General features: G+C 69.3%; 50 protein-coding genes and 1 pseudogene (1 of these 51 running past the window's edge). 24 read left to right on the forward strand and 27 right to left on the reverse strand.

Annotated elements, in window-relative coordinates:
* From BHQ18_RS06280 to BHQ18_RS06290, 3 genes are all read right to left on the reverse strand, one after another.
* The coding region (locus BHQ18_RS06280) for an ArsA family ATPase (protein WP_084293917.1) at window positions 1–1,107 on the reverse strand (1,107 nt) is incomplete at its 3' end.
* The gene (locus tag BHQ18_RS06285) at window positions 1,104–1,541 is read right to left on the reverse strand and encodes an SRPBCC family protein (RefSeq protein ID WP_069412745.1); all 438 of its coding nucleotides are present in this window, start codon (window positions 1,539–1,541) and stop codon (window positions 1,104–1,106) included. The genes BHQ18_RS06280 and BHQ18_RS06285, both read right to left, overlap by 4 nt.
* Before the next feature lie 55 nt (window positions 1,542–1,596).
* Complete coding sequence (locus tag BHQ18_RS06290; protein ID WP_069413020.1) at window positions 1,597–1,986, reverse strand: polyketide cyclase / dehydrase and lipid transport; 390 nt, start codon at window positions 1,984–1,986, stop codon at window positions 1,597–1,599.
* Window positions 1,987–2,078: 92 nt separating this feature from the next.
* Between BHQ18_RS06290 and BHQ18_RS06295 the strand changes: the two genes are divergently transcribed.
* Window positions 2,079–3,878, forward strand: coding sequence for an AMP-dependent synthetase/ligase (locus tag BHQ18_RS06295; RefSeq protein WP_069412746.1), 1,800 nt, complete (start codon window positions 2,079–2,081; stop codon window positions 3,876–3,878).
* On the opposite strand, the gene BHQ18_RS06300 is transcribed toward BHQ18_RS06295, so the two are convergent.
* The 4 genes from BHQ18_RS06300 to BHQ18_RS06315 all read right to left on the reverse strand — a co-directional run bounded on the left by BHQ18_RS06300 (window position 3,875) and on the right by BHQ18_RS06315 (window position 7,328).
* Entirely contained in the window at window positions 3,875–5,002 is a 1,128-nt protein-coding gene (locus BHQ18_RS06300; protein ID WP_069412747.1) for a glycosyltransferase family 4 protein, read from the reverse strand. The two genes, BHQ18_RS06295 and BHQ18_RS06300, sit on opposite strands and share 4 nt — an antisense overlap.
* 1 nt (window position 5,003) lies before the next feature.
* Complete coding sequence (locus BHQ18_RS06305) at window positions 5,004–5,882, reverse strand: peptidase (RefSeq protein ID WP_069412748.1); 879 nt, start codon at window positions 5,880–5,882, stop codon at window positions 5,004–5,006.
* A complete protein-coding gene (gene ripC / locus BHQ18_RS06310) occupies window positions 5,851–6,972 on the reverse strand; it encodes a peptidoglycan hydrolase RipC (RefSeq protein ID WP_069412749.1) in 1,122 nt (373 codons plus the stop codon). Before ripC ends, BHQ18_RS06305 begins: the two co-directional genes overlap by 32 nt.
* A gap of 152 nt (window positions 6,973–7,124) precedes the next feature.
* Complete coding sequence (locus tag BHQ18_RS06315; RefSeq protein ID WP_109789223.1) at window positions 7,125–7,328, reverse strand: hypothetical protein; 204 nt, start codon at window positions 7,326–7,328, stop codon at window positions 7,125–7,127.
* A 124-nt stretch (window positions 7,329–7,452) separates the two neighbouring features.
* On the opposite strand from BHQ18_RS06315, the pseudogene BHQ18_RS06320 reads away from it, so the two are divergent.
* A pseudogene (locus BHQ18_RS06320) lies at window positions 7,453–9,288 on the forward strand (DEDD exonuclease domain-containing protein); the annotation flags it as partial.
* Here the strand turns inward: BHQ18_RS06320 and trpD are convergent.
* Entirely contained in the window at window positions 9,226–10,293 is a 1,068-nt protein-coding gene (gene trpD / locus BHQ18_RS28985) for an anthranilate phosphoribosyltransferase (protein ID WP_234794095.1), read from the reverse strand. The pseudogene BHQ18_RS06320 and the gene trpD overlap by 63 nt on opposite strands.
* A gap of 68 nt (window positions 10,294–10,361) precedes the next feature.
* On the opposite strand from trpD, the gene ctaE reads away from it, so the two are divergent.
* From ctaE to qcrB, 4 genes are read left to right on the forward strand one after another with little or no spacing between them, the layout of a single operon-like run.
* A complete protein-coding gene (gene ctaE, locus BHQ18_RS06325; RefSeq protein WP_069412751.1) occupies window positions 10,362–10,973 on the forward strand; it encodes an aa3-type cytochrome oxidase subunit III in 612 nt (203 codons plus the stop codon).
* Window positions 10,974–11,022: 49 nt separating this feature from the next.
* On the forward strand, window positions 11,023–11,859 hold the full coding sequence (gene qcrC, locus BHQ18_RS06330; RefSeq protein ID WP_069412752.1) for a cytochrome bc1 complex diheme cytochrome c subunit: 837 nt from the start codon (window positions 11,023–11,025) through the stop codon (window positions 11,857–11,859).
* Complete coding sequence (qcrA, locus tag BHQ18_RS06335) at window positions 11,856–13,070, forward strand: cytochrome bc1 complex Rieske iron-sulfur subunit (protein WP_069412753.1); 1,215 nt, start codon at window positions 11,856–11,858, stop codon at window positions 13,068–13,070. Before qcrC ends, qcrA begins: the two co-directional genes overlap by 4 nt.
* Window positions 13,067–14,770: a cytochrome bc1 complex cytochrome b subunit gene (gene qcrB, locus BHQ18_RS06340; protein WP_069412754.1), complete on the forward strand. Its 1,704-nt coding sequence runs from the start codon at window positions 13,067–13,069 to the stop codon at window positions 14,768–14,770. Before qcrA ends, qcrB begins: the two co-directional genes overlap by 4 nt.
* A 219-nt stretch (window positions 14,771–14,989) precedes the next feature.
* Here qcrB and BHQ18_RS06345 read toward each other — a convergent pair whose 3' ends face one another.
* The 4 genes from BHQ18_RS06345 to ctaC form a co-directional block, all read right to left on the reverse strand.
* On the reverse strand, window positions 14,990–15,661 hold the full coding sequence (locus tag BHQ18_RS06345; RefSeq protein WP_069412755.1) for a DUF2561 family protein: 672 nt from the start codon (window positions 15,659–15,661) through the stop codon (window positions 14,990–14,992).
* Window positions 15,661–16,518 (reverse strand): MmpS family transport accessory protein, encoded by an 858-nt coding sequence (locus BHQ18_RS06350; protein ID WP_069412756.1) that lies wholly within the window; start codon window positions 16,516–16,518, stop codon window positions 15,661–15,663. Before BHQ18_RS06350 ends, BHQ18_RS06345 begins: the two co-directional genes overlap by 1 nt.
* Before the next feature lie 152 nt (window positions 16,519–16,670).
* A complete protein-coding gene (locus tag BHQ18_RS06355) occupies window positions 16,671–17,090 on the reverse strand; it encodes a cytochrome c oxidase subunit 4 (protein WP_069412757.1) in 420 nt (139 codons plus the stop codon).
* Between the two features lie 10 nt (window positions 17,091–17,100).
* Window positions 17,101–18,147 (reverse strand): aa3-type cytochrome oxidase subunit II, encoded by a 1,047-nt coding sequence (ctaC, locus tag BHQ18_RS06360; protein ID WP_069412758.1) that lies wholly within the window; start codon window positions 18,145–18,147, stop codon window positions 17,101–17,103.
* A gap of 150 nt (window positions 18,148–18,297) precedes the next feature.
* Between ctaC and asnB the strand changes: the two genes are divergently transcribed.
* Window positions 18,298–20,229 carry an asparagine synthase (glutamine-hydrolyzing) gene (asnB, locus tag BHQ18_RS06365; protein WP_069412759.1) on the forward strand — a complete coding sequence of 644 codons (1,932 nt, stop codon included), beginning with the start codon at window positions 18,298–18,300 and terminating at the stop codon, window positions 20,227–20,229.
* Between the two features lies 1 nt (window position 20,230).
* Here the strand turns inward: asnB and BHQ18_RS06370 are convergent, their stop codons facing one another.
* On the reverse strand, window positions 20,231–21,205 hold the full coding sequence (locus BHQ18_RS06370; RefSeq protein WP_069412760.1) for a carbohydrate kinase family protein: 975 nt from the start codon (window positions 21,203–21,205) through the stop codon (window positions 20,231–20,233).
* Between the two features lie 132 nt (window positions 21,206–21,337).
* Here BHQ18_RS06370 and BHQ18_RS06375 point away from each other — a divergent pair, with 132 nt between their 5' ends.
* Window positions 21,338–21,967: an Rv0361 family membrane protein gene (locus tag BHQ18_RS06375; protein WP_069412761.1), complete on the forward strand. Its 630-nt coding sequence runs from the start codon at window positions 21,338–21,340 to the stop codon at window positions 21,965–21,967.
* On the opposite strand, the gene BHQ18_RS06380 is transcribed toward BHQ18_RS06375, so the two are convergent.
* Window positions 21,964–22,320 (reverse strand): HesB/IscA family protein, encoded by a 357-nt coding sequence (locus BHQ18_RS06380; RefSeq protein ID WP_069412762.1) that lies wholly within the window; start codon window positions 22,318–22,320, stop codon window positions 21,964–21,966. The two genes, BHQ18_RS06375 and BHQ18_RS06380, sit on opposite strands and share 4 nt — an antisense overlap.
* A 185-nt stretch (window positions 22,321–22,505) precedes the next feature.
* Here BHQ18_RS06380 and BHQ18_RS06385 point away from each other — a divergent pair, with 185 nt between their 5' ends.
* Genes BHQ18_RS06385 through BHQ18_RS06400 form a run of 4 tightly spaced genes read left to right on the forward strand, consistent with a single transcriptional unit; the run spans window position 22,506 to window position 25,442 of the window.
* Entirely contained in the window at window positions 22,506–23,138 is a 633-nt protein-coding gene (locus tag BHQ18_RS06385; RefSeq protein WP_084293935.1) for a DUF3043 domain-containing protein, read from the forward strand.
* A gap of 5 nt (window positions 23,139–23,143) precedes the next feature.
* Complete coding sequence (locus BHQ18_RS06390) at window positions 23,144–23,674, forward strand: bifunctional adenosylcobinamide kinase/adenosylcobinamide-phosphate guanylyltransferase (protein WP_069412764.1); 531 nt, start codon at window positions 23,144–23,146, stop codon at window positions 23,672–23,674.
* Window positions 23,671–24,723 (forward strand): nicotinate-nucleotide--dimethylbenzimidazole phosphoribosyltransferase, encoded by a 1,053-nt coding sequence (cobT, locus tag BHQ18_RS06395; protein ID WP_069412765.1) that lies wholly within the window; start codon window positions 23,671–23,673, stop codon window positions 24,721–24,723. Before BHQ18_RS06390 ends, cobT begins: the two co-directional genes overlap by 4 nt.
* Complete coding sequence (locus BHQ18_RS06400; protein WP_069412766.1) at window positions 24,720–25,442, forward strand: adenosylcobinamide-GDP ribazoletransferase; 723 nt, start codon at window positions 24,720–24,722, stop codon at window positions 25,440–25,442. Before cobT ends, BHQ18_RS06400 begins: the two co-directional genes overlap by 4 nt.
* Here the strand turns inward: BHQ18_RS06400 and BHQ18_RS06405 are convergent.
* Together BHQ18_RS06405 and gcvT are read right to left on the reverse strand one after the other, a co-directional pair.
* Window positions 25,439–26,545: a branched-chain amino acid aminotransferase gene (locus tag BHQ18_RS06405; protein WP_069412767.1), complete on the reverse strand. Its 1,107-nt coding sequence runs from the start codon at window positions 26,543–26,545 to the stop codon at window positions 25,439–25,441. The two genes, BHQ18_RS06400 and BHQ18_RS06405, sit on opposite strands and share 4 nt — an antisense overlap.
* Window positions 26,546–26,567: 22 nt before the next feature.
* Window positions 26,568–27,662, reverse strand: coding sequence for a glycine cleavage system aminomethyltransferase GcvT (gcvT, locus tag BHQ18_RS06410; protein WP_069412768.1), 1,095 nt, complete (start codon window positions 27,660–27,662; stop codon window positions 26,568–26,570).
* Between the two features lie 45 nt (window positions 27,663–27,707).
* Here gcvT and BHQ18_RS06415 point away from each other — a divergent pair, with 45 nt between their 5' ends.
* The gene (locus BHQ18_RS06415) at window positions 27,708–28,760 is read left to right on the forward strand and encodes an adenylate/guanylate cyclase domain-containing protein (RefSeq protein WP_069412769.1); all 1,053 of its coding nucleotides are present in this window, start codon (window positions 27,708–27,710) and stop codon (window positions 28,758–28,760) included.
* Between the two features lie 17 nt (window positions 28,761–28,777).
* Window positions 28,778–30,304 carry a leucyl aminopeptidase gene (locus tag BHQ18_RS06420; protein ID WP_069412770.1) on the forward strand — a complete coding sequence of 509 codons (1,527 nt, stop codon included), beginning with the start codon at window positions 28,778–28,780 and terminating at the stop codon, window positions 30,302–30,304.
* A 314-nt stretch (window positions 30,305–30,618) separates the two neighbouring features.
* On the opposite strand, the gene BHQ18_RS06425 is transcribed toward BHQ18_RS06420, so the two are convergent.
* Both BHQ18_RS06425 and BHQ18_RS06430 read right to left on the reverse strand, forming a co-directional pair.
* On the reverse strand, window positions 30,619–32,388 hold the full coding sequence (locus BHQ18_RS06425; protein ID WP_069412771.1) for an SDR family oxidoreductase: 1,770 nt from the start codon (window positions 32,386–32,388) through the stop codon (window positions 30,619–30,621).
* Window positions 32,389–32,435: 47 nt separating this feature from the next.
* Window positions 32,436–32,792, reverse strand: a complete 357-nt coding sequence (locus BHQ18_RS06430; protein WP_069412772.1) for an oxidoreductase — start codon at window positions 32,790–32,792, stop codon at window positions 32,436–32,438.
* A gap of 164 nt (window positions 32,793–32,956) precedes the next feature.
* On the opposite strand from BHQ18_RS06430, the gene sucB reads away from it, so the two are divergent.
* Genes sucB through BHQ18_RS06460 form a run of 6 tightly spaced genes read left to right on the forward strand, consistent with a single transcriptional unit; the run spans window position 32,957 to window position 39,947 of the window.
* Window positions 32,957–34,768: a 2-oxoglutarate dehydrogenase, E2 component, dihydrolipoamide succinyltransferase gene (gene sucB, locus BHQ18_RS06435; RefSeq protein WP_069412773.1), complete on the forward strand. Its 1,812-nt coding sequence runs from the start codon at window positions 32,957–32,959 to the stop codon at window positions 34,766–34,768.
* 27 nt (window positions 34,769–34,795) lie between these two features.
* On the forward strand, window positions 34,796–35,695 hold the full coding sequence (locus BHQ18_RS06440; protein ID WP_069412774.1) for a TIGR01777 family oxidoreductase: 900 nt from the start codon (window positions 34,796–34,798) through the stop codon (window positions 35,693–35,695).
* Window positions 35,696–35,708: 13 nt separating this feature from the next.
* A complete protein-coding gene (gene lipB, locus BHQ18_RS06445) occupies window positions 35,709–36,386 on the forward strand; it encodes a lipoyl(octanoyl) transferase LipB (RefSeq protein WP_084293936.1) in 678 nt (225 codons plus the stop codon).
* Window positions 36,341–37,315: a lipoyl synthase gene (gene lipA / locus BHQ18_RS06450; protein WP_276045825.1), complete on the forward strand. Its 975-nt coding sequence runs from the start codon at window positions 36,341–36,343 to the stop codon at window positions 37,313–37,315. The genes lipB and lipA overlap by 46 nt, the downstream gene beginning before the upstream one ends.
* 4 nt (window positions 37,316–37,319) lie before the next feature.
* Window positions 37,320–38,072, forward strand: a complete 753-nt coding sequence (locus BHQ18_RS06455) for a DUF4191 domain-containing protein (protein ID WP_069412777.1) — start codon at window positions 37,320–37,322, stop codon at window positions 38,070–38,072.
* Window positions 38,073–38,126: 54 nt separating this feature from the next.
* A complete protein-coding gene (locus BHQ18_RS06460) occupies window positions 38,127–39,947 on the forward strand; it encodes an amidohydrolase (protein WP_084293919.1) in 1,821 nt (606 codons plus the stop codon).
* A gap of 14 nt (window positions 39,948–39,961) precedes the next feature.
* Here BHQ18_RS06460 and BHQ18_RS06465 read toward each other — a convergent pair whose 3' ends face one another.
* Window positions 39,962–40,444 carry an RDD family protein gene (locus tag BHQ18_RS06465; RefSeq protein WP_069412779.1) on the reverse strand — a complete coding sequence of 161 codons (483 nt, stop codon included), beginning with the start codon at window positions 40,442–40,444 and terminating at the stop codon, window positions 39,962–39,964.
* Between the two features lie 149 nt (window positions 40,445–40,593).
* On the opposite strand from BHQ18_RS06465, the gene glnA (BHQ18_RS06470) reads away from it, so the two are divergent.
* The 3 genes from glnA (BHQ18_RS06470) to BHQ18_RS06480 all read left to right on the forward strand — a co-directional run bounded on the left by glnA (BHQ18_RS06470) (window position 40,594) and on the right by BHQ18_RS06480 (window position 43,685).
* Window positions 40,594–42,030, forward strand: a complete 1,437-nt coding sequence (glnA, locus tag BHQ18_RS06470) for a type I glutamate--ammonia ligase (protein ID WP_069412780.1) — start codon at window positions 40,594–40,596, stop codon at window positions 42,028–42,030.
* 105 nt (window positions 42,031–42,135) lie between these two features.
* Window positions 42,136–42,660 carry a DoxX family protein gene (locus tag BHQ18_RS06475; protein WP_069412781.1) on the forward strand — a complete coding sequence of 175 codons (525 nt, stop codon included), beginning with the start codon at window positions 42,136–42,138 and terminating at the stop codon, window positions 42,658–42,660.
* 8 nt (window positions 42,661–42,668) lie between these two features.
* The gene (locus BHQ18_RS06480) at window positions 42,669–43,685 is read left to right on the forward strand and encodes an asparaginase (protein ID WP_084293920.1); all 1,017 of its coding nucleotides are present in this window, start codon (window positions 42,669–42,671) and stop codon (window positions 43,683–43,685) included.
* Here BHQ18_RS06480 and BHQ18_RS06485 read toward each other — a convergent pair whose 3' ends face one another.
* The 8 genes from BHQ18_RS06485 to BHQ18_RS06520 form a co-directional block, all read right to left on the reverse strand.
* Entirely contained in the window at window positions 43,686–46,331 is a 2,646-nt protein-coding gene (locus tag BHQ18_RS06485) for an Ig-like domain-containing protein (RefSeq protein ID WP_069412782.1), read from the reverse strand.
* Between the two features lie 181 nt (window positions 46,332–46,512).
* Complete coding sequence (locus tag BHQ18_RS06490; protein ID WP_069413023.1) at window positions 46,513–47,373, reverse strand: TIGR03619 family F420-dependent LLM class oxidoreductase; 861 nt, start codon at window positions 47,371–47,373, stop codon at window positions 46,513–46,515.
* A complete protein-coding gene (locus BHQ18_RS06495; RefSeq protein ID WP_069412783.1) occupies window positions 47,370–48,002 on the reverse strand; it encodes a PaaI family thioesterase in 633 nt (210 codons plus the stop codon). Before BHQ18_RS06495 ends, BHQ18_RS06490 begins: the two co-directional genes overlap by 4 nt.
* 10 nt (window positions 48,003–48,012) lie before the next feature.
* The gene (locus tag BHQ18_RS06500; protein WP_069412784.1) at window positions 48,013–50,973 is read right to left on the reverse strand and encodes a bifunctional [glutamine synthetase] adenylyltransferase/[glutamine synthetase]-adenylyl-L-tyrosine phosphorylase; all 2,961 of its coding nucleotides are present in this window, start codon (window positions 50,971–50,973) and stop codon (window positions 48,013–48,015) included.
* A gap of 25 nt (window positions 50,974–50,998) precedes the next feature.
* Window positions 50,999–52,339 carry a type I glutamate--ammonia ligase gene (gene glnA / locus BHQ18_RS06505; RefSeq protein ID WP_069412785.1) on the reverse strand — a complete coding sequence of 447 codons (1,341 nt, stop codon included), beginning with the start codon at window positions 52,337–52,339 and terminating at the stop codon, window positions 50,999–51,001.
* A gap of 51 nt (window positions 52,340–52,390) precedes the next feature.
* A complete protein-coding gene (locus BHQ18_RS06510) occupies window positions 52,391–53,851 on the reverse strand; it encodes an alpha/beta hydrolase (protein ID WP_372516638.1) in 1,461 nt (486 codons plus the stop codon).
* Window positions 53,852–53,975: 124 nt separating this feature from the next.
* A complete protein-coding gene (locus BHQ18_RS06515) occupies window positions 53,976–55,487 on the reverse strand; it encodes an alpha/beta hydrolase (protein ID WP_205866056.1) in 1,512 nt (503 codons plus the stop codon).
* 46 nt (window positions 55,488–55,533) lie between these two features.
* Window positions 55,534–56,925, reverse strand: coding sequence for a WS/DGAT/MGAT family O-acyltransferase (locus BHQ18_RS06520; RefSeq protein ID WP_069412788.1), 1,392 nt, complete (start codon window positions 56,923–56,925; stop codon window positions 55,534–55,536).
* A 162-nt stretch (window positions 56,926–57,087) separates the two neighbouring features.
* Between BHQ18_RS06520 and panB the strand changes: the two genes are divergently transcribed.
* Window positions 57,088–57,671: the 5' portion of a 3-methyl-2-oxobutanoate hydroxymethyltransferase gene (panB, locus tag BHQ18_RS06525; RefSeq protein WP_069412789.1), read on the forward strand. 250 nt of this gene lie beyond the right edge of the window; the window shows 584 of its 834 coding nt (coding positions 1–584); its start codon is at window positions 57,088–57,090; the stop codon falls past the right edge of the window.

A 57,671-nucleotide genomic window follows, 5' to 3' on the forward strand; every position in this document is an offset into this window, starting at 1 on the left:
GGAGTCGACCTGCGGCAACTCTAGCCGCAGCCGGTAGACCGCTTCGAGCCCGGAGCCGGACTCGCGGTCGACGACGGGGCGCAGCGGGCCCGGCGGCGCCGAGCCCTCGCGGTTGCGGGCGCAGTCGAGCAGTTCAGCGAGCGCCTTGGGCCCGATCGGCTCGCCGGCCAGATGCGGCACCAGGACCAGCCGGACATCGCCGATCGTGGTGTCGAGCTCGTCGAGCACCGCGCGCTGTTCGGAGATCCGCTCGGTGTACCAGTCGAACGCGGGATGCTCGGGCAGGTTGCGGTACTCATACGAATCGTCCTGCACCAGAATCTGGTTGACGATCAACTCGGTCACCTGCACGCCCATCAGCGCCAGCGAGCCCAGGGTGCGCGCGGCCTCCGCGGCGACCACCCGTTCGGCGGTCATCACCAGATGCGCGCTGACCTGCGCCCCGTCAGTGAGCAGGGCGCCCAGTTGTTCGGTGCCGGCGCTGATGCGCTCGAGCAGGTCGACCACCGCCGCGCCGCGCGCGTCGTCGGCGCCGGTGGACAGCCGTCGGTGCCGCGGCCAGGCCCGCTCCAGGTACAGGGCGAACGTCGCCGGCAGCGTCAGCATGCGCAGCGCGTCAGCGGTCGAGGCGCAGTCCACCACGACGCGGTCCCACCGGCCCGAGGCGGCCAGCTCCCCCACCTCGTGGAGGCCGAGCACCTCCTGGACACCGGGAAGTGCTGAAAGCTCCTCTGCGGCAACTGTTTCCAGTTCAGACTCGGGGAAGCGGCCGGCCAGCAGGTCGACCACCTCACGCCAGCGCGCCGCCAGCAGTGCCAGGGTGTCCAGCGCAAGGGCATCAAGAAAGCCGCCGCGGCTCGCGTCGCTGTCGGCGTCCATTTCGGTGAGCACGCGGGTCGGTTCGCGCAACCCGGTCGGGGTCACCGCGGTGCCGAGCACGTCACCGATCGAGTGCGCCTGATCGGTCGAGACCAGAAGCACCCGACGGCCCGCCTGGGCGTCGCGCACGGCGGTCGCGGTCGCCAGCGTCGACTTGCCGACCCCGCCCTTGCCGACGAACAGGCTGATGCGGGCGACGGCGGTCGGGTCGGCGACGTGGACGCTCACTCAGCCTCGACTCGCTTCTTCAGATCCTTGAGCGCGGTGTCGGTCAGCCTGCGTTCGGCCTTGCGCTTGAGCAGCCCGATCATCGGGATGATCAGATCCACCGCCAGTTCGTAGGTGACTTCGGTGCCAGATCCCTTGGGTTTCAACCGATATGCCCCGTCCAGCGCCTTCAGCAGCGAGCTCGACACCAGCGTCCACGTCACCGAGGTACGGTCCGGCGGCCACACGTAGGACAACACCATGGTGTCTTTGAGCACCGCGGCGTCGAGCACCAGCCGCGCCGTCTTCGGATAACCGTCGGCGTCGGTCTCGAGTACCTCGGTCTCCTTGTACTCGGCCACCCAGTCCGGATAGGAGCCGATGTCGGCGATGACGTCCATGACCGTCGAGGGGTCCGCGTCGATGTAGATGGTCTGCGCCGTCTTGTCCGCCACGTGAAAAATCTACCCTCCCGGTCGGCAGTGCCCCGTCCCTTGTGTAACCCGGCGCTCAGGCCAGGCGCGATACGCCGACCGGGCGCGTGGCCTCGAGGCGCTGCTTGACCTCGAAGGCCATCACCTTGCCGTCGACCCGGCGGCGGTGGTTCATCTTCGCGAGGTTCATCTTCGCCAGTTGGTGCGCCGACACCCCCGACGGTTCCGCGTGCAGGAAGTAGTGCAGGACGACGCCGTCGAGCACCGGCTCCAGCCAGATTTCCATCGTGCCGGTCAGCGCCCCGGTCACCGTCCACCGGTGCCCCTTCTCGCCGCGGTCCTCGACCACGGTCAGCCGCAGGTCGGGCCACCACCGGCGCCAACTCGCGGTCTCGGCGACATACCGGCCGACCTCGACGGGGTCGGCGGCGACGAACGTGTCGTCGGCGATCTGGATGCTGTTCATCATTTACCAGCTTCACATATGAGCCGGATCGGGCGCCCTCTGGCCGACTAGGCTGGCCGTGAGCAGAGCAGTCGAACCGAGAGGTCAAGATCGTGCGTGAGTTCAGTGTGCCGGCGTCGTTCACCGTCGAAGAGAACGACAACGTCGTCAGCTCGGTGTTCGCTCACGAGCGCGACGACCCCGACCATGTGATCTTCCGACGCCTGGTCGACGGCAGCTGGACCGACGTGACCTGCAGCCAGGCCGCCGCCCAGATCCGGTCGGCCGCGCTGGGCCTGATCGCCAAGGGCGTCAAGGCCGGTGACCGCGTCGCGCTGCTGTCGGCGACCCGCTACGAATGGCCGATCCTGGATCTGGCGATCCTGGCCACCGGGGCCCTGACCGTGCCGATCTACGAGACCAACTCCGCCGAGCAGGTCAAGTTCGTGCTCACCGACTCCGAGGCGGTGCTGATCATCGTCGAAACCGATACGCACGCCGACAAGATCGCGCACCTGACCGACGAACTGCCCGCACTGCGCGAGGTGCTGCGCATCGAGGGCGGCGGGACCCCGGCGCTCGAGGAACTCGCCGAGGCCGGCAAGGGGCTCGACCCCAAGGAGCTCGACGCCCGGCTGTCCGCGCTGCGCGCCGCCGACCCCGCGACGCTGATCTACACCTCGGGCACCACCGGGCGCCCCAAGGGCTGCGAGCTCACCCACTCCAACCTCGTCTACGAGATCCGTGGCTCCAAGGAGTGCTTCCCGGGCCTGCTCACCAAGGGCGAGAAGATGCTGGTGTTCCTGCCGCTGGCGCACGTGCTGGCGAGGGCCATCACGTTGGCCGCGTTCACCAACAAGGTGACGCTGGGCTTCACCAGCGACATCAAGAACCTGGTCCCGACGTTCGCGGTGTTCAAGCCGACGCTGGTGGTCTCGGTGCCGCGGGTGTTCGAGAAGGTCTACAACACCGCCGAGCAGAACGCCCGCAACGACGGCAAGGGCAAGATCTTCGCGGTCGCGGCCGAGACGGCGATCGAGTGGAGCAAGGCCCTCGACACCGGAAAGCAAGGCTTGCTGCTGCGGGCCAAGCACGCGGTGTTCGACCGGTTGGTCTACCGCAAGCTGCGCGCGGCGCTCGGCGGGGACTGCCGCGGCGCGATCTCGGGCGGCGCTCCGCTGGGCGCGCGGCTGGGTCACTTCTACCGCGGTGTCGGGCTGACCATCTACGAGGGCTACGGCCTGACCGAGACCAGCGCCGCGATCACCGTCAACCGGATCGACGACCTCAAGATCGGTTCGGTCGGAAAGCTGTTGCCGGGCAACAGCATGCGCATCAACGACGACGACGAGCTGCTGGTCAGGGGCGGCGTGGTGTTCTCCGGGTACTGGCGCAACCAGGAGGAGACCGACGCGGTGTTCTCCGACGGGTGGTTCCACACCGGTGACCTCGGCGCGATCGACGACGCCGGCTTCCTGACCATCATCGGACGCAAGAAAGAGATCATCGTGACCGCGGGCGGTAAGAACGTCGCCCCCGCGATCATGGAGGACCGGCTGCGGGCACACCCGCTGATCAGCCAGGCGATGGCGGTCGGCGACGCCAAACCGTTCGTCGCCGCGCTGATCACCATCGACCCCGAGGCGATCGTCGGCTGGAAGGAACGCAACGGCAAGAGCGCCGACGCATCGGTCGGCGACCTGGCCACCGACCCTGATCTTCTCTCCGAGATCGATCAGGCGATCAAGGAAGCCAACCTGGCGGTGTCGAAGGCCGAGGCGATCCGCAAGTTCAAGATCCTGCCCGTCGACTTCACCGAGGAGACCGGCGAGCTGACCCCGACGATGAAGGTCAAGCGCAAGGTCGTGGCGCAGAAGTTCGCCAGCGACATCGAGGCGCTCTACTCGGGCTAGAGCAGGCCCGCCAAGCGCTGCGCCTGGGTGTGCCACTGCCACTGGTCGACCACCCAGCGCCGGCCCGCCTGCCCCATCCGGCCCGCGCGGTCGGGGTCGGCCAGCAGCTCGCTGACCGAGGCCGCGATCGCGCCGACGTCCCAGCCGTCGACCACCAGGCCGGTTTCGCCGTGGCGGACGGTCTCGGGGGCGCCGCCGGAGCGGCCCGCGACCACCGGAACTCCGCTGGCCGACGCCTCCAGGAACACGATGCCCAGCCCCTCGACGTCCAGTCCGGCGCCGCGCGTGCGGCACGGCATCGCGAACACGTCGGCCATCGCGTGGTGGGCGGGCAGTTCCCCGCCGGGCACCCCGTCGGTGAACACGACGTGCTCGGCGACCCCGAAGCTGTGCGCCAGCCGCTGCAGCGACGACCGGTAGGGGCCGCCGCCGACGATGACCAGCGCGGCGCCGTGCACCCGCTGGCGGATGGCCGGCAGCGCCCGGATCAGCATGTCCTGGCCCTTGCGCGGCACCAGCCGCGAAACGCACACCACCACCGGCCGGTTGCCGAGCCGGTACCGGGCGCGCAGTTCGGCGCGGGCCACCTCGTTGGGCGCGAAGCGGTCGGTGTCGACGCCGGGCGGGAGGTGTTCCAGCGCGGCGCGGGAGCCGAACGCCGACGCGAAACGCCCGCGGGTGTACTTGCTGACGTAGGTGACGGCGTCGGTCCCGTCGCCGATGCGCCGCAACGCGGTCCGGGCCACCGGCAGCATCGACCAGCCCACCTCGTGGCCGTGGGTGCTGGCGATCACCCGGTGTGCCCCCGCGGCGCGCGCCAGCGGTGCCATCAGCGCCAGCGGCGCGGCTGCACCGAACCACACCGTGTCGGCCGCGTGGGTGTCGATCAGGTGGCGCATCCGCGACATCACCGTCGGTTCGGGCAGCATCAGCGTGCCGGGGTGGCGAACGACCTCGTAGTCCGCCTGCGCGTCGAAGTCGTCGGACCCCTTCCAGCGCGGCGCGTACACGGTGACCGTGTGGCCGCCGGCGGCCACCAGATGGTCGACGAGTTCCTGCAGGTAGGACTGGATGCCGCCGCGGCGCGGCGGAAAGTCGTTGGTGACCAGCAGAACTCGGGTCACGCTAGTTCCCCGCCCACTGCCGCCACTGTGCCAGCACCGTCGCCTGGCCGGCACCCAGGGTGTCGCGGATCGCGGTCGCGACGTCCGGGTGCCCCGGTGCGCACGCCGCCAGGTACAGCTCGCGCAGGGCGCCCACCCCGTACCGGTCGGCGACGAACCGGGTGAACCACCAGGCGCGGTCGTAGGCCGATGAGCGGTCGGGGCCGGACAGGTCGGCGTCGGTGGGCAGGCTGAGCGCAGTTCCCGCCGGCGGGGGCGCCGCGGGTCTGCCGACGAAGTCGGCCATCCCCTCGGTGAGCCAGCGCGGCGCGTCGGCGGCGGTCCGGGCCCGCGCCGCATAGTGGAAAAGCTCGTGGCGCAGCACGATTCGCAGGGCCTGCGGGCTCATGTCGGCGGCGCCGGGCGCGAACATGATGCGGTCGTCGGTGGTGGTCGCCGCCGTCGCCGCGTCACCGCCGCCGACGGCGGCGAACTGCGCGTCGGTACCCGCGACAACGATCGTCACCGCGCGCGGCCAGTCCGGACCCCAGAACGCGGTGACCGCGGCGGCGGCCCCGTCCATCTCCGCGGCGACGCGCGCGATCAGGTGCTCGGCGCGCTGTCCGCCGAGGCCGGCGTAGTGCACGGTGCGCCCGTCGGACAGGGTCTGGGCGCGCGTCGTGGCGGTCGGGGTCGTCAGCGCGGCCGGGGCGGCCTCGGTCGTGCCGGGGCCGCGGTCGGGTGTGGCGCCGCCGCGGTCGAGCAGCAGCACCGCGCAGAGCAGCTCGGCGATCAGCAGCGCGGCCAGCCTGGCCCTGTTGCGCGCGCGGGTGTCGGTGACGGCGGACGCTCTAGTACCGGCGGACGCTTCAGTACCGACGGACGTTGTGGATCGGCGCATTGTCCACCGGGGCGACCCGCACCGGGGTGCCGTAGGTCGAGGCGTGCACCATCATCCCGTCGCCGATGTAGATGCCGACGTGCGAGGCGTCGGAGTAGTAGGTGACCAGGTCACCGGGCTGCATCTGGTCCCGGGACACGGACTGCCCGCCGTTTGCCAGCGCCTGGCTGGAGTGCGGCAGCGAGATGCCCGCCTGCTGGAACGCCCACATCACCAGGCCCGAGCAGTCGAACGCGTTCGGGCCGGACCCGCCCCACGAGTACGGCGAGCCGATGCGGCTGAGCGCGGCCTGGATGACGGTCGCGGAGTGCCCGCCCGGCGGGGGCGCCATGTCGCCCGGCGGTATCGCACCGGGTGCCGGCGGCGCGGCGATGATCGCGGGATCGGCGCCCGGCGGCAACGGCGCGGGTGCGGGCATCGGCGGCGGGGGCGGGATCGCGGCCAGCGCTTCCCGCTGGCCCGGGGTCAGGGCCTCGTACTGGGATTTGACCACCGCGATCTGCACCTGCAGGCGGCTTTGCTTGGACTGCAGCTCCGCGCGGACCGCGGCGGCCTGTTCGGCGGCGGTCTTGGCCTCGGCGGCCGACTTGGCCGATTCCTGTTCGGCCAGCGCGGCTTTGCGGCCGGTTTCGCGGTAGTTCTTCATCTGGGCGGACATCTCGGCGGCCATCACCCGCTGCACCGACAACTGGTCGATGAGGCCCTGCGGCGACTTCGCGGTGAGCATCGCGTCGAAACCGTCGGTGCGCCCACCCATGTACTGGGCGGCGGCGACCTTGTCGACCGAGGCCTGGAAGTTAGCCAGCTGTTCTTTGGCCTTCGCGGCGGCCTCGGCGTCGGCGGCGTGCTTGGCTTCCGCGGTCTGCTGGATGGCCAGCTTGTTGTTGAGATCGAGTTGCGCCGAATGCATGGCTTCGGTGGTCTGCTCGGCCTGCCGGGACAGCTCGTTCAGCTTCGCCAACGCGTCGTCGGCGGGGTCGGCCGCGACGCTGCCGGCGAACATTCCGCCGAGGACGGTGACGGCAGCTATCACACTGATGAGGGGTCGTCGAAATCCGCGCTTGATCCAATGCGTGCGGTCGAGCCTCAAGATTTGCGTCCTTCAACTTCCGAGACGAAGCCGTGTCGAACTGCGCTTAGGTCTCAGACAGGTTACGAAACGGCATCGGGGTTGTCCAACAGAAGACGCAAATTTAACAGCCGCCTCAGCGATCTTTCCCAAAGCGGTGCCGGTGCGTTCGTCTAGGCGACACCGGTGGTGCCCTCCCGCCGAATGGGAACGAGCCGCAACCGCGGGGCCAGGCCGACCTCGGCGAGCACCTCCAACGCCTGACGCTCGTCGTCCAGCAACGTCTCGGGGACGCCGAGCAGAACGCTCACCACGCAGTCCTGACAACCTGGTCCGCGGACCGCGCAGTCGTCGCAGTCGATCTTCACCGTGCCCACCAATGGCTCCTCTCGGTCGGTGTCTGCGCCGACGCTAACGGGGGCCACCGACAGAACCACCGAGAAGAACACCGCGGCCGCGTGGCAACCCGCCGCTGTCGGTGGGGTTTCCTACGGTCATCGCATGGACCAGTTGAGCTTCGCTGACGTCGATGCTCAGCTGGGTGCTCAGCTGGATGTCGCCGAGGCCTCGCTGCACGACACCACGTTCGTCGTCGTCGACCTCGAGACCACCGGCGGCCGCGCCCGCGGTGACCAGCCCGACGCGATCACCGAGATCGGCGCGGTCAAGGTGCGCGGCGGCGTCGTCCTCGGTGAACTGGCCACACTGGTCGACCCCGGGCGCAGCATTCCGCCGCAGATCGTGCAGTTGACCGGGATCACCACCGCGATGGTGTGCGACGCGCCGCGCATCGAGTCGGTGCTGCCGGCGTTCCTCGAGTTCTCCCGCGGCGCGGTGCTGGTCGCGCACAACGCCGGCTTCGACATCGGGTTCCTGCGCGCGGCCGCCGAGCACTGCCAGCTGCCCTGGCCGCGCCCGCCGGTGCTGTGCACGGTGAAACTGGCGCGCCGGGTGCTCACCCGCGACGAGGCGCCCAGCGTGCGGCTCTCGGCGCTGGCCCGGTTGTTCGGTTCGGCCACCACGCCCACGCACCGCGCGCTCGACGACGCGCGCGCCACCGTCGACGTGCTGCACGGGTTGTTCGAGCGGGTCGGCAACCAGGGCGTGCACACCTTTTCGGACCTGCGCGCGTATCTGCCCGACGTGACGCCGGCGCAGCGCCGCAACCGGCGCCTGGCCACCGGGCTACCGCGCCGTCCCGGGGTGTACCTGTTCCGCGGGCCGGGCAACGAGGTGCTCTACGTCGGTACCGCGGTGGATCTGCGCCGCCGGGTCAACCAGTACTTCAACGGCTCCGACACCCGCACCCGGATGAAGGAGATGGCCTCACTGGCCACCGCCGTCGACCACGTCGAGTGCGCGCACGACCTGGAGGCCGGGGTGCGGGAACTGCGGCTGCTGGCCGCGCATGCGCCGCCCTACAACCGCCGGTCGAAGTTCCCGCAGCGGTGGTGGTGGGTGGTGCTGACCGACGAGGCGTTCCCGCGCTTCTCGGCGGTGCGCGCCACGCAGTCGCACACCGCGGCGCGCCCGCACGACTTCGAGTCGGCGATCGGGCCGTTCCGGGTGCGCGCGGACGCCGTGGAGACCGCCGCGCTACTGGCCCGCTTCACCGGAATCCGCACCTGCACAAAGAAACTCGCGCGCGCAGCCGTACACGGTCCGGCGTGCCCGCAACGCGAACTGTCGCCGTGCCCTGCGGCGCGCGGCATCGGTGCGGCCGACTACGCCGACGCCGTCGCCCGGGCGCGGGCGGTCATCTCCGGCCACGACGACGACGCGCTGAGCGCGATCCTCGCGCAGGTCGCCGACCTCGCGGCCCGGGCCCGGTACGAGACCGCGGCGCGGCTGCGGGACCACGCGGCCACCACGATCGACGTGCTGTGGCGCGGGCAGCGGCTGCGCGCGCTGGCCGCCGTCCCTGAGCTGGTGGCCGCACGCCCCGACAGCGCAGGCGGCTGGCACCTCGCCGTGATCCGCAGCGGCCAGCTCGCCGCCGCGGGCAACGCGCCGCGCGGTGTGCCACCGATGCCGGTCGTCGACGCGATTTGCGCCGGCGCACAGGCGATCCTGCCCATACCGGCGCCGCTGGGCGGGGCGCTGGTCGAGGAGACCGCCCTCATCGCGCGCTGGCTGCAGCAGCCGGGTGTGCGGATCGTGCGCGCCGAGTCCGGCTACTGCTCGCCGGTGCGCGCCGCCGGCCGCTGGTCGGGGTGGGCCGCCTCGGCGCGGTCGGCCCGGGCGGCCGCCGAACAGTTCGACAGGGCCAGCTCGTCAAGCTTTCTGGGAGAACCGCACCCAACGCGCGAGGAGCTGTTCGGCCGCCCCGGAGTCGATGGCCTTGGTCGCCTTGGCCAGCCCCGTCTCCCAGGCAGGAACCCATTTGGCGTCGCTGGATAGCCCGGCGTGCGCGACCAGGGCGCCGGCCGCGTTGAGGATCACCGCATCGCGGACCGCACCGGTGGCGCCACCGAGCACCGCGCGCACGGACGTGGCGTTGGCCTCGGCGTCCCCGCCGACCAGTTCGGACACCTCGGCGCGCTGGAACCCGAACGCCGCCGGGTCGAACTTCAACCGCTCGACCGTGCCGGCCTGCACCCGCCAGATCGTGCTCGTGGTGGTGGTGGTCAGCTCGTCGAGGCCGTCGTCGCCGTGCACCACCAGCACGCTGGAGCGGCGCGTGGCGAACACCCCGGCCATCACCTCGGCCAGTTCGCTCCAGGCGCAGCCGATCAGACCGGCGCGCGGGGTGGCCGGGTTCGTCAGCGGGCCGAGCAGGTTGAACACCGTCGGCACCCCGATCTCGCGGCGCACCACACCGGCGTGCCGGTACGACGGGTGGAACTGCGGCGCGAACGCGAACCCGATACCGAGTTCGGCGACGCTGCGGGCCACCTCGTCGGGACCGAGGTCGATGCGCACCCCGAGCGCCTCGAGGGTGTCGGCGCCGCCGGACAGCGATGACGCCGCCCGGTTGCCGTGCTTGATCACCGGCACGCCCGCGGCGGCGACCACGATCGCCGCCATCGTCGACAGGTTCTGGGTGTTGGCGCCGTCGCCGCCGGTGCCGACCACGTCGACGGTGTCGGTGCCGAAGGCATCGGTCGGCACCCGCCGCGCGTGTTTGAGCATGACGTCGGCCAGTTCGGTGACCTCGGCCGATGTCGGGCTTTTCATCCGCATCGACACGGCGAAGGCGGCGATCTGCGCGGGCGTCGCCGTGCCGGTCATGATCTGGTCCATCGCCCAGGCCGCTTGGCCCGTCTCGAGGGACTGGCCGGTTGTCAGCCGGCCCAGGATGCGGGGCCAGGCGAGGGATTCGTGTTTTTCAGCTGAGACCACAACGCGATTATTACGAAACACCCGACCCGGGTGGAGATCAACAACTACAAAGCGTCATACTTGCACCTGTGACGAGCGCTGTTGGGACCTCCGGAACCGCCATCACATCGCGGGTGCATTCGCTGAACCGACCGAACATGGTCAGTGTCGGCACGATTGTGTGGCTGTCCAGCGAGTTGATGTTCTTTGCTGGACTCTTCGCGATGTACTTCACCGCCCGGTCGCAGGCAGGTGGCGACTGGCCACCGGCGCCGACCGAGCTCAACCTCGTGCAGGCAGTGCCGGTCACGCTGGTGCTGATCGCGTCGTCGTTCACCTGCCAGATGGGCGTGTTCGCCGCCGAGCGCGGCGACGTGTTCGGTCTGCGCCGCTGGTACACCCTCACGTTCGCGATGGGTCTGTTCTTCGTGCTCGGCCAGGGCTACGAGTACATCGAGCTGGTCAAGCACGGCACGTCGATCTCCAGCAGCGCCTACGGCTCGGTCTTCTACCTGGCCACCGGATTCCACGGCCTGCACGTGATCGGCGGCCTGGTCGCCTTCCTGCTGCTGCTGGCGCGAACCAAGATGAGCAAGTTCACTCCGGCGCAGGCCACCGCTGCGATCGTCGTGTCGTACTACTGGCACTTCGTCGACATCGTCTGGATCGCGCTGTTCGCTGTCATTTACTTCGTCCGATGAAGATCGGCTCGCCGCTTTCCCCTTTGCGCCCGACGAGAGAAGAGGTTCGATGACCGAGAAGGCCCCCGGAGCCGGTAGCTCGGCGACGTTGAGGCACCGTCGGCTGCGCCGGCGTCTGTCAGCGGCGGTGTTGCTGCTGCTCGGACTGACCGTCGCCGGTGGTCTCGCGGCCACCCTCACCCCCGCACCGCAGGTCGCGGTCGCCGACGAGGCCCAGTCGGCGCTGCTGCGCACCGGCAAGCAGCTCTACGACACGTCGTGCATCACCTGCCACGGTGCCAACCTGCAGGGTGTCGCCGACCGCGGTCCGAGCTTGATCGGCGTCGGTGACGCCGCGGTGTACTTCCAGGTCTCGACCGGCCGCATGCCGGCGATGCGCGGTGAGGCGCAGGCGCCGCAGAAGCCCGCGCAGTTCGACGAGGCGCAGACCGATGCGCTGGGGGCCTACATCCAGGCCAACGGCGGCGGCCCGGTCGCTCCGCGCGACGACAACGGCGAGATCGCCTCGCAGTCGCTGATCGGCGACAACGTCGCCCGCGGCGGTGACCTGTTCCGCCTGAACTGCGCCTCGTGCCACAACTTCACCGGCAAGGGCGGCGCCCTGTCGTCGGGCAAGTACGCCCCCGACCTCGGCGACGCGACACCGGCGCAGATCTACACCGCGATGCTGACCGGCCCGCAGAACATGCCGAAGTTCTCCGACCGGCAGCTCTCACCGGACGAGAAGCGCGACATCGTCGCCTACGTCCGCGAATCGGCGGAGACGCCCAGCTACGGCGGCTACGGCCTCGGCGGGTTCGGCCCGGCGCCCGAAGGCATGGCGGCCTGGATCATCGGCATGGTGGCCGTCATCGTCGCGGCCCTGTGGATCGGAGCGCGAGCATGAGCGAGCCGGGTAACGGCGCAGAGAAGACCCCGAAGGGCACCGACGCACCCGGTCACGCGGGCGTACCCGGGCAGCCGAGCGACGCCGAACTGGCCGCAATGTCGCGGGAGGAACTGCTCGAGCTCGGCGGAAAGATGGACGGCGTCGAGATCGTCCACAAGGAGTCCCGGTGGCCGGTCGAGGGCACCAAGGCCGAGAAGCGCGCGCAGCGCATCGTCTCGTACTGGCTTCTGCTGGGCGGCTTTTCGGGCCTGGCGCTGCTGGTGGTGTTCCTGTTCTGGCCGTGGGAGTACAAGCCGCACGGCTCCGAGGGCGAGTTTATGTTCAGCCTCGCCACCCCGATGTACGGCCTGACCTTCGGGCTGTCGATCCTGGCGATCGGCATCGGCGCGGTGATGTACCAGAAGAAGTTCATCCCCGAGGAGATCTCGATCCAGGAGCGCCATGACGGCTCCTCCCCCGAGATCCAGCGTCGCACCGTGGTGGCCAACCTGGGCGACGCGCTCGAGGGTTCGACGATCAAGCGCCGCAAGCTGGTCGGGCTGTCGCTGGGCATCGGGCTCGGCGCGTTCGGGCTCGGCACGCTCGTCGCGTTCGCCGGCGGCCTGATCAAGAACCCGTGGAAGCCGGTGGTGCCGACCGCCGACGGCAAGAAGGCCGTGCTGTGGACCTCGGGTTGGACCCCGCGCTATCACGGCGAGACGATCTTCCTGGCGCGCTCGACGGGCAGCGGCACCTTCACCAAGATGCGGCCCGAAGACATCGACGCCGGCGGTATGGAGACGGTGTTCCCGTGGCGGGAGTCCGACGGTGACGGCACCACGACGGAGTCGCACCACAAGCTGGCCGAGATCTCGATGGGCGTGCGCAACCCGGTCATGCTGATCAGGATCAAGCCGCAGGATCTTCCGCGGGTGGTCAAGCGCAAGGGTCAGGAGAGCTTCAACTTCGGCGAACTGTTCGCCTTCACCAAGGTGTGTTCACACCTGGGCTGCCCGTCGTCGCTCTACGAGCAGCAGACCTACCGGATCCTGTGCCCGTGCCACCAGTCGCAGTTCGACGCGTTGCACTTCGCTAAACCCATATTCGGCCCGGCTGCGCGCGCGTTGGCGCAGCTGCCCATCACCATCGACCAGGACGGGTATCTGGTCGCCAACGGCGACTTCATCGAACCCGTCGGGCCGGCCTTCTGGGAACGGAAATCGATATGAGTCCATCACTGCCGAAACCGCCGAAGCTCGCCGAAGTCGCTGCGGCACAGGGCAATGCCATCGATTCGCGCTACCACCCGTCGGCGGCGGTGCGGCGCCAGCTGAACAAGGTGTTCCCGACCCACTGGTCCTTCCTGCTGGGTGAGATCGCGTTGTACAGCTTCATCGTCCTGCTCATCACCGGCGTCTACCTGACTTTGTTCTTCGACCCGTCGATGGCCGAGGTCACCTACAACGGCGTCTACCAGCCGCTGCGCGGTGTGCAGATGTCGAAGGCCTACCAGACCACGCTCGACATCAGCTTCGAGGTCCGCGGCGGGTTGTTCGTCCGGCAGGTACACCACTGGGCCGCACTGCTTTTCGCCGCGTCGATCATGGTCCACCTGGCTCGCATCTTCTTCACCGGCGCGTTCCGCCGGCCGCGTGAGGCGAACTGGGTGATCGGCGCGCTGCTGCTGATCCTGGCGATGTTCGAGGGTTACTTCGGATACTCGCTGCCCGACGACCTGCTCTCGGGCATCGGCCTTCGCGCCGCGCTCTCGTCGATCAGCCTGGGCATGCCGGTGATCGGCACCTGGCTGCACTGGGCGCTGTTCGGCGGTGACTTCCCGTGCGGCGGCGTCGGCAACCAGTGCATGGAGTACGGCATCTGGGTGCCACGAATGTATGCGCTGCACATCCTGCTGATACCGGGAATCATGTTGGCGCTCATCGGTATGCACCTGGCGCTGGTGTGGTTCCAGAAGCACACCCAGTTCCCCGGCCCGGGCCGCACCGAGACCAACGTCGTCGGCGTGCGTGTCATGCCGGTGTTCGCGGTGAAGTCCGGCGCGTTCTTCGCGATGACGGTCGGCATCCTCGGCCTGATGGGCGGGTTGTTGACGATCAACCCGGTCTGGAATCTGGGGCCGTACAAGCCATCTCAGGTGTCGGCGGGTAGCCAGCCGGACTTCTACATGATGTGGACCGAGGGTGTGGCCCGTATCTTCCCGCCGTGGGAGTTGTACTTCGGCAACTACACGGTTCCGGCGTCGACGTGGGTGGCGCTGTTCATGGGCCTGGTGTTCATGCTGCTGATCGCCTACCCGTTCATCGAGAAGAAGCTCACCGGCGACGACGCGCACCACAACCTGCTGCAGCGTCCGCGTGACGCACCGGTGCGCACCGCGTTCGGCGCGGCGGCGATCTCGCTGTACATGCTGTTCACGCTGTGCGCGATGAACGACATCATCGCGCTGAAGTTCCACATCTCGCTGAACGCGACGACGTGGATCGGCCGGATCGGCATGGTGGTCCTGCCCGCGATCGTGTACTACCTCGCCTACCGCTGGGCGATCGGCCTGCAGCGCAGCGACCGCGAGGTGCTCGAGCACGGCATCGAGACCGGCATCATCAAGCGGCTGCCGCACGGTGCCTACATCGAGCTGCACCAGCCGCTCGGCCCGGTCGACGAGCACGGTCATCCGATTCCGTTGGAGTACCAGGGCGCCGCCCTGCCGAAGCGGATGAACAAGCTCGGCTCGGCGGGGGCACCCGGTACCGGCAGCTTCCTGTACGCCGATCCGATCGAGGAGCACGAAGCGCTGGAGGCGGCGCAGCATGCGGGCGAGCGCAAGGCGCTCACTGCGCTGGCCGAGCACCAGGCGCGTAACAGCTCGAACGGCTCGACCAACGGGGACTCGTCGAACGGGCATCACTGACGTAGAACCACGACAGGCTGCGGGTCCCGCTCATCTCGAGCGGGGCCCGCAGTCTTTTGTCGGGTCGGCGGGTTGCGGAAATCGACAGCCCTACCGCAGAACTCGGCGACACGACTCCACCCCGCGCGGGCCCACACCGCCGAAATCGACACCAGGGTCGCGGCCGGCACACAATCCACAGCTCTACCGCAGAAGTCGGCGACAGCCGAACGCGGAGAGTTAGCGGTCGACGACCGCGCGCAGTTCCTTGAGATAGAACCATGGCACGGCGGGCATCGCGAGCGTCACGAGCGCGGCCAGCACGAAGAAGACCCAGGCCGCCACCGTGCTGCCGACGGCCATCAGATAGGTGCCGACGCCGATCGCGACCATCGCGATGCCGATGGCGCAGGCGACTGCCACCCCGCACCGCAGCCACAGCTGGTCCACCGCCGCGGAGTACGGCTCAGGCGCCTCCTGCGTGCGCATCGTCCGCGGCGCCGCGTACGAGGCCCGCGGAGCCGGTCCGCCGCGGGCACCGGCCGTTCCGAACGCCGCCGGCGTCGCGCTCCCCCGGCCCGCACCGGCCGAACCGGCCGCGGGTGCCGACTCGGCGCCGGTCATCGCCTCGCGGCGGGCGCGCAGCAGCAGCGGTACCGCCCCGACGATCACCACGGCGGACACCCCGATGACCGTGTAGAGCAGCCACGGTGTGCCCGAGGAGCCCGAGGTGTCGGCGCTCCCGGTGCCGAGATCCACCAGCGCCACCACGGCGGCGACGGCGCTACCGAGGGCCACCAGCCAGATGCCGGCGCAGGCGCCGAGCAGGATGCGGTCGGTGCGGTCCAGCTCGCCGGGCTCCAGCGCCGGCGTCAGCCGAGAGCGTCCCGCTTGATCGGTGTCGTATGTCATCAGCAACTCGTCTGCGCGGCGTTATTGGTGTTCGACGACAGCACGGTGCCGTCGCTCGTCGTGATCGAGCAGTTGAGCCTGCTCACCAGGAACAGGCTGGACGCCTGAACCGACCCGACCTCGGACTGCGAGATCGGGGTGACCGTCAGCGACCACGGGATGTACACGTTGCGCTGGGTCCGACTGCGACCCGACGCGTCGATGTAGGTGACCGTGATGATGTCTCCGGGCGCCTTGGTACCGGTCACCGAATACGTGACCTGTCGCGGACCGGACCGCGTCGTCGTCGTGGGCGGCGCGCTGGTCGGCGGCGGCGTCGTCTCCGGTGGAGGTGGCGGCGGCTCCTCGGGCGCCGGCGGCGGGGGCGGAGGAGGCGGCGGCTCCTGGGTGACCGTCACCGTTTCCGGCGGCGGAGGCGGAGGCGGTTCCGTGGTGGGCGGTGGAGGCGGCGGCGGTGGCGTTGTCGTGGTGATCTCGTCCTGGATCGGCGGCGGCACCGCGGTCGTCGACGTCTCCGGGGTCGCGAGGTTGTCAGTGTCGGTGCGGGTCACCAGGACTGACACCGATGCGACGAGCGCGACGGCCGCGATGATCGCGACCACACCCACCACCCACGGCCATTTGGGTGGTGGCGCGGGCTCGCCGACGTCGGGCTGCTCATAGGTCTCGTAGTCGTACAGCGAAGAATCGGCGGGTACGTACGGGCCCGCGGTGAACTGTTCGGACTCGGGCGCCGAATAGGCCCGCGAGTACAAATCGGTGTCGCTGCTGTCCGGGGCCGGCTCGCCGCCCGCCTCACGGCCCGGGTCCTGACCTGGAAGCGACGCTTCGTCATCGGGGGGATTCGGCCCGCTCATTTACGCCTATCCTTCTCGACTGCTCAACCGGCGCGACACGCCAACAAGCGGCTGACCGTGCCTCGGCAACACTACCCAACCGCCTCAGCGACGTGAGCGGCACGGCGCACCCCGCGGGCGAAGTGTTGCCCCGATTGTGACCTTGCGAGAGGTCAGTGCTTCTCGGGACCGGTGTAGTACTCGAACACCAGGCCGGCGACGGTCGCGATCACGAAGCAGATGCCGGCCACGATGAGCCACGGCAGCCACAGCGCCACGCCGACCGCGGTGACCGACGCCGACAGCGCGATGAACACCGGCCACCAGCTGTGCGGGCTGAAGAAGCCCAGCTCGCCGGCGCCGTCGCTGATCTCGGCGTCCTCGTAGTCCTCGGGCCGGGTGTCCAGGCGCCGGGCGACGAACCGGAAGAACGTGCCGGTGATCAACGTCAGACCGGCGGTCAGGACCAGCGCCGTGGTGCCGGCCCACTCGATGCCGCCGTACTGGAACATCGACGTGAGGACGGCGTACACGACCGCGCAGAGGACGAAGAACGCGGTGAGGAACTCGAACAGCCGGGCTTCGATATGCATCTACGTGTCCCTACTTACTCGCCTGCTTGATCTCGGGCGCTAGCTCACCACGACGGCTGTCGAACGGCCGGGTGGTCACGGCGGTCGGTGACTGGTTGATCGCCAGCAGCGCCTCCGCGTTGGTCTTGCCGTCGATCCGCTGCTGCAGATACGCCTTGAAGTCGTTGGGCTCGACCACCCGAAGCTCGAAGTTCATCATCGCGTGGTAGGTGCCGCACATTTCGGTGCAGCGCCCGACGAACGCCCCGGTCTGCATGATCTCGCTGATCTGGAACGTGTTGTCCGAGTTGTTGGCCTTGGGGTCTGGCATCACGTCGCGCTTGAACAGGAACTCCGGCACCCAGAAGCCGTGGATGACGTCGGCGGAGGCGATGTTGAACTGGATGCGCTTGCCCGAGGGGACCACCAGGACGGGGATCTCCGAGGTGGTGCCCAGCGTCTCGACCTTGTCGAACGCCAGGTAGGTGCGGTCTTCGGGGTTCTTGCCGGCGATCGCGCCGTACTCGCCGCCGTGCTCACCTTCGAGGCCCTCCGGGCCGGAGGCGACCGCGGCCTGACGTTCGGGGTCGGCGCCCTCGTAGTTGAACGTGCCGTCGGCGAAGTTGACGCTGTTGTAGCCGAACTTCCAGTTCCACTGGAAGGCGGTCACGTTGACGACGACCTCGGGGTTGTCCTCCTCGTGCAGGATCCTCTCCTGCACGACGACGGTGAAGTAGAACAGCACCGAGATGATCAGGAACGGAATCACCGTCAACGCCAGCTCGAGCGGCATGTTGTAGCCGAACTGGCGCGGCAGCTCGGTGTCGGTCTTCTTCTTGCGGTGGAACGCCGAGGTCCAGAAGATCAGGCCCCAGACGATGGCGCCGACGACGAGCGAGGCGATCACCGAACCGATCCACAGCTCGCGGTTGGCGTGCGCTTCGGGGGTGATGCCGTCCGGCCAGCCCAGGCCCAGAACCTCAGACCAGCTGCAGCCACTGAGCAGCAACGCCGTGGCCCCAAGGACGATTGACAGTGACGCCGTTCGCGCCGCCGTCCTCAGCCCGCGAGGTGTCACGTTGGAGCCTCCTAGAGTCATGCCGCGCGACCGCGTGCGGTCAGTGTTCGAAGCGAATACTACGCAGCGTAGACCACGCCCGGGAGCCGGTCTCGACACACCTCCGTACTGCGGCGCTCGGGTGTGGCGGGCGTTGGGCATACTGGCGCCGTGTGCGGACTGCTGGCCCTACTGCCTGACCCCTCCGCGACCGGCGGACCCGAGTTGACGGACGCGGTTTCCGGCGCGTCGCATCTGATGCGTCACCGCGGCCCCGACGAGCCGGGCACCTGGTCCGACGACCGGGTCGTGCTGGGGTTCAACCGGCTGTCGATCATCGACATCGCGCACAGCCACCAGCCGCTGCGGTGGGGCCCGCCGGAGGCGCCGGGCCGCTACGTGCTGGTGTTCAACGGCGAGATCTACAACTACCTCGAGCTGCGCGAGGAGCTGACCGCCCGGCACGGCGCGACGTTCGCCACCGACGGCGACGGCGAGGCGATCCTGGCCGCCTACCACCACTGGGGCACCGACGCGTTGACGCGGCTGCGGGGGATGTTCGCGTTCGCGCTGTGGGACACCTCGGTCGGCGAACTTTTCTGCGCCCGCGACCCGTTCGGCATCAAACCGCTGTACATGGCCGACGGGCCGGGCGGCACCGCGGTCGGCAGCGAGAAAAAGTGCCTGCTGGCGCTGGCCGACACGCTCGATCTGGACCTGAGCATCGACGAACGGGCCGTGCAGCACTACACGGTGCTGCAGTACGTGCCCGAACCCGAGACGCTGCACCGCGGGATCCGCCGACTGGAGTCGGGCAGCTACGCGCGGCTGCGGCCCGGCGCGGCCCCGGAGGTCACGCGCTATTTCACCCCGCGGTTCTCCCCCGTGCCGTTCGTCGCCGGCCGCGAGCAGGAGCGCTACGACGAGATCACCGCGGTGCTCGAGGATTCGGTCGCCAAGCACATGCGCGCCGACGTCACGGTGGGCGCGTTCCTGTCCGGCGGGATCGACTCCACGGCGATCGCGGCGCTGGCGATGCGGCACAACCCTCGGCTGATCACGTTCACCACCGGGTTCGAGCGCGAAGGCTTCTCGGAGGTCGACGTGGCCGTCGCGTCGGCCGAGGCGATCGGCGCCCGGCACGTCGCCAAGGTCGTCGACCAGGAGGAGTTCGTCGCCGCGCTGCCCGAAATCGTCTGGTACCTCGACGAACCCGTCGCCGACCCGGCGTTGGTGCCGCTGTTCTTCATCGCCCGCGAGGCCCGAAAGCACGTGAAGGTGGTGCTGTCCGGCGAAGGCGCCGACGAACTGTTCGGCGGCTACACGATCTATCGGGAGCCGTTGTCGCTCAAGCCGTTCGAGTATCTGCCGCGGCCGCTGCGCCGGTCGCTGGGCAAGGCGTCGCGGCCGCTGCCGGAGGGCATGCGCGGCAAGAGCCTGCTGCACCGCGGCTCGCTCACGCTCGAGGAGCGGTATTACGGCAACGCGCGCAGCTTCTCCGACGCGCAGTTGCGCGCCGTGTTGCCGGGGTTCCGGCAGGAGTGGACCCACACCGACGTCACCGCCCCGGTGTACGCGCAGTCACAGGGCTGGGACCCGGTGGCCCGCATGCAGCACGTCGACCTGTTCACCTGGTTGCGCGGCGACATCCTGGTCAAGGCCGACAAGATGACGATGGCCAACTCGCTGGAACTGCGGGTGCCGTTCCTGGACCCGGAGGTCTTCGCGGTGGCCTCCCGGCTCCCCTACGACCAGAAGATCACAAGAGCGACAACGAAGTTCGCGTTGCGCCGGGCGCTGGAGCCGATCGTGCCCGCGCATGTGCTCAACCGCCCGAAGCTGGGTTTCCCGGTGCCGATCCGGCACTGGCTGCGGGCGGGCGAACTGCTCGACTGGGCCCACTCGATGGTCGGCTCCTCGCAGGCGGGCGACCTGGTGGACCTGGCCGCGGTGCGCTCGATGCTCGACGAACACCGCGACGGCACCACCGATCACAGCCGACGGCTGTGGACGGTGCTGATCTTCATGCTGTGGCACGCGATCTTCGTCGAGCACAGCATCACCCCGCAGATCAGCGAGCCGACCTACCCCGTGCAGCTGTGAGTCAGCTCAGGGCCTTGCCGATCTCAGCGGCGGCGTCGGCCCCGTAGGCGTCCTCGAGGCGCTTGAGCGCCTCGTCGCGGTCCCAGTTCCACTCCTGCGGGCCGGGCGCCTCGAACACCAGCACCGCGACCAGCGAGGCGAGCTGCGCGGAGCGCTCGAGGCTCAGCCCGGCGCTGCGGCCGGTCAGGAAGCCGGCGCGGAACGCGTCGCCGATGCCGGTGGGGTCGGCCTTGTGCTTTTCCGGAACCACGTCGACGTGGATGAACGTGCCGTCCGAGCTGACCAGGTCCACACCCTTGGGGCCGAGCGTGGTGACCCGCAGCCCGATCTGGCTCATCACCTGGGCTTCGCTCCACCCGGACTTCTGCAGCAGCAGGTCCCACTCGTAGTCGTTGGTGAACAGGTAGGTCGCGCCGTCGATCAGCTTGCGGATCTCCTCACCCGACAGCCGCGCCAATTGCTGCGACGGGTCCGCGGCGAACGCGACGCCCAGGCGGCGGCACTCCTCGGTGTGCAGAAACATCGCTTCGGGATCGTTGGCGCCGACGATCACCAGGTCGGTCGTGCCCAGGCGTTTGGTCACCTCGGTCAGCGAGATGTTGCGCGCCTCGGACATCGCGCCCGGATAGAACGACGCAATCTGCGCCATGGCCTCGTCGGTGGTGCAGACGAACCGCGCGGTGTACGCGGAGTCGGACACCAGCACACTCTCGGTGTCCACGCCGACGGACTCCAGCCAGCTGCGGTAGTCGTCGAAGTCGCGCCCGACCGCGCCGACCAGCGCGACGTCGCCGCCGAGCACCCCGATCGCGTACGCCATGTTGCCCGCCACCCCGCCGCGGTGCACGACGAGGTCGTCGACCAGAAAGCTCAGCGACACCTTCTGCAGATGGTCGGGCAGGAGCTGTTCGGAGAACTTGCCCGGAAACCGCATCAGATGGTCGGTGGCAATTGATCCGGTAACCGCAATCGTCACGAACGAAGCCCTTCTTTTTGTTAAGTCGTCTAGAGAATTGTAGTGCGCTAACCTGCGTACGAAGATATGCCCGCTTCCAAAAAGCAACTGTAGACAGGCCTCTGACACCACACATTTTCGGGGAGCAAATCGATGACGGGTCCGTACCCGCCCCAATACGGTGCCGGGCCCTCCGGCCCGCAAATGCCTCCGCAGTCCATTCAGTATCCGGACACCATGGCGTCGGCGTATCCAGGGATGCTGCCGCCGCCGGTGCCGTACCGCAAGAAGCGCCGCTGGCCGGTGATCGCGGGCGCGGTGCTGGTCGTCGCGCTGATCGCGGCGGTGGTGGCGCTGGTCGCCACGGCCGACGGTGAGCAGGCGCCGCAATCATCGGCGCTGTCCGAGGAATCGGCCAAGGCCGCGATCCAGGACTACATCGACGCGCTGACCAACGGCGACGACGAGACCGTCGCCCGGCACACGCTGTGCGGGCTGTTCGACGCGGTGAAGGAGAAGCGATCGGACCTCGCGCTGGCCGGGTTGACCGGCGACGCGTTCCGTAAGCAGTACAGCAGCGCCGAGGTGGTCTCGATCGACAAGATGGTGCAGCCCTCGCCCAGTCAGGCGCAGGTGCTGTTCACGATGCGGGTGGTGCCGGCCAGTTCGTCGCGACGCGACCGGCCCACCAACAACGAGCAGCAGGCCGTCGCCCAGTTACTTGCCCAGGGCGACGAGGTCCTGGTCTGCTCGTATCTGCCGCGTACCGGCGGCCAGTTCTAGTTGAACGAGTCGCCGCAGGCGCACGAACCGGTGGCGTTCGGGTTGTCGATCGTGAAGCCCTGCTTCTCGATGCTGTCGACGAAGTCGATCGTCGCGCCCTGGACGTACGGCGCACTCATCCGGTCCACGGTCAGGCTGACGCCGCCGAACTCGACGGTCAGGTCGCCGTCGAGCGCCCGGTCGTCGAAGAAAAGGTTGTAGCGCAAGCCGGCGCAACCACCGGGCTGAACGGCGATGCGCAGGGCGAGGTCGTCGCGGCCCTCCTGGTCGAGCAACGCCTTGGCCTTGGCCGCCGCCGCGTCGGTCAGAACCACACCGTGGGTGGCGGTTGCCGTCTCTCCCTGAACTGTCATTTACGTCTCCTGTAGGCCTCATCGAGTGGCGCGTACTCAAACAACGGTACCTCTTTCGGCGGCTATTCCCGACTTTGTCCCCAGCCGGTGGCGGCCCTCACGGCGGAAGTACCCTTGCGGGTGTGAACCTGCTGGGCCGCAAGAAAGCCAACTCGTCGACACCGGACGCCGACGCGTCCGCAGATGTGTCCGAGAACACCGCTGAGAACACCGCCGAGTCGGCCGCCGCGAAGGCGGCGCGCGGTACCGCACCCAAGGGCAGGCCGACTCCCAAGCGCAGCGAGGCGGCGCGCCGGCGCGGCCCGGTGGCGCCCGCCCCGATGACCGCCGCCGAAGCGCGTCGTCGCCGCAAGGAGATGCGCAAGACGCTGACCCGCGAGGAGCGCAAGGCCGACAAGGCCGCCCGCCGCGAGGAGATGACTCAGCGCCGCGAGAAGATGATGGCCGGCGAGGAGGCCTACCTGCTGCCGCGCGACCGCGGTCCGGTGCGACGCTTCGTGCGCGACGTGGTCGATTCCCGGCGCAACGTGCTCGGGCTGTTCATGCCGTCGGCGCTGGGCCTGATCTTCGTCATGCTGGCCGTGCCGTCGGTCGAGGTGCAGCGACTGCTGTCCCCCGCGATGCTGGTGCTGGTCCTCATCATGGTGATCGACGGTTTCGTGGTCGGCCGCAAGGTCAACAAGCTGGTCGACGCGAAGTTCCCGGACAACACCGAAACCGGCTGGAAACTGGGCTTCTACGCGGCCAGCCGCGCCTCTCAGCTGCGCCGGATGCGCGCCCCGCGCCCCCAGGTCGAGCGTGGCGACAAGGTCGCCTGAGCCCGGTGTGCGTGCTGGTGCTCGGCGGTATCCGGTCGGGCAAGTCGCGGTGGGCCGAAGCCGCGCTGGCCGCGGCCGCACCTGAACCCCGACCGCTGCGCTACCTGGCCACCGGGCCTGATCCCGGCGGCGACGCGGACTGGGCGGCCCGCGTCGCCACCCACCGGCAGCGCCGCGAGGCCCGCTGGTTCACCGTCGAAACCACCGATGTCGCAACGCATCTGCGTACCGATCCGGTTCCGACGCTGGTCGACGACATCGGCGCCTGGCTGACCGCGGCGATGGACCGGGCGCAGGCGTGGACCGGCGGTTCGGTGGCCGACGAGGTGGATCACCTCGTCGACGCGGTCGCCGGCTACCGCGCCCCGCTGGCGTTGGTCAGCCCCGAGGTCGGGTTGACCGTGGTACCCGCGACGGCCGCCGGGCGCCGCTTCGCCGACGAACTCGGCGCGCTCAATCAGCGCCTGGCCGCGGTGAGCGACCGGGTGGTGCTCGTCGTCGCCGGACAGCCGGTCACGGTCAAGGAGCCGGCGTGACGGCACTGTTCGGGCACGTCGGCGCACCCGACGCCGCCGCGGCCGACGCGGCCCGGGCCCGCCAGGCGCGGCTGACCAAACCCGCCGGTTCGCTGGGCCGACTCGAGGACCTGTCGGTGTGGGTGGCGTCGTGTCAGGGCGTCTGCCCGCCGCGCCGGCTGCAGCGGGCCCGCGTCGTGGTGTTCGCCGCTGATCACGGTGTGGCCGCGGCCGGGGTGTCGGCCTATCCGCCCGACGTGACCGCGCAGATGGTCGCCAACATCGACGCCGGTGGCGCCGCGATCAACGTGCTCGCCGAGGTCGCCGGTGCGACGGTGCGCGTGCTCGACGTCGGCGTCGACGTCCAGACGCCGCACTCCCCCGCGATCGGCGCGCACAAGGTGCGTCGCGGCAGCGGCAACATCGCGGTCGAGGACGCGCTCAGCGAGGCCGAACTGGACGCGGCGATCGCCACGGGTAGGCGCATCGCCGACGAGGAGGTCGACTCCGGGGCCGACCTGCTGATCGCCGGTGACATGGGCATCGGAAACACCACTGCGGCAACAACTCTGGTGGCAGCACTGGCCGACTGCGAGCCGGTCGCGGTGGTGGGTCGCGGCACCGGCGTCGACGACGCCGGCTGGGCGCGCAAGACCGCCGCCATCCGCGATGCGCTGTTCCGCTGCCGCGGCACCACCGACCCGGTCACGCTGCTGCGGAAGGCCGGCGGCGCGGATCTGGCCGCGATGGCGGGTTTCTGCGCACAGGCCGCGGTGCGACGCACCCCGCTGCTGCTCGACGGCCTGGTGGTGACGGCCGCCGCGTTGGCCGCGGAACGGATGGCGCCCGGGGCCCGGCTGTGGTGGCAGGCCGGTCACCGCTCGACCGAGCCCGCCCACGCCGTCGCGCTGGACCGGCTGGGCCTGGACCCGATTCTGGACCTGCAGATGCGGCTCGGTGAGGGCACCGGTGCGGCGCTGGCGCTGCCGGTGGTGCACGCCGCGGTCGCCACGCTCGAGTCGATGGCGACCTTCGAAGAGGCGGGCGTCACGACCGATACGGTCCCGTGATCCGTTCTCTGGCAGGCGCTTTCGCGTTCGGAACCGTCGTCCCGGTGCGCACTCAGGCCGCCGTCGGGCGCGGGGTCATGACGGCGTTCCCGACGGTCGGGCTGGCGCTGGGGGCCCTGGCCGCCGCCGTGCTGTGGGCCGCGTCGTGGGCGTTCGGTCCCGGTGCGTTGGCGGGGGTGCTCGGGGTCGCGGTCGTGGTGCTGGCCACCCGCGGGCTGCACATCGACGGGCTGTCCGACACCGTCGACGCGCTGGGCTGCTACGGCCCGCCCGAGCGTGCGCTCGAGGTGATGCGCGGCGGCGCGGCGGGCCCGTTCGGGGTGGCCGCGGTGGTGCTGACGCTGCTGCTGCAGGCGTTGGCGTTGGCTCAGCTCAGCGTTGTCGCGGTGGTGGCGGCGCTGACCTGCGGGCGGGTCGCGGCGGTGCTGGCCTGCCGGCGCGGGGTGCCCGCGGCGGCGGGCAGCGCGCTGGGCGCGCGGGTGGCCGGCACCCAGCCCATCGTCGTGGTCGCGGCCTGGGTTGTCGTGGTGGCCGCCCTGGCCGGGTGGGCCTGCGCGCGGCCGTGGCAGGGCCCGGTCGCGGTGCTGGTGGCGCTGCTCTGCGGCGCCGTGCTGGTCGCGCACTGCGTGCGGCGGTTCGGCGGGGTGACCGGCGACGTGCTCGGCGCCGCGGTCGAGGTGACGACGACGGTCGCGGCGCTGGGCCTGGCGATCGGCTAGTTCAGCCGCGCCATCCAGCCGTGGGTGTCGGCGAACGTGCCGCGCTGGATACCGGTCAGGGTGTCGCGCAGCGCCATTGTGATCTCGCCCGGCCCGCCGTCGGCGATGGTGAACTCACCGTCGGCGTGCTTGACCCGCGCGACCGGGGTGATCACCGCGGCCGTCCCGCAGGCGAACACCTCGGTGATCTCGCCCGCGGCGACCTTCTTCTGCCACTCGTCGACGTCGATTTTGCGTTCCTCGACCGCGAACCCGGCGTCGGATGCCAACTGCAGCAGGGAGTCCCGCGTGACGCCGGGCAGAATCGAGCCGCTGAGCTCCGGGGTCACCAGACGCGCCGAACCGCCGCTGCCGAACACGAAGAACAGGTTCATCCCGCCCATCTCCTCGACGTAGCGGCGCTCGGCGGCGTCCAGCCACACCACCTGGTCGCAGTCGTTGTCGGTGGCCTGGGCCTGCGCGAGCAGCGAAGCGGCGTAGTTGCCGCCGAACTTCGCCGCGCCGGTGCCGCCCGGGCACGCGCGCACGTATTCGGTCGACAGCCACACGCTGACCGGTTTGATGCCGCCCTTGAAGTACGCGCCGGCCGGTGAGCCGATCACCAGGTAGCGGTACTCGGTTGCGGGCCGCACACCCAGCCCCGGCTCGGTGGCGATCACGAACGGCCGCAAGTACAGCGACTCCTCACCCCCGGCCGGTGGCACCCACTGCTCGTCGACGGCGATCAGTTGGCGCAGCGACTCGATGAACACCTCTTCGGGCAGTTCGGGGATCGCCAACCGGCGCGCCGACACCCGCAGCCGGGCCGCGTTGGCCTCGGGCCGGAACGACACGATCGAACCGTCGCCCCAGCGGTAGGCCTTGAGGCCTTCGAAGATCTCCTGCGCGTAGTGCAGCACCACCGCCGACGGGTCGAGTTCGATGGGCCCGTACGGGATCACCCGCGCGTTGTGCCAGCCCTGACCCTCGGCGTAGTCGATCGACACCATGTGGTCGCTGTGGAACTGGCCGAACCCCGGGTTGGCCAGGATCGAAGCCCGTACCTCATCGCTCGCCCGGTTCGCATTGTGCTCAACCGTGAACTCGAGGGGGCCGTCAGTCATGCAGCGATTGTATATCTGCGCGCTAACGAGTTTTCGCCGCGATGAACGGGGGCTTGACCACTTCGCACTCGACGGCGCGGCCGCGGACGTCGACGGCGACGCGCTGGCCGTCGGCGATGTCGGCCGCGGTGTCGATGAGCGCCAGCCCGATACCGACTTTCAGTGTGGGAGAGAAGGTTCCCGATGTCGTCACACCCACCGGCCGGTCGCCGTCGAGCACGGTGAGGTCGGCTCGCAGCACGCCGCGGCCGACGGCCTTCAAACCGCGCAGCAGCCGCGGCGGCCCGGCCTCCTTCTCGGCCAGCAGCGCGTCGCGGCCCCAGAACGCGTCCTTCTTCCAGCCGATGGCCCACCCGCACCGCGCCTGCAGCGGCGAGAAGTCCGGTGACAGCTCGTGACCGTGCAGCGGGTAGCCCATCTCGGTGCGCAGTGTGTCGCGCGCGCCCAGCCCGGCCAGTTCGCCGCCGGCCTCGGTGACCTTCTCGAGCAGCGCGTCGAACACGACGCCGGCGCGGTCCCACGGCGGCAGCACCTCGTAGCCGTGCTCGCCGGTGTAGCCGGTGCGGCACACCCGCACGGGCACGCCGGAGAACTCGGCGTCGGCGTAGCCCATGTAGTCCATGCCGGTCGGCAGGTCGAGCGCGGCCAGGACATCGGCCGACTTCGGGCCCTGCACGGCCAGCACCCCGTACGAGCGGTGCTCGTCGGTGATCGTCAGCACGGCGGGCGCCCGCTGCTGCAGCGCCGCGACGACGGCGGCGGTGTTGGCCGCGTTGGGCACCAGGAAGATCTCGTCGTCGGCGACGTAGTAGGCGATCAGGTCGTCGATGACACCACCGGAGTCGTTGCAGCACAGCGTGTATTGCGCCTTGCCGGGTCCGATCCGGCGCAGGTCGTTGCTCAGCGCCGAGTTGATGTATTCGGCGGCGCCCGGTCCGCGTACCAGCGCCTTGCCCAGATGGCTGACGTCGAACAGGCCGACGGTGGTCCTGGTGGAGGTGTGCTCGCTGACCGTCCCGGCGTAGGAGACCGGCATCAGCCACCCGGCGAATTCGGCGAAGTTGGCACCCAGTTCGCGGTGGCGGTCTTCCAGCGGGCCCTTCAACACTTGCGTCACGCCGATCCACCCTAATCCGCGTCGGCGCTTGGCACACTTGGCCGGGTGGTCGACGCGCAGCGCAGGGCGGCGCTGATCGAGTATCTCGCTTCGCTGGGGTTCACCGCCGAGGAGATGGCCGACGCCGAACGCCGCGGCCGGCTGTTCGGCCTGGCCGGGGACGCGCTGCTGCGGTCAGGCCCGCCGACGGTCACTGCCCGTCAGGCCGCCGACCGGCTCGGCATGTCGCTCGACGAGTTCGTCCACATCTGGCAGGCGCTGGGCCTGACGGTCGCCGACCCGGAGCTGCCCACGCTGAGCGACGCCGACCTCGACGCGCTGCGGTCCTGGCAGGCGATCAGCGCCCTGGCCGGCGCCGACGCCGCGCTGAACTTCCTGCGCATCGTCGGTGCGACGATGTCGCGGCTGGCGGAGGCGAGCTCGACGATGACCCGGATCGCCGAGCCCGACGTGCTGATGACCCACACCAACGACGAACTGGCCACGGCGAAGGCCTACCGCGCCATCGCCGAGCTGGTGCCGGGCCTCGCGGCGTTGATGGACGCGGTGTGGCGTCACCACATCACCAGCGCCAGGGTGTACTTCGAGGAGGTCATCCACGACACGTCGGCCAGCGTGACCTGCGGCGTCGGTTTCGCCGACCTGTCGGGGTTCACCGCGATGACCCAGCGGCTGTCCCCCACCGAACTCTCGGATCTGCTGACCCGGTTCGGCGGCGAGGTCAGCGACGTGGTGCATTCGCGGGGTGGACGGGTGGTGAAGTTCATCGGCGATGAGGTGATGTGGGTGACCGCCTCCCCCAAACAGCTCGTGCAGATCGCTGTTGCGCTGGTGGGTTACGCCCGGGCCCGCGACGCCGGTCTGCGGGTGAGGGCCGGGTTGGGTTACGGGTCGGTGCTCGCGATCGGCGGCGACTACTTCGGAACCCCGGTCAACCTGGCCGCCCGGCTGGTCAGCGCCGCCGAACCCGGTCAGATCCTCGCCGGAGCCGACGTGCGCGACGCCCTGCCAGACCGGCCCGCCGTCGAGTTGGTCCCGTTGACACTCAAGGGGTTCGAGACCCCGGTCCCGGCCTACGACCTGTCCGTCGACGACTGAAGCTAGGGTTGGGTTCCGTGAGCGCTGCATACGCCGGATACCAGGCCCCCGCCGTCACCGTCAGTTCGTCGCTGCCCAAACGCGCGGGCGCCGCGGTGTTGATCGTGCCCGTCGTCTCCTCGGGCGACGACGGCGCCGAACAGGCGACCGCGAAGGTGCTGGCCGGCCCGTCGCTCCCCGCGGAGGCGGTCGGTCAGATCGAGAGCGCCCTGCAGGCGCTGGGCGCCAAGGGCGGCGCCGAGCAGGTGACGCGCGTCGTGGTTCCTGCGCTGCCGGTCGCCAGCGTGCTGGCGGTGGGTCTGGGCAAGCCGCGCGACGAATACCCCGCGGACCTGGTCCGGCGGGCGGCCGGCGCTGCCGCGCGCGCGCTGAACGGCACCGAGAAAGTGCTGACCACGCTGTCGGAGCTCGACGTGTCGGCGGCGGTCGAGGGGCTGATCCTGGGTTCCTACCGGTTCACCGCGTTCCGCAGCGACAAGACCGCGCCCAAGGATTCCGGGCTGCGCGAGATCGTCGCGCTGAGCACCGACGCCAAGTCCGCCAAGCAGGCGGCCCAGCGCGCGGCCGACATCGGTGCCGCGGTCGCCACCGCACGCGACCTGGTCAACACCCCGCCCAGCCACCTGTTTCCCGCCGAATTCGCCTCGCGCGCAAAGGCTTTGGGTGAGGCGGTCGGCCTGACGGTAGAGATCCTCGACGAGAAGGCGTTGGAGAAGGGCGGCTACGGCGGCATCATCGGCGTCGGGAAGGGTTCGTCGCGCCCGCCGCGGCTGGTGCGGCTGACCCACAAGGGCGCCAAACGCAAAGGCAAGCGGGTGGCGCTGGTCGGCAAGGGCATCACGTTCGACACCGGCGGCATCTCGATCAAGCCGGCCGCCAACATGCACCACATGACTTCGGACATGGGCGGCGCCGCAGCCGTGATCGCGACCGTCGTGCTGGCCGCCAAGCAGAAGCTGCCGATCGACGTGATCGCGACGGTGCCGATGGCCGAGAACATGCCGTCGTCGACAGCGCAGCGCCCCGGTGACGTGCTGACGCAGTACGGCGGCATCACTGTCGAGGTGCTCAACACCGACGCCGAGGGCCGGCTGATCCTGGCCGACGCGATCGTGCGCGCCGGCGAGGACGATCCGGACTACCTGATCGAGACGTCGACGCTGACCGGCGCGCAGACCGTCGCGCTGGGTGCGCGCACGCCCGGGGTGATGGGCAGCGACGAGTTCCGCGACCGGGTCGCCGACCTCTCCCAGGCAGTCGGCGAGAACGCCTGGGCGATGCCGCTTCCGGAGGAACTGAAGGACGATCTGAAGTCGACGGTCGCCGATCTGGCCAATGTCAGCGGTTCGCGGTTCGCCGGAATGTTGGTGGCGGGCACGTATCTTCGCGAGTTCGTGCCCGAAGGTGTGCAGTGGGCGCACATCGACATCGCCGGGCCGGCCTACAACACCAGCGGCCCGTGGGGTTACACCGGCAAGGGTGGCACCGGCGTGCCGACCCGCACGATGTTCGCGGTGCTCGAGGACATCGCCGCCAACGGGTAGACGCACGCTGTCACGCCGCACCCCTGCCCCGCCGCAACCCGACGCTCGCCGACCGACCGACCACCCCCGTCGCGTCGAGCGTCGAGATTTTTGCGAGTTTTAGGCGAAATCGCACCAAAAACCCGACGCTCGCCGACAGACTGACCACCCCCGTCGCGCCGCACCCCCGCCCCGCCGCACCCTGCCGCGTCGAGCGTCGCCGCACCCCGCCGAGCGTCGAGAATTTCGCGAGTTTCGGGCCAAATCGCACCAAAAACCCGACGCTCGCCGACCGACCGACAGACCGACAGGCCGACCGACCGAAAGTCCGACGGCTAGAGCACCCGTCCCCTCGCGGTGCTACGCATCACCTGCGGCAGCGCGTGCGCGACGGCGTAGACGAGGTGGGCCTCTGGAGCTACCGGGCGGACGGGCTTGTTCCTCTTGACCGACGAGACGATCGCCTTGGCCACCTTGTCCGGGCCGTAACGCCTTGTGCCGAAGGCTTTTACGAGCTGCGCGCGACGCGCCTCGACCTTGCCCTGCAGCGCGGCCGGCGCATCGAAGCGGGTGGTACGCACGATGTTGGTGTCGATCACGCCCGGGCACACGGTCGTCAGACCGATACCGGCTTGGTCGAGTTCGGCGCGCAGACAGTCGCCGAACATGAACACCGCGGCCTTGCTGGTCGCGTAGGCGTTCATCGACTGTTGCGGTGCGTACGCCGCCATCGACGAGACGTTGACGACGTGCCCGCCCGTACCGCGCTCGACCATCCGCCGGCCGAACGACCGGCAGCAGTTCACCACGCCGCCGAAGTTGATCGACAGCACCCGGTCGTATTCCGCACGCGGAGTGTCGAGGAACATGCCGGCGTGCCCGACACCCGCGTTGTTGACCACCACGTCGGGCACCCCGTGCTCGGCGCACACGCGCTCGGCGAACTGCTCCACGTCCTCGGCGTCCGACACATCGACGACATAGGCGTGTGCGACGCCTCCGCCCGCGGCGATCTGCGCGGCCGTCTCCTTGACGGTGCCCTCGTCGATGTCGCTGACCACGATTTCGGCGCCCTCCCGGGCGAACGCCAACGCAGTCGCGCGTCCGATGCCGCTGCCGGCCCCCGTCACCGAAACCAGTGTGTCCCCGAAGTATTCGCGTTTGCGGCCGACCTGCGCCCGCCGCAGTTCGCGCGCTGGCGGGGCGCCGTCGAGGTGGTCGGCGAGTTGGCGCACCGCGCGGGCGATCGACTCCGCATGCGACATCGGTGACCAGTGGCCGGCGCTCACGTCGCGACGCCACAGCCGCGACACCCACTTTCGGGTGTCCTCGTACGGGTAGGGCCGAACGAACGGGTCGTCGAGGTTGACGATCGTCTGCACCGGCACGTCGACGTAGTGGTCGCGGTGCGTGGAGAACAGCAAGCGCAGATAGTTCGCCCGGTACACCTTGAGGCCGTTGACCGCGTCGGCGGTCAGGTTCGGCGAGTGGTGCACGCGCTGCTCGGGGATGCCGTCGCGCACCGTCAACAGCCGCGTCAACGTGCCCCGGCGAAACTGGCGGCGCACGACCGCGGGGCCGAGCACGGGCACCGAGAACAGAGCCATATAGCTGAGCCGGGCAAGTTGGCCGACCGCGCGGGCGAACCGGCGCGGGCGGTAGGGCCGCACCAACGCGCCGATGACGTAGCGGTGCAGATGGTCGGCGCTCGGGCCGGAAACCGAGGTGAACGAGGCGACGCGCTCGTCGGCGCCTGCGCGCGCGAGGTACTCCCACACCGTCGCCGAACCCCAGTCGTGCGCCAGCACATGCACCGGCACCCCGGGACTGGTCGCGGCGACGACCTCCGCGAAGTCGTCAGCCAGGCGGTCCAGCCGGTAGGCCGAAACTGGTTGAGGCACAGCCGATCTGCCCGCACCACGGCTGTCGTAGCGGATGATCCGGAAGTGGTCTTCGAGCAGCGCGACCACACCGTCCCAGAGCACGTGCGAATCCGGCCAGCCGTGCACGAGCACCAGCGGCGGGCCGTCGGGGTTGCCCTGTTCGTACACCGCGATCCGGACGTCGTCGACGCTGTCGACGAACCGCTCGGCGATCTCCCCCATCACACCTCCAGGCGACTAGGCGGTACCGCCGGTACCGTATCAGGGCCTCAGCGGTCGTCGAGTTCGCGGCGCTGCGCTCGGCGGCGCTCGATGCGGCGGCGCTCGTCGTAGTCGCGCATCCGCTGCGGGTAGCCGACCTTCTGTACGTCGTAGACGGGGATCTTGAGCCGGTCGGACAACCGGCGCGCGCCGGCGTCGCCACCGGCCCGGCGGCGCGTCCATTCCCCGTCGGCGGCCACCAGCACGACGGTGACGTCGGTGACGGTGGTCTTCGGTTCGACGAACGCCTCGACGCCGGTGTGGGTGGCGACCCAGTGGCGCAGGTATTCGAGATCGGCGGCCGGGTCGTTACCGGGTCGGCGGCCGCCGCGCTTTTTGCGGCGGAACTTGTCGAGCACTCCCACTGATGCCCGCGCTCCCTTCGCTCACCCCTTTTTTCCGATAGTGCCAGAGCCACCGGTCGGACGGTCTGCAGCGAGCCACGCGCCAGGACGTGACAGGATGGACATGCAGTCGATCCACCCAGCACCACTGACCAACCGTTCAAGGGAGCGAGGGAGTCAATCACATGGCCATCTCCGTCCAGATGCCGGCACTCGGCGAGAGCGTCACCGAGGGAACTGTCACCCGATGGCTCAAGCAAGAGGGCGACACGGTTGAACAGGACGAGCCGCTGCTGGAGGTCTCGACCGACAAGGTCGACACCGAGATCCCCGCTCCCGCTTCCGGTGTGCTGAAGAAGATCGTCGCGCAGGAGGACGACACCGTTGAGGTGGGCGGCGAGCTGGCTGTGATCGGCGATGCGGACGACGACGGCGGTGACAGCTCCAGCGACGACGACGCAAGCGACGACGCAAGCGGCGACGAGCAGCCCGCCGAAGAGGAGAAGCCCGCCGAAGAGCCGGCTGCGCAGTCTGAGCCGGCTGCCGAGGAGACCGAGGCGGAACCCGAGCCCGAGTCCAAGCCGGCCGCCAAGTCGTCGGGCAAGAGCACCCCGGTGCTGATGCCCGAACTCGGCGAGTCGGTCACCGAGGGCACGGTGACGCGGTGGCTGAAGAAGGTCGGCGACTCGGTGGAGGTCGACGAGCCGCTGCTGGAGGTGTCCACCGACAAGGTCGACACCGAGATCCCGTCACCGGTGGCGGGCACGCTGGTGTCGATCACCGCCGAGGAAGACGACACGGTGGAGGTCGGCGGCGAGCTGGCCCGGATCGGTGAGGCCGGCGCAGAACCCGAACCCGAACCCGAACCAGAGCCCGAACCGGAACCCGAGCCGGAACCGGAACCGGAACCGGAGCAGGAACCCGAGCCGGAACCCGAGCCGGAGCCGGAGCCCGAGCCGAAGCAGGAAGCCAAGCCGCAGCCCAAGCCCGAGCCCGAGCCCAAACCGGAACCGAAGCGGGAGCCCGCGCCACAGCCGGCCGGCGACTCCGGTCCGTACGTCACACCGCTGGTGCGAAAGTTGGCCGCCGAGAACGACGTTGACCTCGCGAGCGTCAAGGGCACCGGGGTCGGCGGGCGGATCCGCAAGCAGGACGTGCTGGCCGCGGCCGAAGCGAGCAAGAAGTCGTCGACCGGACAGGCCGCCGAGGCGCCGGGCAGGTCCCCCGCCGCTGCGACCGCGCCCGCCGACGCGTCGTCGTCCGCGCTGGCGCACCTGCGCGGCACCACGCAGAAGGCCACCCGGATCCGGCAGCTGACCGCCAAGAAGACCCGGGAATCGTTGCAGGCCACCGCGCAACTGACGCAGACCCACGAGGTCGACATGACCAAGATCGTGGCGCTGCGGGCCAGGGCGAAGGCCAGCTTCGCCGAACGCGAAGGCGTCAACCTGACGTATCTGCCGTTCATCGCCGTCGCCGTGGTCGACGCGCTCAAGGCGCATCCGAACGTCAACGCCAGCTACAACGAGGACACCAAGGAGATCACCTACTACGACGCCGAACATCTCGGCTTCGCGGTCGACACCGAGCAGGGCCTGCTGTCCCCGGTGGTCAAGAACGCCGGCGACCTGTCGCTGGCCGGGCTGGCCCGGGCGATCGCCGACATCGCCGCCCGCGCCCGCTCGGGTGACCTCAAGCCCGACGAGCTGTCCGGCGGCACGTTCACCATCACCAACATCGGCAGCCAGGGCGCGTTGTTCGACACGCCGATCCTGGTGCCGCCGCAGGCGGCGATGCTGGGCACCGGCGCGATCGTCAAACGGCCGCGGGTGATCTCCGACGAGTTCGGCAACGAGTCGATCGGTGTGCGTTCGGTGTGCTACCTGCCGCTGACCTACGACCACCGGCTGATCGACGGCGCGGACGCCGGACGTTTCCTGACGACCATCAAGCGTCGCCTCGAGGAAGGCGCGTTCGAAGCGGACCTCGGCCTGTAGCGGTCCGCAGAAAGGCTTGCGCCTGTCGTGTCCGTCATCGCGATAGCCGGTTCGTCCGGCCTGATCGGCACGGCGTTGGTGTACGCGCTGCGCGCCACCGACCACCGGGTGATCCGCATCGTGCGGCGCGCGCCGTCCAACGCCGACGAGGTGTTCTGGAACCCCGACACCGGTGAGTTCGACGCGGCCGCGTTGGCCGGGGTGGACGCCGTCGTCAACCTGTGCGGCGTCGGCGTCGGGGACAAACGGTGGTCCGGCGCGTTCAAACAGAGCCTGCGCGACAGCCGGATAGGGCCCACCGAGGTGCTGACCGCGGCGGTCACCGAGGCCGGCGTGCCGACGCTGATCAACGCCAGCGCGGTCGGCTACTACGGCGACACCGGCAGCCGGATCACCGACGAGACCGCCCCGGCGGGCGACGGTTTCCTGGCCGACCTGTGCGTCGACTGGGAGGCCGCCGCGATGTCCGCGCAGCGCGACGGCGCCCGGGTGGTGCTGCTGCGGTCCGGTTTGGTGCTGGCCCCGGGTGGCGGGGTTCTGCCGCGGCTGCGGTCGCTGTTCTCGCTGGGGCTGGGCGCGCGGCTGGGCAACGGGCGTCAGTACATGCCGTGGATCAGCATCGAAGACGAAGTGCGCGCCGTGCTGTTCGCGATCGCCCACGACGAGTTGTCCGGGCCGGTCAACCTGACCGGGCCCGCGCCCGTCACCAACGCGGAGTTCACCACCGCGCTGGGCCGAGCGCTCAACAGGCCCACCGCGCTGATGGTTCCGGGCTTCGCGCTGCGGGCAGCGCTCGGCGAGTTCGCCGACGAAGGGCTGCTCGACGGTCAGCGGGCGATCCCCGCCGCGCTGGAACGCGCCGGGTTCGCGTTCCACCACAACACGATCGGGGAAGCGCTGGCGTTCGCCACCTCGACGCCGGAGTAGCCTGGTCAGCGTGGTGATTTCGATCCGCTCGGCCACCGGGCCCGTGGACGTGCGCTCGCTGGGCACGGTCGACTACCGGGAGGCGTGGCGGATGCAGCGCGAGCTCGCCGACCAGCGGGTGGCCGACGGTTCCGACACGCTGCTGCTGCTCGAGCATCCGCCGGTATACACCGCGGGCAAACGCACTCTCGACGAGGAGCGGCCCGGACCCGAGTCCGCTGTCCCCGTCGTCGACACCGACCGCGGCGGCAAGATCACCTGGCACGGCCCCGGCCAGCTGGTCGGCTATCCGATCGTCGGCCTGGCCGAACCGCTCGATGTGGTGAATTTCGTTCGCCGGATCGAGGAAGCGCTGATCAAGGTGTGCGCCGACGTCGGCCTGCAGACGGTCCGCGTGCCGGGCCGCTCGGGAGTCTGGGTGCCGGCCGACGCGCGCGGGCCGGCCCGCAAGATCGGCGCGATCGGCATCCGGGTGTCACGCGCGGTGACCCTGCACGGGTTCGCACTGAACTGCGACTGCGACCTGTCGGCGTTCTCGGCGATCGTGCCGTGCGGTATCGCCGACGCCGGGGTCACTTCGCTGACGGCGGAACTCGGCCGCCGGGTGCCGGTCACCGAGGTGAGCGCCCAGGTTGCGGAGGCCGTATGCGATGCGCTCGACGGCCATCTGGTAGTAGCGTTGACCCAGTGACAGTCGTTCCGGAAGGCCGCAAGCTCCTGCGTCTCGAGGTGCGCAACGCCGAGACCCCGATCGAACGCAAGCCGCCGTGGATCAAGACCCGAGCCAAGATGGGGCCGGAGTACAAGGACCTCAAGGCGCTGGTCAAGCGCGAAGGTCTGCACACGGTCTGCGAGGAGGCCGGCTGCCCGAACATCTTCGAGTGCTGGGAGGACCGCGAGGCCACCTTCCTGATCGGCGGCGAGCAGTGCACCCGTCGCTGCGACTTCTGCCAGATCGACACCGGTAAGCCCGCCGAGTTGGACCGCGATGAACCGCGCCGGGTCGCCGAGAGCGTGGCCGCGATGGGTCTGCGCTATTCGACGGTTACCGGGGTGGCCCGCGACGACCTGCCCGACGGCGGCGCCTGGCTGTACGCCGAGACCGTGCGCGCGATCAAGGAGCTCAACCCCAACACCGGCGTCGAGTTGCTGATCCCCGACTTCAACGCCGAGCCCGAGCTGCTGCGGGAGGTTTTCGAGTCGCGCCCGGAAGTGTTGGCGCACAACGTCGAGACCGTGCCGCGGATTTTCAAGCGGATCCGGCCCGGCTTCCGCTACGAGCGCAGTCTGGCGGTGCTGACCGCCGCGCGCGAGTTCGGTCTGGTGACCAAGTCGAACCTGATCCTCGGCATGGGCGAGACCCCCGAGGAGGTCCGCAGCGCGCTGGTCGATCTGCACGAGGCCGGCTGCGACCTGGTGACGATCACCCAGTACCTGCGGCCGTCGGTGCGCCACCACCCGGTCGAGCGCTGGGTCAAGCCCGAGGAGTTCGTCGAGCACGAGGCGTACGCGCAGGAGGTCGGATTCGCCGGCGTGCTCGCGGGTCCGCTGGTGCGCTCGTCGTACCGGGCGGGAAGGCTGTACGCCCAGGCAGTCGCCTCACGGCGATCCGTATCCTGAACCCATGGCGAAGACCCGCAACCCCGAGGCCGTCAAGGCCGCCAAGGCTGAGGCGAAGGCGGCCCGCAAAGCGGCCTCCAAGCAGCGCCGCAGCCAGTTGTGGCAGGCATTCCAGATCCAGCGCAAAGAGGACAAGCGGCTGCTGCCGTACATGATCGGCGCGTTCGTGCTGGTCGTCGCGGCGTCGGTGGCGTTGGGGCTCTACGCGGGTGGGATCGCGACGTTCACGATGATCCCGCTGGGCATCGTGCTCGGCGCGCTGGTCGCGTTCATCATCTTCGGTCGACGCGCGCAGAAGTCGGTGTACCGCAAGGCCGAGGGCCAGACCGGCGCGGCGGCCTGGGCGCTGGACAACCTGCGCGGCAAGTGGCGGGTGACCCCGGGTGTCGCGGCGACCGGTCACTTCGACGCGGTGCACCGGGTGATCGGCAGGCCCGGCGTGATCTTCGTCGGCGAGGGTTCGCCGACGCGGGTGCGGCCGCTGCTGGCGCAGGAGAAGAAGCGCACGGCCCGACTGGTCGGCGACACCCCGATCTACGACGTCATCATCGGCAACGGTGAGGGCGAGGTTCCGCTGGCCAAGCTGGAACGGCATCTGAACAAGTTGCCTGCCAACATCACGGTCAAGCAGTTGGACGCGCTGGAGTCGCGGCTGGCGGCACTGGGCTCGAAGGTGGGGCCGGCGGCCATGCCCAAGGGGCCGCTGCCGGCGCAGGCCAAGATGCGCGGGGTGCAGCGCACCGTACGGCGACGCTGACCCCCTGGCGCGCCGCCTTGCGGCTGCGTCAATTTATCCGCGATACTCCCCCGAATGTGTACCGCGTGCGAATGGGCCCCCCACTTCGCGTCTTTCGGGCGGACCCGCGGCGTCGGACCGACCAGGCGAACGGCGTTGCGCGCGGCGGCCGTCGTCCTGGCGGCGACCGCGGCAAGCGCCTGTTCGCTGACCCCGGCCGCCCCGCAGCCCGACCGTGGCGAGGGAAACCGGTACGCCGACTTCGTGTTTCGCAACGGTCCGGTCTACACCGTCGCGGCTCCCGGGATGTGGGCGCAGGCGGTGGCCGTCTCGGGCAACAGGATCAGCCACGTCGGCGACGAGGCCGGGGCGATGGCGCTGGCCGGCCCGGACACCCGGGTCGTCGACCTGGCCGGGCGGCTGCTGATGCCCGGCTTCGTCGAAGCGCACATCCACCCGTTTCTCGGCGCCTTCCTGACGTCGGGTGTGGATCTGCAGGTGCCGACCGGACAGGACGCGCTGGCCGCGATCGCGCGGTACGCGAAGGACAACCCCGACGGGCCGGTGCGCGGATTCGGTTGGCGGGTGGACATGTTCGGGCCCGACGGACCCACTCGCGGCGAGCTCGACCGGGTGTTGCCCGACCGGCCGGGGTTCTTCTTCGCGATCGACGGGCACAGCCTGTGGGCCAACAGCGCGGCCCTGGAGATGGCCGGCGTCGACCGCGACACCGAGGACCCGATCCCGGGTTTCAGTTACTACGCGCGGGACCGCAACGGCGACCCGACCGGTTACGTGCTCGAGGTCAACGCGGCGCTGAGCCTCGTCGACGCCATCGAGCCGATCTCCGCGCAGGCCATGGGGCGCCTGCTCGAAGGCTGGCTGCCGAAGGCGTCGGCGGCCGGGATCACGTCGGTGTTCGACGCCGGCGTCCCGCCGGTCGGTGCCGACCAGGGCGCGTTGATCGGCCTGTACACCGAGGTGGCCGGCCGCGGGCAGTTGCCGTTCCGGGTGGTGGCGTCCTACAGCGTGAAGGGCCCGCCGTTCGACGACGCGGTGGCGAAGTTGACCGACATCCGCGACCGGTTCTCGACCGATCTGGTGCGCCCGGACGTCGTCAAGATCGTCGGCGATGGCACCCAGGGCGGCTACACCGCCTGGCTGATCGAGCCCTTTGCGGACAAGCCGGAGTCGACGGGTGGGTCGCCGTTCACCGAACCGCAGTGGCAGCAGCTGATCGGGCAGGTCGACGCGGCCGGGTTCGACGTGCACGTGCACGCGTGCGGAGAGCGGACGGCGCGCGTCGCGCTGGACGCGATCGAGCGGGCGGTGGCGGCCAATCCCCCACGCGACCGCAGGCACGCGATCGCGCATCTGGTCTACGTCGAGGACCTGGACAGCCGGCGGTTCGGTGAACTCGGTGTCGTCGCGCAGTTCTCGGCGAACTGGATGTCGCCGGATCCCGACACCCTGGAGAACATGGCCGCGCGCTACGGCCGCCCGCGCCAGGACCTGATGTATCGCCCGCAGGAGGTGCTGCGTTCGGGTGGGCGGATTTCGTTGGGCACGGACTGGCCGGCGGCGGGGTACTTCTCGACCTACCGGCCGCTGGACTCGATCCAGATCGGGGTCACCCGCCAGCTGATCGGCCAGACGGACGCCGCGGTACTGGCTCCGGCGGATCAGCGGTTGTCGGTCGCCGAGGCCGTGCATGCGAACACGCTCGGCGCGGCGTATCAGCTGCGGATGGACGACACGGTCGGATCATTGGAGGCGGGCAAGCTGGCCGACATGATCGTGCTCGACAGGAACATCTTCGAGGTCGACCCTCGCGAGATCCACCGGACGACGGTCGCGCTGACGATGATGGACGGCCGGATCCGCCACGAGGCCTGACGCGCGGCGGTTGGTTACCGACGAACCACCGCGGTGTTGGTGAAACGGTCCTGGTAACCGCGGAAGTCGCGGTCGGTGAACAGCGCGGGGATGACGAAGAACACCAGCACACCGCGCACCGTGGCGCGGCCGATCCCGACGTGCTGGCGATGGTCGACGGACGCGACCCGCAGGCCCAGCGCCCACTGCCCGGGCGTGAAACCGAACAGCCGCACCGAGACGATGCCGAGCAGAAGCCACACCGCCGCGATCGACGTCGAGCCCAGCGAGGTGTACAGGAACATCTCCCGGCTGATCGCCCCGACGGCCACCGTGAGTGAGGTCAGCCCGTAGGCGATGAACCAGTCGATCAGCAGCGCCGCGATGCGTCGACCGAACCTGGCGATCGACCCGGGACCGGTTTCCGGCAAACCGAGGCGTTTTCCGGGGTAGTCGTCTGGTCCGGCGTCACTGGTCGGATCCGGACCCGACAGCCAGGACCCCAACGTTCGCGCCATAGTGACAGGATAGGCGGGACGCCAGGTTGCTCTTCGGCCCCCGCGAGAGCCGAGATTGCGTAACGTCGGCGCAACATACGGTTGACGGCCGTGCAACATCGTGTCCTTAGCGTCAACGCGCGGGTTATCAATCTAAGGAGAGAACTTCAGTGGCAGAAAAGACGGCCGACGACATTCTCAAGCAGATCAAGGACGAGGAAGTCGAATACGTCGACATCCGATTCTGCGATCTGCCCGGCGTCGTACAGCACTTCTCGATCCCGGCTTCGGCCTTCACCCAGGACGTCTTCGAGGACGGCCTGGCCTTCGACGGCTCGTCGGTTCGCGGCTTCCAGTCGATCCACGAATCCGACATGATGCTGCTACCGGATCCCGCGACCGCTCGCATCGACCCGTTCCGCGCCGCCAAGACGCTGAACATGAACTTCTTCGTGCACGATCCGTTCACCCGTGAGGCCTACTCGCGCGACCCGCGCAACGTGGCCCGCAAAGCGGAGAACTACCTGGCCAGCACCGGCATCGCCGACACCGCGTACTTCGGTGCCGAGGCCGAGTTCTACATCTTCGACTCGGTGACCTTCGACTCCCGCATCAACGGCACCTTCTACGAGGTGGATTCGGAGTCCGGGTGGTGGAACACCGGTGAGCCGCTGGAGGCCGACGGCAGCCAGAACCGCGGCTACAAGGTGCGGCCCAAGGGCGGCTACTTCCCGGTCGCGCCGTATGACCACTACGTCGACCTGCGCGACCAGATGGCGACCAACCTGCAGAACGCGGGCTTCATCCTCGAGCGCGGCCACCACGAGGTCGGCACCGCCGGCCAGGCCGAGATCAACTACAAGTTCAACACGATGCTGCACGCGGCCGACGATGTGCTGCTGTTCAAGTACATCATCAAGAACACCGCGTGGCAGGCCGGCAAGACGGTGACGTTCATGCCCAAGCCGCTGTTCGGTGACAACGGCTCCGGTATGCACGCACACCAGTCGCTGTGGAAGGACGGCCAGCCGCTGTTCCACGACGAGTCGGGCTACGCGGGCCTGTCCGACCTCGCACGCCACTACATCGGCGGCATCCTGCACCACGCCCCGTCACTGCTGGCGTTCACCAACCCGACGGTGAACTCCTACAAGCGGCTGGTGCCGGGGTACGAGGCGCCGATCAACCTGGTCTACAGCCAGCGCAACCGTTCGGCGTGTGTGCGCATCCCGATCACCGGCAACAACCCGAAGGCCAAGCGCCTCGAGTTCCGCTGCCCGGACAGCTCGGGTAACCCGTACCTGGCGTTCGCGGCGATGCTGATGGCCGGCATCGACGGGATCAAGAAGAAGATCGAGCCGCTGACGCCGGTCGACAAGGACCTCTACGAGCTGCCGCCGGAGGAGGCCGCCAACATTCCGCAGGCGCCCACCTCGCTGTCGGCGGTCATCGACAAGCTCGAAGAGGACCACGACTACCTCACCGAGGGCGGGGTGTTCACCGAGGATCTGATCGAGACCTGGATCTCCTACAAGCGGGAGAACGAGATCATGCCGATCCAGATCCGTCCGCATCCGTACGAGGTGGCCCTGTACTACGACGTGTAGACACGTGCCGACGCTTCGGGCCGGGGGTCGCTCCCCCGGCCCGAAGTGTTTTCGGTGTTGGTGCGAACCTGTGAACATGCCGAAAGGCGAGCGTAGGGTTTGTCCATGACGACCTTCGACGCTCGCCTCGCCAGTTATTCGTCACCGCTTCTGAGTCTGTTCCGCATCATCGCGGGACTGATGTTCGCGCTGCACGGCAGCATGAAGTTATTTGGTTGGCCGATCGGGGAGGCCGTGCCGGTCGGCACCTGGCCGTTCTGGTGGGCCGGCATCATCGAGCTGGTCGGCGGCCTGCTGATCACCGTCGGATTGTTCACGCGCATAGCGGCTTTCATCGCCTCCGGTGAGATGGCGGTGGCCTACTTCTGGATGCACTGGCCGCCCCTGGACGGTCCGCCCGCGAGCTTCTGGCCGATGGAGAACGGTGGCGAGGTCGTGCTGCTGTACTGCTTCGGCTTCCTCGCGATCGCGGCGTTGGGTGCGGGCGCCTGGTCGGTCGACGCACGACGGCGCGGCGGTATGGGACGTTCGGCACCCGGGCGGGTGGTGTCCGGTACCGCGGCGCCCGCCGGTTACGCGACCGGAGCGCCGGTCCGGCGCGGCGGGCTGTTCAACCGCTTCCGGCGCTAGGCGATCCCATGCGCAGGGTTCTCGTCACAGTGGCGGCCGCAGTCGTCACGGCAGTGGGCGCGCTCGGGCTGTCGACCTCCCCGGCCGCCGCGCAGAACGCCCGTCTGGTCCTGATCACCACGGGCGGAACGATCGCCACGAGCACCGACGCATCCGGTGTACGCCGCCCGACTGTCGGCGGCGCGGAGCTCGCTTCGGGACTGGACATCGAGATCGTCGACCTGATGAAGAAGGACAGTTCGCAGTTGACTCCGGCCGACTGGGATGCGATCGGGGCGGCTGCGAAGAATGCGGTGGCCAATGGCGCCGACGGGGTGGTGATCACCCACGGCACCGACACCATGGAAGACACCGCGATGTGGCTCGACGTGACGTATCAGGGCGGTCCGCCGATCGTGTTGACCGGCGCGCAACGCTCGTCGGATGCCCCCGATGCCGACGGGCCCAAAAACCTGCGCGACGCCATGACGGTGGCAGCCAGTCCCGCAGCGCGCGACCAGGGCGTACTGATCGCGTTCGACGGCAATGTCTTTCAAGCGTTGGGCACCCGCAAGATGGACACCGCGGCGCTGTCCCCGTTCGCCGGCGCGCCGGTCGGCTCGGTCTCGGACGAGAATTTCACCTTGACCCAGCCCGCGCGACGGCCGTTCATCGCCGACGTGTCGGCGGCCGGCGCACCACGCGTGGACATCGTGTCGGCTTACCCCGGCGACGGCCCGGGCCCGATCGACGCGGCGGTCGCCGCCGGTGCTCGCGGAATCGTGTTGGAGGCGTTGGGTTCCGGTAACGCCGGCGACGGTGTCGTCGACGCGGTCCGCAGGCACGCGCCCGCCGGGGTCGAGTTCGCCATCTCCACCCGGGTGCCGACCGGACCCGTCGAGGCCGAGTACGGCCCCGGTGACAACATGGTCCAGGCCGGCGCGGTGATGGTGCCGAACCTGCGGTCGAGCCAGGCGCGAGTGTTGGTGATGGCCGCCCTGGCCAGTGGCCACTCGGTGCGCGACGTGGTCAACCGTTGGGGATAGTCAGACCGTATCCCGTACGAACTCCAGAGGAATGACGGTCCCCTTGCTGAAATTGGTGACGAACAGCTGAGTGCCGTCCGGGCTGGAGGCGATGACGTTGAACACTGCGCCCAACGTCGCGGTCGGCTCGGCGTCGAACACCAGGCCCTGGACGCCCTCGGCCACCGGATCGAGGTCGAGGACCTCCTGGTTGACGGTGTCGATCACGTACACAGTGCCCCCGCCGGCGTCGACGACGTAAGCGACGCTCCCATCAGGACTGAAGGCGACGTTCACCGGCAGGTTTCCGGTCGCCAATTCGGCGACGATGACGGGATTGTCGGGGTCCTGCACGTCGATCACGTTGACGCTGCCGGTGATCGGGGAAATGTCTCCGCCGAAGACTGTCGGGTCGAACCCGTTCATCGTCAGCACCGGGACGTAGAGGTACCTGCCGTCGCTGGACGCGAAATAGCCGTAGTCACCTTGGATCGGGAGCGGCGCGCCGACGACCTCGTTGGTCGTCAAGTCGATCGTGACGATCTCACCCGAGTACCTGAAATCGGTGACTTCATAGGTCGTACCGTCCTGCGTGTAGGTCTGGCCGTTACGCACCACGTACATCCGGGTGCCGTCGGCGTTGAATGCGGCGCTGATCGGGAATTGGGCGGTGCCCGTGCTTGTCCCGTCGCCGTTGTCGACAACAACCGGAGGGTCGGTCACGCCGATCTCGTCGATCACCGTGTGGTAGGTCGCCGTGTTCGCGGGGTCGGTGTCGACGACGGAGATCCTCCCGAACTGCTGGTCGATCACATACAGCGGTCTGCCGTCCGGGCTGGCGACCGGAATCACTCCGCCGCCTGTATCCAACTCGATCGGGTCGAGCAGCGCGTTGTCGTCGGTGTCGATCACCAGGACCGTGCTGCCGGCCGCGATGTACAGCCGGTCGCCCGCCTGGGTGAGCAGCAGCGCTCTCCCGTCGAGTTCGACCTCGTCGACCAACTGGAGATAGTCGGCTTCGTCAGGGTCAGCGCCGAACACGGCCAGTGTCGTGGAATTGCCGCTGAAGACATTGGAGTTCAGAACGTATGTATAGCGGTCGGTCACCACGGTGCCTGCCGGATTGGTCGCTTCGGGATCGTCGGCCCCGGGGCTGGTCACGATAGGAGCGCCGGCGACGAAACGACCGGATGGGAGATCCGGCAGATTGAGGACATAGTCGGGCTCCTCGGCGGCCGCGGCGAAGGACATCGACCGCATCGAGAAGGTCTGAACCGTCTGGGGAGCCTCGACCGTGGTGACCTGGAGTCCGACCGAATCGGTGGTGTCCAGGCCGAGCGCCGCACGCAGCATGCCTGCCTGAGTCGGCGTGAGAATCAGTTCGTATTCGCCGGTTTCCTCGTTGTAGGTCTCTTCGTAGATGTAGTACTTCGGCTCGAACCCCGGTGCGATCGTGACATGGACAACTTCGGCAGGGTCGAATTGCAGTGTCTGCTCGACGGTTCCATCGTCCTGCTGGGTCGGCGGATCCGGGTCCTCGGGCTGCGTCGGGTCGTCCTCGCCGGCTTCGATGTCGACGGCGACGGTCGCGGTCTTGCGGTTGATGCCGAACAACCCGCCGGGGTCGCTCGCGGTGATCGTGATGACATCGTCTCCGTCGAAATCCGCACCGGGCGTGTACCGGAACGTGTTCGCGCCGGTCTTCTCGATCGTGCCCTCCGGTCCTCCGGTCGCACTGAAGGTCAACGCGTCCCCGTCGGGGTCGCTCGCCTGGGCGTCCTCGCCGTCGATGTCGACCGTGATGGTGAACGTGCCGTCGGTGTTCTCGTCGACCTGTGCGCCGGTGATGACGGGCGCATTGTTGGAGAAGGTGCGTTCGAATGTCGAGAACTGCCTACGCACGAACGCCAAAATTCCTAGGACAAGCGGGTTTTCGCCGCTCGGCGTATTCGGACCTCCGACGAACGCGCTCAGCACCTCGCCGATGATGCGTAGCGGCAGGGTGATCAGTGCCGAAATCGGATTCTGGACGACCGCACGTGTCTCGGTGACCGGAGTTGCCTCAGAACGCGGTGCCGGCGCCGGAACGTCGTCGACGACGGTTGTGAACGAAGCGGCGGAAGCTCCGTCATCGGGACCGGCGACGGCTTTTCGCTGTGTGTGCGAGCCCGGCGCCGGGGTGTCCTCGACGGTGTGTTTCTCCGGTTCTGGCTGCGGACTGACAGCGACATGCTGCGGCAGCGAATCCGTGCCCGCGGGCACCGGCGATCCGCTGCTCGACTGGGGTCTTGCCTCGTTCGCGGGAGATTCCTCTCCCGCCAACTCCTCGGCATCCTCGTCGACGGCGTCTTCCTCGCCGGCCTCTGCGCCCGACGCTCCGTCATGTGTGGAGGTGTCGGTGGTGTCGGCTGCGACGTTCATCTCCGGTGGGGTGATGTCGTCCGGTCCCGATCCGCCCGGCTCGTTCTCGTCCGAAGCTTCGACGTCTGACGTCTGTGCCGCCGGATTCTCCGGCGACGTGCCGCTCGGGGCCCCCGCCCCTGCGCTGACCGAACCCGAGTCCGTGTCCTGAGCCGGTGCGATACCCGGATTGGTCGCGACGGCGGCTCCGATCCCGAGTGCTACGGCCAAAGCCCCGATCCGTCCGATGTACTGGGCGTGCGTCATGTGTCCCTCCCGCGCCCAGCGACCTCCGCTGCGGCTTATGGGAGACAACGGTAGGTACGAAATCGCGGCGAGGAATCAGGGGTTTCCCTACCCGCCCCCCTAGACTTCAGCAACGTCAACTGACGGGACAAACCACGCGACCAAGATCGAAAACGCCCCGACCGGTAATGTTCGGGCAAACTCAGCGATCCAGCCCGAGATCCTTGCGGAACCGCTTCATCCCGTCGATCTTCTCCGCCAGCGTGGCCTGCGGGCCGGCGTAGAACATCCACGGCATCGTGACGATCCCGTCTATGCCGCCGGCCTCGGCGCGCTCGTAGTGCTCTGGCGTGAACGCATCCGTCAGCGGGGTGATCACGGTGAAGTCGTCCATCGTCAGACCGTCCTCGGCCCGCAGTTCGCGCAGCCGGGCGATGCGCTCCAACGCACGGTCGGTGGTGATCAGGTCGCCGATCCAGCCGTCGTGGCGGGCCGCTCGACGCAACGCGATGTCCGACAGTCCCCCGACATAGATCGGGATCGGCGGCGGCGACGGCTCCATCTCCAACCGCGGGGCCTGATAGAACTCGCCGTCGAACTCCGTGTAACCCGGCTTCCACAGTTCCTTCATCAGGCTCAGCATCTCGTCAGTGCGCTTGCCCCGCCGCGCGAACTGCTGGCCCATCAGCTCGAATTCCTCGCGACACCAACCCACACCGATACCGAGCTCGACCCGGCCGTCGGCCAGCACCGCCGCGGTGCCGATCGATTTCGCCGCCGAGTAGGGGTCGCGCATCGCGGGCAGGTACACCGTGGTGACGAACCGCACCTGCGACGTGACCAGCGCCAGCGCGCCGATCAACACCCACGGGTCCGGCCAGTCCGTGAACGGCTCCCACCGCCGACGACCGTCCTTGGTGTACGGATACGGCGTCTCGAGCGTCTCGAGGTTGACCACATGATCGGGCACACCCAACCCCTCGTACCCGAGATCATCTGCCGCCTTGGCGATTTCGACGACCTCGCGGGTGTCGAGGAACGCCAGGCTGACGTAGAACCTCATCCGGCGTCCCGCGCCCACGCCGGCTGGATGAACACGCCCTCGGCCTCCACGGTCGGACCGTTGGCGTCCTTGAGGTAGCCGCGCGTGAACGTCTTGACCCCTTCGCTGCGCTCCACGAACGCTTCGGCCCGCAGCGGGCCCAGCGGTGTGCCGCGCCGATACCGCAGCGAGATCGTGCCGGTGAACTTCGGCTGGGTCAGCGCCTGGCTGGCCGCCTCCCCGAGCAGATGGTCGAGCACCAGCGCGCAGACGCCGCCGTGCACCCGACCGGGCGGGCCCTCGTAGGCCCCGCTGAGCGTGAACTCGCTCCAGCAGCTGCCGTCGTCCTCGTGGTGGATGACCATCGGCGGCGCGATCGCATTGCGCAGCCCCACAGCCGGATTCGACCACACCACCGGGCGGCCGGTGTGTTCGTGCACCATCGGAACGCCGGCGCGCTGCTGGGTCTCGAGAAGTTCGGCGATCGCGTCGATCTTCTTCTGCGCTTCGGCGACGGCGTCAGCATCGACCACGGTGTTCAGGCTGGCGTTGATGAGTCTGCGCACCGACTCGGTCAGCGGCCCGTACAGCGCCCGCTGGCGTCGGTACTCGTCCTCGGAGATCACGTCGACCCCGAAATCCATGTTCATTCGCTGCGTCTCATTCTCCGAAGACCTTCCGTACCACAGCTTTCGCCCGCCGCGTCACCCGCAGGTAGTTGTCCAGGAACTCGCCGCCGTCGTCGGTGTCCCACCCGGCGGCCACCGCCACCGCGTTGAGTTGGCGGCCCGGACCGGGCAGCTGATCGGTCGGTTTGCCGCGCACCAGCACCAGCGCGTTGCGGGCCCTGGTGGCCGTCAACCACGCCTGGCGCAGCAGTTCGACGTCGCCTTCGGCGATCAACTCGGCGGCGCCGATTGCGTTCAGCGACTGCAGCGTCGACGTGTTGTGCAGCGCGGGCACCTTGTGCGCGTGCCGCAGTTGCAACAGCTGCACCGTCCACTCGATGTCGGCAAGCCCGCCGCGGCCCAACTTGGTGTGGGTGTTCGGGTCGGCGCCGCGGGGCAGTCGCTCGGCGTCCACCCGCGCCTTGATCCGCCGGATCTCGCGGACCGCCTCGGCGGACACCCCGCCCGAGGGATAGCGCGTCTTGTCGATCATCCGCAGGAACCGCTCGCCGAGGTCCTCGTCGCCGGCCACCCGGTGCGCCCGCAACAGGGCCTGCACCTCCCACGTCTGCACATAGCGCGCGTAGTACGCCTCGTAGGAGGCCAGCGTGCGCACCAGCGGACCGTTGCGCCCCTCGGGACGCAGGTTGGCGTCGATCTCCAGCGGCGGGTCCGCGCTGGGCGTCCCCAGCAGCGAGCGCACCTGTTCGGCGACGGTCACCGCCCACTTCACCGCGGCCGACTCCTCGACGCCCGCGTGCGGTTCGCACACGAACAGCACGTCGGCGTCGGAGCCGTAGCCCAATTCGCCGCCGCCCAGCCGCCCCATCCCGATCACCGCGATCTTGGCCAGCGGCCCGCGCTCGGCACTGTTGGCCCGGATCACCGCCTCCAGCGCCGCCTGCAGCACCGCCACCCACACCGACGTCAACGCCCGGCACACCTCGGTCACCTCGAGCATCCCGAGCAGATCCGCCGACGCGATCCGGGCCAGTTCCCGCCTGCGCAGCGTGCGGGCCGCCGCGATCGCCCGCTGCGGATCGGAATACCGTCCCGCCGAGGCGACCAGCGCCCGGGCCACGCCGTCGGGTTCGGAGTCGAGCAGTTTCGGTCCGTTGGGCCCGTCGGCGTACGCCTGGATCACCTCGGGCGCCCGCATCAACAGGTCGGGCACGTAGGCCGACGTGCCCAGCACCCGCATCAACCGCTTCGCCACGGCGCTCTCGTCGCGCAGCGTCGCCAGGTACCACCGCTGCTCGGACAGCGCATCGCTGATGCGCCGGTACGACAGCAGCCCGGCGTCGGGATCCGGTGTGTCGGAAAGCCAATTCAGCAGCGTGGGCAGCAGCACCTGCTGCACCCGGCCGCGGCGGGCGCTGGAACTGGTCAGCGCCCGCAGATGGGTCAGCGCGCTCTGCGGACCCTCGTAGCCCAGCGCGGCGAGCTGGCGTTCGGCGGCCTTCGTCGTCATACCGTCGGACAGCTCGACGGCGGTCTGCCCCACCGACTCCAGCAGCGGTTGGTAGAACAACTTCTCGTGCAGCCGCGACACCCGCAGGCTCTGCCGTTTGAGTTCCTCGCGCAGCACGCCGAGCGCGTCGTGGCGGCCGTCGGGCCGCATGTGCGCGGCGCGGGCCAGCCACCGCAGCGCCTCGTCGTCGTCGTCATCGGGCAGCAGGTGCGTGCGAACGAGCCGCTGCAGCTGCAGTCGGTGTTCGAGCAGCCGCAGAAACTCGTACGACGCGGTCAGATTCGCGGCGTCGTCGCGCCCGACGTAACCGCGCTCGCCCAGCGCGGCCAGCGCGTCCACGGTCGACGCGACGTGCAGCGCCTCGTCGTTGCGGCCGTGCACCAACTGCAGAAGCTGCACCGCGAACTCGACGTCGCGCAGCCCGCCGGTCCCCAGCTTGAGCTCCCGCGAGCGTTGACCGGCCGGCACGAGTTCCTCCACGCGCCTGCGCATCGCCTGCACTTCGGCGACGAAATCCTCGCGCTCACAAGCCGTCCACACCATCGGCATGAGCGCCTCGATGTAGGCCCGGCCCAGTTCTGGATCGCCCGCCGCCGGGCGTGCCTTCATCAGCGCCTGGAACTCCCACGTCTTGGCCCACCGCTGGTAGTAGGCGACGTGAGACTCCAGCGTGCGCACCAGCTGGCCATGCTTGCCCTCGGGCCGCAACGCCGCGTCGACTTCGAAGAACGCGTCGGCGGCGAACCTCATCAACTCACCGGCCACCCGGGTGGCGACCGCGTCGGCATTGTCGACGACGAAGATGACGTCGACGTCGCTGACGTAATTCAGTTCGCGTGCACCGCATTTGCCCATCGCGATGACCGCGATCCGTGGCGGGTTGTCGCCACCGGCGGTCTTGATCGCAAGGTGCAGCGCGGCTTCCAGGGCCGCGTCGGCGAGGTCGGACAGGTGCGCGCCGACCGCGGTGAACGGCAGCACCGGTTCGTTCTCCACGGTCGGCGCCAGGTCGAGTGCGGCCAGCACCAGCAGCCGGTCCCGGTACAGCTTGCGCAGCGGCAGCAGCGCCGCGTTCTTGTCGGGGGCTTCGTCTGCCAACGCCACGAACGCCTCGCGCAGCGCCTCGGCGTCGGGCAACTGCACATCGCCGGCGAGCTGCCGCCAGTTCTCGGGGTGCGCGACGAGGTGGTCACCGAGGGCCATCGACGCCCCGAACACACCGAACAGCCGCCCGCGCAGCCCGCGATCGGTGAGCAGGTTGCGGTTCAGTTCCGCCCAGTCGTCGCCCAGCGCCTCGGCGAGTCGCACCATGGTGCGCAGGGCGACGTCGGTGTCGGGAGCCCGCGACAGCGACCACAACAGCTCGACATGGTCCTCGGTGTTCCAGCCGAGCCGGTCGAGGTCCGCGGGCGCCGAGGGTTCAACCAGTCCGAGCCGCCCCACGCTGGGCAGCTTCGGGCGCTGCGTCGCAGGTTTGGCCACCCTAGAAAGGTAGCGCGAGCCTCGCTTACAGAGACAGGTAGGCCTTCAGCTCGAACGGCGTGACGTGGCTGCGGTAGTTCTCCCACTCGGCGCGCTTGTTACGCAGGAAGTAGTCGAACACGTGCTCGCCCAACGCTTCCGCGACCAGCTCGGAGTTCTCCATCTCGCTCAGCGCGACACCGAGGCTGCCCGGCAGCTCCTTGTAACCCATCGCGCGGCGCTCCTCGGGGGTGAGCGTCCAGACGTTGTCCTCGGCTTCAGGCGCCAGCACGTAGTTCTTCTCGATGCCGCGCAGGCCGGCGGCCAGCAGCACCGCGAACGTGAGGTAGGGGTTGCACGCCGAGTCGGGGCTGCGCACCTCGACGCGCCGCGACGACGCCTTGCGCGGCGTGTACATCGGGACCCGCACCAGGGCCGACCGGTTGGCCGCCCCCCAGGACGCCGCGGTCGGCGCCTCTCCGCCGTGCACCAGGCGCTTGTAGGAGTTCACCCACTGGTTGGTGACCGCGCTGATCTCGTTGGCGTGCTCGAGGATTCCCGCGATGAACGACTTGGCGACGTCGGAGAGCTGCAGCGGATCGTCGGGGCTGTGGAACGCGTTGGTCTCGCCCTCGAACAGGCTCATGTGCGTGTGCATGGCCGAGCCGGGATGTTCGGCGAACGGCTTGGGCATGAACGACGCGCGCACGCCGTCGCCCAGCGCCACTTCCTTGACCAGGTACCGGAACGTCATCACGTTGTCGGCCATCGACAGCGCGTCGGCGTAGCGCAGGTCGATCTCCTGCTGGCCGGGCGCGCCCTCGTGGTGGCTGAACTCGACCGAGATGCCCATCTGCTCCAGCGCATCGATGGCGTGCCTGCGGAAGTTGGGTGCCGAGTCGTGCACGGCCTGGTCGAAGTAGCCGCCGTTGTCGGCCGGTTGCGGCGGGGTGCCGTCGTCGGCTCCGGGCTTGAGCAGGAAGAACTCGATCTCCGGGTGTACGTAGCAGGAGAAGCCGAGATCGCTGGCCTTGGCGAGTTGACGGCGCAGCACGTGGCGGGAGTCGGCCCACGAGGGTGAGCCGTCGGGCATGGTGATGTCGCAGAACATCCGGGCCGAGTGGTGCTTACCGGAACCGTCGGCCCACGGCAGCACCTGGAACGTCGACGGATCGGGGCGGGCCACCATGTCGGCTTCGGACACGCGGGCGAAACCCTCGATCGCCGAACCGTCGAACCCGATGCCCTCCTCGAAGGCGCCCTCGAGTTCGGCGGGGGCGATCGCAACCGATTTCAGGTATCCGAGCACGTCGGTGAACCACAGCCGGACGAAGCGGATGTCGCGTTCCTCCAGCGTGCGCAGCACGAATTCCTTCTGCCGATCCATGGTCGCAGCGTAGGCACCGGCTGTTAATTCTGTGTTACACGGCGGCTGCGATTAACACCGGAGCCCGTCCGGCGGCGACTCCGAGTCGACCAGGAAGTCGACCACGGCCGTGTCGACGCAGGCGTCGCCGTTGAACACGACGGTGTGCTGGGTGCCTTCGAAGGTGATCAGCGGGGCGTCCATCTGGCGGGCCAGGTCGATCCCGGCCGAATAAGGCGTGGCCGGGTCGCCGGTGGTGGAGACGACGACCACCTTGCCGGGTCCCGGTGAGGACGCCTGGTGCGGCGACGACGTCGGCGGCACCGGCCACATCGTGCACACGTCGCGCGGCGCGAAGCCGGTGAACGGGCCGTAGGACAGGAACGGCGCCACCTCCCGGGCACGACGGTCCAGTTGCGCCCACGATGCGGGGTCGGCCGGGTACGGCGAGTCGACGCAGCCGATCGCGGTGAACGCGTCCTGCTGGTTGGTGTAGCGGCCCGCGGCGTCGCGGCCCTGGTAGTCGTCGGCCAGCAGCAGCAGGTCTTCGGCGTCGGTGCCGCGCGCCAACCCGAGCAGCCCGCTGGTCAGGAACTTCCAGTAGCGCTGGGAGTAGAGCGCGTTGACGGTTCCGGTGATGGCGTCCTGGTAGCTCAGCCCGCGCGGGTCCGAGGTGGGGCCGGGCCGCTGCACGAGCGGGTTGACCAGTTGGTGGTACCGCGTCACGAACTGAGCCGGGTCGGTGCCCAGCGGACAGCCCGGGGACCTGGCGCAGTCGGTCGCGTACGCGGTGAACGCCTTCTGGAACCCGGCCATCTGCCGGATGCGGTGTTCGATCGGGTCGAGGTCGGGGTCGATCGCGCCGTCGAGCACCATCGCGCGCACCCGGTCGGGGTACTGCGCGGCGTAGGCCGCGCCGAGTTCGGTGCCGTACGAGTAGCCCAGATAGCTGATTTGAGGCTCACCGAGCGCGACCCGGACCACGTCGAGGTCGCGGGCCGCGGTGGCGGTGCCGACGCCGGCCAGGAAGTCGGTGCCCATCCGCTGCGCGCACGACTGCGCGAACTGGCGGTACACCTGCTCGATGTGCGCGACACCTGCCGGGCTGTAGTCGGCCAGCGGGTCGCGGCGAAACGCATCGAACTCGGCGTCGGTGCGGCAGCGCAGCTGCGGCGTGGAGTGCCCGACACCGCGCGGGTCGACGCCGACCAGGTCGAAGCGCTCGGTGATCGCGCTGCCGGCCAGTGCCGCGCCCATCTCGGCGACGGTGTCGACGGCCGACGCCCCCGGACCGCCGGGGTTGACCATCAGGACACCGATCCGGTCGCCCGTCGCCGGGATCCGAATCACCGCCAGATTCGCTTGGGCGCCTTCGGGTTTGGTCCAATCCGTTTTGGTCCAATCGATGGGCACCGCGACCGATCCGCAGCGTGCGGTCGGGACGGCCCGGGCCTTGGCCTCCCCGACCATCGCGTCACAGGCGCTCCACGCGAGCGTCGCCGAAGAAGCCGGCGGGGCCACGAACAAGACCATGGGCGAGACCACCGCCAACGCACACAGAATCGACCCCGCCCGCCGCCACATGGCTGACATGGTTGCACGCGGCCGGCCGCCGGCCGCCGGCCGCGATACAACGGTGACCAGGCTGTGACAGTGGTCAGGAACAGCGGGTGTCCGGCGGGGGCACCTGCACGTCGACGAGGTAGCGCGCGGCGATGTCGTCGACGCACTGGTTGCCCTGGAACACGACGGTGTGCTGGGTGCCGTCGAACGTCACCAGCGTCCCGTTGAGCTGCTTGGCCAGTTCGACGCCCGCCTGATACGGCGTAGCCGGGTCGTTCGTCGTCGACACCACCAGCGTGGGCGGCAGCCCGTCGACCTTGATCTCGTGCGGTTCACTGGTCGGCGGCACCGGCCAGAACGCGCAGGTGCCCAGCGGGGCGTGGCCGGTGAACTCGCCGTAGCTCATGAACGGCGCGGCCTCGCGGGCGCGACGGTCCTCTTCGACCACCTTGGCGCGGTCGGTCACCGCCGGTTTGTCGACGCAGTTGATCGCGACCCGCGCGTCGGTGGAGTTGTTGTAGTGGCCCTCTTCGTCGCGGCCCATGTACAGGTCGGCCAACGCGAGCATGGTGTCGCCGCGGCCCTGCTGCATCTCCGAAAGGCCTTGGGACAGATGGCGCCACAAGTTCGGCGAGTACAGCGGCAGGATGGTGCCGACCACCGCGTCCGAGTAGCTCAACCCGCGCGGATCGCGGGTCTCGAGCGGTTCGTCGACCAGCGGGTCGACCAGGCTGTGGTAGACGTCGTTGGCCTTGGCCGGATCGGTGCCCAGCGGGCAGGTCGGGGCTTTCGCGCAGTCCGCGGCGAAGTCGTCGAACGCGGTCTGGAACGCGGCGGCCTGGCGGATGTTGGCCTCGGTCGGGTCGGCGTTCGGGTCGATCGCGCCGTCGAGGACCATCGCGCGCACCTTGTCGGGGAAGTTCTCGGCGTAGGTGGCGCCGATCCGGGTGCCGTAGGAGTAGCCGAGGTAGGTCAGCTTCTCGTCACCGAGGGCCTCGCGCATCGCGTCGAGATCCTTTGCCACGTTGACGGTTCCGACGTTGGCCAGGAACTCCTTGCCCATCTTGTCCTCGCAGCGCTGGACGAACTCCTTGGTCTCCGCCTCGATCTCGGCGACACCCTCCTCGGAGTAGTCGACCTGCGGCTCGGCGCGCAACCGGTCGTTGTCGGCGTCGGAGTTGCACCACAGCGCGGGGGTGGAGTTGGCGACCCCGCGCGGGTCGAACCCGACGAGGTCGAACCGCGAACGCACCGACTCGGGCAGCGAGCCGACGAGGTTCGCGGCGGCCTCGACGCCGGACTCCCCCGGCCCGCCGGGGTTGACGATCAGCGACGCGATCTTCTCGCCGGTAGCCGGGAACCGGATCATCGCCAGTCGGGCAACGTCGCCGTCGGGGTCGTCGTAGTCCACCGGCACCGACAGCATCCCGCACTCGGCGCCCGCTGGGACCCGCGACTCGTCGGGTGAGGCCGTCTGGCACGCGCTCCACTGGATCGGGCTGCCGGGCGGGGGTACCGCAACGACCGCGCGTCCGTCGACCATATTGCTGCACCCGCCGGCGGTGAGCAGCGCCGTGGCCGCGAGGACCCCGATCTTGGCGTTCATGGCTCCACATGCTGCCATGACCCGACATCGGCCCTGGCTAGGCGGCCTATCGCGTGGCGGCAAGCAACTCGTCGAGCGCGGCCGAGAAGTCGTCGGCCATCTTCCACAGGTCGGGCAGCAACTCCGGGCAGGACACGATGCCGACGTCGAGTTTGCCGCTCAGCGACATCACGGTGATGTTGAGTCCGGAGCCGTGGAAGATCGGGCCGAGCGGGTACATCGCCTTGGCCTCGCAGCCGACGTAGTACAGCGGCACCTGCGGGCCGGGGACGTTGGAGATGACGAGGTTGTGCACCGGTCGGGCGCCGCTGAGCCGGCTCGCGGCGTACACCCGCATCGCAACCCCGAACACCGCCGGGGCGGCGAACTGCGTCCAGTCCTGCAGAAGGGTCGCGCCGATCGCCGAACTATGTTGTTTGGCAACCGAATTCGCCTCGGCGATGGACTTCAGCCGGGCGGCCGGGTCCTCGATGTGGGTCTCCAGGCGGGAGAACATCCCGGACACCTGGTTGCGGCCCGGCCGGTCCGATTTCTCGTGCACCGACACCGGCACCATGGCCACCAGCGAGTTGTCCGGCAGCTCCCCGCGGTCGGCGAGGAACTTGCGCAGCACCCCGGACACCAACGCCATCACCACGTCGTTGACCTTGACCCCGAAGTGGTTCTTCACGGTCTTGACGTCCTCGAGGTCGAGCTGGGCGAACGCCACGTTGCGGTGCCCGGTGACGTTGGCGTTGAACGGCGTCCTGGGGGCGGCGAACGGCGGCGCCATCGACAGCCCGGTGCGGGCCCGGCGCACGGTGTCGACCACCGACGACAGGGTCAGCGGCAACGCGTTGGCGAGCTTGAGGGGGCGGGTGGCGAATTTGACCGCACCGCTCACCGCGATCTCCAGCGAACTGGCGTCACCGGTGCCGTCGACCGGGTCCGGCGGCGGCGAGTCGGGCTCGGTGCTGCACAGCTGCGACATCAGGCTGGCGCCGGTCACCCCGTCGACCCCGGCGTGGTGCACCTTGGTCAGCACCACCAGCCCGCCGCCGCCCTGCGGGTCGGTGACGTCGAGGTTCTCGATCACCCACTTCTCCCACAGCGGCCGGCTGCGGTCCAGCGGCAGCGACGCGATGTGGCCGCAGATCTCGGCGAGTTCGCGGCGCCCGCCCGGCGCGGGCAACCCGATCCGGTGCAGGTGCCGGTCGAGGTCGAAATCCTTGTCCTCCACCCACACCGGGTGGTCGAGGTTGAAGCGGCTGTCGGCCAGCTTCTCACGGAACTCCGGCATCGCCTTGATGCGCAGGTTGAGCTCGTCGCGGAACCGGTCGAAGGTGTATCCGCCCGGCATCGTGGAGGTGTCGAGCTCGAGGATCGAGCAGACATGCAGCGGCTGCTGCGCGGTTTCGAGGTAGAGGAAACTGGCGTCGAGCCCGCTGAGCCGTTGCATTCGCCGATGCTATGCCCGCGAGGCGCGGGTGTGAGGAAATCCACTCAACAGGGCTTTTAACTTCTCCGCCACGGGGTGGCAGACTGGTCGGGTCAGACGAACCCGGGGACCCGCAACGGGCCTCGAGGATTCGACCGGACCCACCCGATTTGGGGGACAACGATGTCTGAGCAGACCGTCTACGGAGCTGCCTCCGCACCTCGCACCAAAATTCGCACCCTTCACCTGCAGAAGTGGAAGTCCGAAGGGCACAAGTGGGCCATGCTCACCGCCTACGACTACTCCACCGCGCGGGTCTTCGACGAGGCCGGCATCCCGGTGCTGCTGGTCGGCGATTCGGCCGCCAATGTGGTGTACGGCTACGACACCACCGTGCCGGTCACCATCGACGAGCTGATCCCGCTGGTGCGCGGCGTGGTGCGCGGCGCCCCGCACGCGCTGGTGGTGGCCGACATGCCGTTCGGCAGTTACGAGGGCGGCCCGGCGCAGGCGCTGGCCACCGCGACCCGGTTCCTCAAGGAGACCGGTGCGCACGCGGTGAAACTCGAGGGCGGCGAGCGGGTGGCCGAGCAGATCGCGGCGCTGTCGGCGGCCGGGATCCCGGTCATGGCGCACATCGGTTTCACCCCGCAGAGCGTCAACGGCCTCGGCGGGTTCCGGGTGCAGGGCCGGGGGGACGCCGCCGAGCAGACGATCCACGACGCCATCGCCGTTCAGGAGGCGGGCGCGTTCTCCGTGGTGATGGA

It is taken from the genome of Mycolicibacterium flavescens (assembly GCF_001722335.1).
GTDB classification, from domain to species: Bacteria; Actinomycetota; Actinomycetes; order Mycobacteriales; family Mycobacteriaceae; genus Mycobacterium; species Mycobacterium flavescens.

Bases quoted from the DNA above. Each gene is read 5' to 3' on its own strand.
- BHQ18_RS06465 (WP_069412779.1), bottom strand. From the start codon at position 40,444: ATGGCGCGAACGTTGGGGTCCTGGCTGTCGGGTCCGGATCCGACCAGT.
- qcrB (WP_069412754.1), top strand. From the start codon at position 13,067: ATGAGTCCATCACTGCCGAAACCGCCGAAGCTCGCCGAAGTCGCTGCG.
- BHQ18_RS06355 (WP_069412757.1), bottom strand. From the start codon at position 17,090: ATGCATATCGAAGCCCGGCTGTTCGAGTTCCTCACCGCGTTCTTCGTC.
- lipA (WP_276045825.1), top strand. From the start codon at position 36,341: ATGCGATGCGCTCGACGGCCATCTGGTAGTAGCGTTGACCCAGTGACA.
- BHQ18_RS06425 (WP_069412771.1), bottom strand. From the start codon at position 32,388: ATGGGGGAGATCGCCGAGCGGTTCGTCGACAGCGTCGACGACGTCCGG.
- BHQ18_RS06460 (WP_084293919.1), top strand. From the start codon at position 38,127: ATGTGTACCGCGTGCGAATGGGCCCCCCACTTCGCGTCTTTCGGGCGG.
- BHQ18_RS06490 (WP_069413023.1), bottom strand. From the start codon at position 47,373: ATGAGGTTCTACGTCAGCCTGGCGTTCCTCGACACCCGCGAGGTCGTC.
- BHQ18_RS06515 (WP_205866056.1), bottom strand. From the start codon at position 55,487: ATGAACGCCAAGATCGGGGTCCTCGCGGCCACGGCGCTGCTCACCGCC.
- BHQ18_RS06510 (WP_372516638.1), bottom strand. From the start codon at position 53,851: ATGGTCTTGTTCGTGGCCCCGCCGGCTTCTTCGGCGACGCTCGCGTGG.
- BHQ18_RS06290 (WP_069413020.1), bottom strand. From the start codon at position 1,986: ATGAACAGCATCCAGATCGCCGACGACACGTTCGTCGCCGCCGACCCC.
- qcrC (WP_069412752.1), top strand. From the start codon at position 11,023: ATGACCGAGAAGGCCCCCGGAGCCGGTAGCTCGGCGACGTTGAGGCAC.
- BHQ18_RS06305 (WP_069412748.1), bottom strand. From the start codon at position 5,882: ATGCGCCGATCCACAACGTCCGTCGGTACTGAAGCGTCCGCCGGTACT.
- BHQ18_RS06485 (WP_069412782.1), bottom strand. From the start codon at position 46,331: ATGACGCACGCCCAGTACATCGGACGGATCGGGGCTTTGGCCGTAGCA.
- BHQ18_RS06375 (WP_069412761.1), top strand. From the start codon at position 21,338: ATGACGGGTCCGTACCCGCCCCAATACGGTGCCGGGCCCTCCGGCCCG.
- BHQ18_RS06345 (WP_069412755.1), bottom strand. From the start codon at position 15,661: ATGACATACGACACCGATCAAGCGGGACGCTCTCGGCTGACGCCGGCG.
- BHQ18_RS06475 (WP_069412781.1), top strand. From the start codon at position 42,136: ATGACGACCTTCGACGCTCGCCTCGCCAGTTATTCGTCACCGCTTCTG.
- BHQ18_RS06520 (WP_069412788.1), bottom strand. From the start codon at position 56,925: ATGCAACGGCTCAGCGGGCTCGACGCCAGTTTCCTCTACCTCGAAACC.
- BHQ18_RS06350 (WP_069412756.1), bottom strand. From the start codon at position 16,518: ATGAGCGGGCCGAATCCCCCCGATGACGAAGCGTCGCTTCCAGGTCAG.
- BHQ18_RS06455 (WP_069412777.1), top strand. From the start codon at position 37,320: ATGGCGAAGACCCGCAACCCCGAGGCCGTCAAGGCCGCCAAGGCTGAG.
- BHQ18_RS06480 (WP_084293920.1), top strand. From the start codon at position 42,669: ATGCGCAGGGTTCTCGTCACAGTGGCGGCCGCAGTCGTCACGGCAGTG.
- BHQ18_RS06380 (WP_069412762.1), bottom strand. From the start codon at position 22,320: ATGACAGTTCAGGGAGAGACGGCAACCGCCACCCACGGTGTGGTTCTG.
- glnA (WP_069412785.1), bottom strand. From the start codon at position 52,339: ATGGATCGGCAGAAGGAATTCGTGCTGCGCACGCTGGAGGAACGCGAC.
- sucB (WP_069412773.1), top strand. From the start codon at position 32,957: ATGGCCATCTCCGTCCAGATGCCGGCACTCGGCGAGAGCGTCACCGAG.
- BHQ18_RS06405 (WP_069412767.1), bottom strand. From the start codon at position 26,545: ATGACTGACGGCCCCCTCGAGTTCACGGTTGAGCACAATGCGAACCGG.
- BHQ18_RS06495 (WP_069412783.1), bottom strand. From the start codon at position 48,002: ATGAACATGGATTTCGGGGTCGACGTGATCTCCGAGGACGAGTACCGA.
- qcrA (WP_069412753.1), top strand. From the start codon at position 11,856: ATGAGCGAGCCGGGTAACGGCGCAGAGAAGACCCCGAAGGGCACCGAC.